This window comes from Streptomyces sp. ITFR-21 (assembly GCF_031844685.1).
Classification (GTDB): Bacteria; Actinomycetota; Actinomycetes; order Streptomycetales; family Streptomycetaceae; genus Actinacidiphila.
Genome location: NZ_CP134605.1, coordinates 4137892 through 4192518 on the forward strand (window position 1 = coordinate 4137892; position 54627 = coordinate 4192518).

Annotated in this window: 62 protein-coding genes (1 of these 62 only partly in view); 56 read left to right on the forward strand and 6 right to left on the reverse strand. The window is 70.7% G+C overall.

Translation table 11 applies throughout. From position 1 onward, the window contains the following. Window positions 1-66: 66 nt before the first annotated feature. The 10 genes from rplA to tuf all read left to right on the forward strand — a co-directional run bounded on the left by rplA (window position 67) and on the right by tuf (window position 15760). Window positions 67-792 (forward strand): 50S ribosomal protein L1, encoded by a 726-nt coding sequence (gene rplA / locus RLT57_RS18200; protein WP_311298450.1) that lies wholly within the window; start codon window positions 67-69, stop codon window positions 790-792. A gap of 643 nt (window positions 793-1435) precedes the next feature. Then, on the forward strand, window positions 1436-2005 hold the full coding sequence (gene rplJ / locus RLT57_RS18205; RefSeq protein ID WP_311298451.1) for a 50S ribosomal protein L10: 570 nt from the start codon (window positions 1436-1438) through the stop codon (window positions 2003-2005). A gap of 86 nt (window positions 2006-2091) precedes the next feature. Further along, window positions 2092-2475 carry a 50S ribosomal protein L7/L12 gene (gene rplL, locus RLT57_RS18210; RefSeq protein ID WP_311298452.1) on the forward strand — a complete coding sequence of 128 codons (384 nt, stop codon included), beginning with the start codon at window positions 2092-2094 and terminating at the stop codon, window positions 2473-2475. A 615-nt stretch (window positions 2476-3090) separates the two neighbouring features. Beyond that, window positions 3091-6576, forward strand: a complete 3486-nt coding sequence (rpoB, locus tag RLT57_RS18215) for a DNA-directed RNA polymerase subunit beta (protein WP_311298453.1) — start codon at window positions 3091-3093, stop codon at window positions 6574-6576. 133 nt (window positions 6577-6709) lie between these two features. Continuing rightward, window positions 6710-10621 (forward strand): DNA-directed RNA polymerase subunit beta', encoded by a 3912-nt coding sequence (locus RLT57_RS18220; protein ID WP_311298454.1) that lies wholly within the window; start codon window positions 6710-6712, stop codon window positions 10619-10621. Between the two features lie 67 nt (window positions 10622-10688). Beyond that, complete coding sequence (locus RLT57_RS18225) at window positions 10689-11147, forward strand: DUF1707 and DUF4190 domain-containing protein (RefSeq protein ID WP_311298455.1); 459 nt, start codon at window positions 10689-10691, stop codon at window positions 11145-11147. A gap of 258 nt (window positions 11148-11405) precedes the next feature. Then, entirely contained in the window at window positions 11406-11777 is a 372-nt protein-coding gene (gene rpsL / locus RLT57_RS18230) for a 30S ribosomal protein S12 (RefSeq protein ID WP_014144289.1), read from the forward strand. A 2-nt stretch (window positions 11778-11779) separates the two neighbouring features. After that, window positions 11780-12250, forward strand: coding sequence for a 30S ribosomal protein S7 (gene rpsG, locus RLT57_RS18235; protein ID WP_033177779.1), 471 nt, complete (start codon window positions 11780-11782; stop codon window positions 12248-12250). Between the two features lie 39 nt (window positions 12251-12289). Further along, window positions 12290-14416: an elongation factor G gene (fusA, locus tag RLT57_RS18240; RefSeq protein WP_311298457.1), complete on the forward strand. Its 2127-nt coding sequence runs from the start codon at window positions 12290-12292 to the stop codon at window positions 14414-14416. Window positions 14417-14566: 150 nt separating this feature from the next. After that, window positions 14567-15760 carry an elongation factor Tu gene (tuf, locus tag RLT57_RS18245; RefSeq protein ID WP_311298458.1) on the forward strand — a complete coding sequence of 398 codons (1194 nt, stop codon included), beginning with the start codon at window positions 14567-14569 and terminating at the stop codon, window positions 15758-15760. Between the two features lie 90 nt (window positions 15761-15850). Here the strand turns inward: tuf and RLT57_RS18250 are convergent, their stop codons facing one another. Further along, the gene (locus RLT57_RS18250; protein WP_311298459.1) at window positions 15851-16078 is read right to left on the reverse strand and encodes a hypothetical protein; all 228 of its coding nucleotides are present in this window, start codon (window positions 16076-16078) and stop codon (window positions 15851-15853) included. A gap of 106 nt (window positions 16079-16184) precedes the next feature. Then, window positions 16185-16928 (reverse strand): hypothetical protein, encoded by a 744-nt coding sequence (locus RLT57_RS18255; protein WP_311298460.1) that lies wholly within the window; start codon window positions 16926-16928, stop codon window positions 16185-16187. Between RLT57_RS18255 and RLT57_RS18260 the strand changes: the two genes are divergently transcribed. The 33 genes from RLT57_RS18260 (at window position 16903) to truA (ending at window position 36122) form a co-directional block, all read left to right on the forward strand. Then, window positions 16903-17637 (forward strand): acyltransferase family protein, encoded by a 735-nt coding sequence (locus RLT57_RS18260; RefSeq protein ID WP_311298461.1) that lies wholly within the window; start codon window positions 16903-16905, stop codon window positions 17635-17637. The genes RLT57_RS18255 and RLT57_RS18260 overlap by 26 nt on opposite strands. Window positions 17638-17783: 146 nt before the next feature. Then, window positions 17784-18092 carry a 30S ribosomal protein S10 gene (gene rpsJ / locus RLT57_RS18265; RefSeq protein WP_014144312.1) on the forward strand — a complete coding sequence of 103 codons (309 nt, stop codon included), beginning with the start codon at window positions 17784-17786 and terminating at the stop codon, window positions 18090-18092. Window positions 18093-18106: 14 nt separating this feature from the next. Continuing rightward, complete coding sequence (gene rplC, locus RLT57_RS18270; RefSeq protein ID WP_311298462.1) at window positions 18107-18751, forward strand: 50S ribosomal protein L3; 645 nt, start codon at window positions 18107-18109, stop codon at window positions 18749-18751. 5 nt (window positions 18752-18756) lie between these two features. Then, window positions 18757-19416 carry a 50S ribosomal protein L4 gene (rplD, locus tag RLT57_RS18275; protein WP_311298463.1) on the forward strand — a complete coding sequence of 220 codons (660 nt, stop codon included), beginning with the start codon at window positions 18757-18759 and terminating at the stop codon, window positions 19414-19416. Next, window positions 19416-19760: a 50S ribosomal protein L23 gene (gene rplW / locus RLT57_RS18280; protein ID WP_311298464.1), complete on the forward strand. Its 345-nt coding sequence runs from the start codon at window positions 19416-19418 to the stop codon at window positions 19758-19760. The genes rplD and rplW overlap by 1 nt, the downstream gene beginning before the upstream one ends. Window positions 19761-19808: 48 nt before the next feature. Then, on the forward strand, window positions 19809-20645 hold the full coding sequence (rplB, locus tag RLT57_RS18285; protein WP_311298465.1) for a 50S ribosomal protein L2: 837 nt from the start codon (window positions 19809-19811) through the stop codon (window positions 20643-20645). A gap of 12 nt (window positions 20646-20657) precedes the next feature. Further along, entirely contained in the window at window positions 20658-20939 is a 282-nt protein-coding gene (rpsS, locus tag RLT57_RS18290) for a 30S ribosomal protein S19 (RefSeq protein WP_188284645.1), read from the forward strand. 64 nt (window positions 20940-21003) lie between these two features. Next, the gene (rplV, locus tag RLT57_RS18295; protein WP_311300762.1) at window positions 21004-21351 is read left to right on the forward strand and encodes a 50S ribosomal protein L22; all 348 of its coding nucleotides are present in this window, start codon (window positions 21004-21006) and stop codon (window positions 21349-21351) included. After that, window positions 21351-22208 (forward strand): 30S ribosomal protein S3, encoded by an 858-nt coding sequence (gene rpsC, locus RLT57_RS18300; RefSeq protein WP_311298466.1) that lies wholly within the window; start codon window positions 21351-21353, stop codon window positions 22206-22208. The genes rplV and rpsC overlap by 1 nt, the downstream gene beginning before the upstream one ends. A gap of 5 nt (window positions 22209-22213) precedes the next feature. Beyond that, window positions 22214-22633: a 50S ribosomal protein L16 gene (rplP, locus tag RLT57_RS18305; protein WP_093742370.1), complete on the forward strand. Its 420-nt coding sequence runs from the start codon at window positions 22214-22216 to the stop codon at window positions 22631-22633. Then, window positions 22633-22875, forward strand: a complete 243-nt coding sequence (gene rpmC / locus RLT57_RS18310; protein WP_311298467.1) for a 50S ribosomal protein L29 — start codon at window positions 22633-22635, stop codon at window positions 22873-22875. Before rplP ends, rpmC begins: the two co-directional genes overlap by 1 nt. Beyond that, window positions 22875-23180, forward strand: a complete 306-nt coding sequence (gene rpsQ / locus RLT57_RS18315) for a 30S ribosomal protein S17 (RefSeq protein WP_311298468.1) — start codon at window positions 22875-22877, stop codon at window positions 23178-23180. Before rpmC ends, rpsQ begins: the two co-directional genes overlap by 1 nt. Window positions 23181-23311: 131 nt before the next feature. After that, window positions 23312-23680, forward strand: coding sequence for a 50S ribosomal protein L14 (gene rplN / locus RLT57_RS18320; RefSeq protein ID WP_069462148.1), 369 nt, complete (start codon window positions 23312-23314; stop codon window positions 23678-23680). Window positions 23681-23683: 3 nt separating this feature from the next. Beyond that, the gene (gene rplX, locus RLT57_RS18325) at window positions 23684-24007 is read left to right on the forward strand and encodes a 50S ribosomal protein L24 (protein ID WP_311298469.1); all 324 of its coding nucleotides are present in this window, start codon (window positions 23684-23686) and stop codon (window positions 24005-24007) included. Continuing rightward, the gene (rplE, locus tag RLT57_RS18330) at window positions 24007-24576 is read left to right on the forward strand and encodes a 50S ribosomal protein L5 (RefSeq protein ID WP_311298470.1); all 570 of its coding nucleotides are present in this window, start codon (window positions 24007-24009) and stop codon (window positions 24574-24576) included. Before rplX ends, rplE begins: the two co-directional genes overlap by 1 nt. Window positions 24577-24579: 3 nt before the next feature. Then, a complete protein-coding gene (locus RLT57_RS18335; protein WP_073492416.1) occupies window positions 24580-24765 on the forward strand; it encodes a type Z 30S ribosomal protein S14 in 186 nt (61 codons plus the stop codon). 141 nt (window positions 24766-24906) lie between these two features. Beyond that, on the forward strand, window positions 24907-25305 hold the full coding sequence (rpsH, locus tag RLT57_RS18340; RefSeq protein ID WP_311298471.1) for a 30S ribosomal protein S8: 399 nt from the start codon (window positions 24907-24909) through the stop codon (window positions 25303-25305). A 21-nt stretch (window positions 25306-25326) separates the two neighbouring features. Then, window positions 25327-25869 (forward strand): 50S ribosomal protein L6, encoded by a 543-nt coding sequence (gene rplF / locus RLT57_RS18345; protein WP_311298472.1) that lies wholly within the window; start codon window positions 25327-25329, stop codon window positions 25867-25869. Window positions 25870-25871: 2 nt separating this feature from the next. After that, complete coding sequence (rplR, locus tag RLT57_RS18350) at window positions 25872-26255, forward strand: 50S ribosomal protein L18 (RefSeq protein ID WP_311298473.1); 384 nt, start codon at window positions 25872-25874, stop codon at window positions 26253-26255. Window positions 26256-26308: 53 nt separating this feature from the next. Continuing rightward, window positions 26309-26914 carry a 30S ribosomal protein S5 gene (rpsE, locus tag RLT57_RS18355; protein ID WP_031524774.1) on the forward strand — a complete coding sequence of 202 codons (606 nt, stop codon included), beginning with the start codon at window positions 26309-26311 and terminating at the stop codon, window positions 26912-26914. Beyond that, a complete protein-coding gene (gene rpmD, locus RLT57_RS18360) occupies window positions 26914-27096 on the forward strand; it encodes a 50S ribosomal protein L30 (RefSeq protein WP_030890715.1) in 183 nt (60 codons plus the stop codon). Before rpsE ends, rpmD begins: the two co-directional genes overlap by 1 nt. A gap of 2 nt (window positions 27097-27098) precedes the next feature. Continuing rightward, on the forward strand, window positions 27099-27551 hold the full coding sequence (gene rplO / locus RLT57_RS18365; protein ID WP_399128936.1) for a 50S ribosomal protein L15: 453 nt from the start codon (window positions 27099-27101) through the stop codon (window positions 27549-27551). A 296-nt stretch (window positions 27552-27847) separates the two neighbouring features. After that, complete coding sequence (secY, locus tag RLT57_RS18370; RefSeq protein ID WP_311298474.1) at window positions 27848-29164, forward strand: preprotein translocase subunit SecY; 1317 nt, start codon at window positions 27848-27850, stop codon at window positions 29162-29164. Continuing rightward, a complete protein-coding gene (locus RLT57_RS18375) occupies window positions 29164-29820 on the forward strand; it encodes an adenylate kinase (protein ID WP_311298475.1) in 657 nt (218 codons plus the stop codon). The genes secY and RLT57_RS18375 overlap by 1 nt, the downstream gene beginning before the upstream one ends. Window positions 29821-30000: 180 nt before the next feature. Beyond that, the gene (gene map / locus RLT57_RS18380; RefSeq protein ID WP_311298476.1) at window positions 30001-30837 is read left to right on the forward strand and encodes a type I methionyl aminopeptidase; all 837 of its coding nucleotides are present in this window, start codon (window positions 30001-30003) and stop codon (window positions 30835-30837) included. A gap of 241 nt (window positions 30838-31078) precedes the next feature. Beyond that, window positions 31079-31300 carry a translation initiation factor IF-1 gene (gene infA / locus RLT57_RS18385; RefSeq protein ID WP_003956442.1) on the forward strand — a complete coding sequence of 74 codons (222 nt, stop codon included), beginning with the start codon at window positions 31079-31081 and terminating at the stop codon, window positions 31298-31300. Between the two features lie 38 nt (window positions 31301-31338). Continuing rightward, the gene (rpmJ, locus tag RLT57_RS18390) at window positions 31339-31452 is read left to right on the forward strand and encodes a 50S ribosomal protein L36 (protein ID WP_009740505.1); all 114 of its coding nucleotides are present in this window, start codon (window positions 31339-31341) and stop codon (window positions 31450-31452) included. A gap of 189 nt (window positions 31453-31641) precedes the next feature. After that, window positions 31642-32022 carry a 30S ribosomal protein S13 gene (rpsM, locus tag RLT57_RS18395; RefSeq protein ID WP_311298482.1) on the forward strand — a complete coding sequence of 127 codons (381 nt, stop codon included), beginning with the start codon at window positions 31642-31644 and terminating at the stop codon, window positions 32020-32022. A 70-nt stretch (window positions 32023-32092) separates the two neighbouring features. Then, on the forward strand, window positions 32093-32497 hold the full coding sequence (rpsK, locus tag RLT57_RS18400) for a 30S ribosomal protein S11 (protein WP_006376016.1): 405 nt from the start codon (window positions 32093-32095) through the stop codon (window positions 32495-32497). Window positions 32498-32522: 25 nt separating this feature from the next. After that, window positions 32523-33149, forward strand: coding sequence for a 30S ribosomal protein S4 (gene rpsD, locus RLT57_RS18405; RefSeq protein WP_311298484.1), 627 nt, complete (start codon window positions 32523-32525; stop codon window positions 33147-33149). Between the two features lie 132 nt (window positions 33150-33281). Further along, window positions 33282-34304, forward strand: a complete 1023-nt coding sequence (locus tag RLT57_RS18410; RefSeq protein ID WP_033177813.1) for a DNA-directed RNA polymerase subunit alpha — start codon at window positions 33282-33284, stop codon at window positions 34302-34304. A gap of 316 nt (window positions 34305-34620) precedes the next feature. After that, the gene (gene rplQ, locus RLT57_RS18415) at window positions 34621-35166 is read left to right on the forward strand and encodes a 50S ribosomal protein L17 (RefSeq protein ID WP_311298485.1); all 546 of its coding nucleotides are present in this window, start codon (window positions 34621-34623) and stop codon (window positions 35164-35166) included. 110 nt (window positions 35167-35276) lie between these two features. Further along, the gene (gene truA / locus RLT57_RS18420) at window positions 35277-36122 is read left to right on the forward strand and encodes a tRNA pseudouridine(38-40) synthase TruA (RefSeq protein ID WP_311298486.1); all 846 of its coding nucleotides are present in this window, start codon (window positions 35277-35279) and stop codon (window positions 36120-36122) included. Between the two features lie 76 nt (window positions 36123-36198). Here truA and RLT57_RS18425 read toward each other — a convergent pair whose 3' ends face one another. Beyond that, a complete protein-coding gene (locus RLT57_RS18425; RefSeq protein WP_311298487.1) occupies window positions 36199-37512 on the reverse strand; it encodes a hypothetical protein in 1314 nt (437 codons plus the stop codon). A 145-nt stretch (window positions 37513-37657) separates the two neighbouring features. On the opposite strand from RLT57_RS18425, the gene RLT57_RS18430 reads away from it, so the two are divergent. The 4 genes from RLT57_RS18430 to glmM all read left to right on the forward strand — a co-directional run bounded on the left by RLT57_RS18430 (window position 37658) and on the right by glmM (window position 42303). Further along, entirely contained in the window at window positions 37658-39280 is a 1623-nt protein-coding gene (locus RLT57_RS18430; protein WP_311298488.1) for an ABC-F family ATP-binding cassette domain-containing protein, read from the forward strand. A gap of 453 nt (window positions 39281-39733) precedes the next feature. Further along, a complete protein-coding gene (gene rplM, locus RLT57_RS18435) occupies window positions 39734-40177 on the forward strand; it encodes a 50S ribosomal protein L13 (protein ID WP_311298489.1) in 444 nt (147 codons plus the stop codon). A gap of 39 nt (window positions 40178-40216) precedes the next feature. Then, window positions 40217-40732, forward strand: a complete 516-nt coding sequence (gene rpsI / locus RLT57_RS18440; RefSeq protein ID WP_311298490.1) for a 30S ribosomal protein S9 — start codon at window positions 40217-40219, stop codon at window positions 40730-40732. A gap of 212 nt (window positions 40733-40944) precedes the next feature. Next, window positions 40945-42303 (forward strand): phosphoglucosamine mutase, encoded by a 1359-nt coding sequence (glmM, locus tag RLT57_RS18445; RefSeq protein ID WP_311298491.1) that lies wholly within the window; start codon window positions 40945-40947, stop codon window positions 42301-42303. 63 nt (window positions 42304-42366) lie between these two features. Here the strand turns inward: glmM and coaA are convergent, their stop codons facing one another. Beyond that, window positions 42367-43368, reverse strand: a complete 1002-nt coding sequence (gene coaA / locus RLT57_RS18450; RefSeq protein WP_311298492.1) for a type I pantothenate kinase — start codon at window positions 43366-43368, stop codon at window positions 42367-42369. 240 nt (window positions 43369-43608) lie between these two features. Here coaA and RLT57_RS18455 point away from each other — a divergent pair, with 240 nt between their 5' ends. The 7 genes from RLT57_RS18455 to RLT57_RS18485 all read left to right on the forward strand — a co-directional run bounded on the left by RLT57_RS18455 (window position 43609) and on the right by RLT57_RS18485 (window position 50794). Continuing rightward, a complete protein-coding gene (locus tag RLT57_RS18455; protein WP_311298493.1) occupies window positions 43609-43977 on the forward strand; it encodes a holo-ACP synthase in 369 nt (122 codons plus the stop codon). Window positions 43978-44200: 223 nt separating this feature from the next. After that, complete coding sequence (locus RLT57_RS18460; RefSeq protein WP_311298494.1) at window positions 44201-45640, forward strand: NAD(P)H-hydrate dehydratase; 1440 nt, start codon at window positions 44201-44203, stop codon at window positions 45638-45640. Between the two features lie 13 nt (window positions 45641-45653). Further along, the gene (gene alr / locus RLT57_RS18465) at window positions 45654-46820 is read left to right on the forward strand and encodes an alanine racemase (protein WP_311298495.1); all 1167 of its coding nucleotides are present in this window, start codon (window positions 45654-45656) and stop codon (window positions 46818-46820) included. Between the two features lie 7 nt (window positions 46821-46827). Further along, window positions 46828-48048: an alpha/beta fold hydrolase gene (locus RLT57_RS18470; protein ID WP_311298496.1), complete on the forward strand. Its 1221-nt coding sequence runs from the start codon at window positions 46828-46830 to the stop codon at window positions 48046-48048. An 11-nt stretch (window positions 48049-48059) separates the two neighbouring features. After that, window positions 48060-48602 carry a tRNA (adenosine(37)-N6)-threonylcarbamoyltransferase complex ATPase subunit type 1 TsaE gene (gene tsaE, locus RLT57_RS18475; protein WP_311298497.1) on the forward strand — a complete coding sequence of 181 codons (543 nt, stop codon included), beginning with the start codon at window positions 48060-48062 and terminating at the stop codon, window positions 48600-48602. Between the two features lie 116 nt (window positions 48603-48718). Further along, a complete protein-coding gene (locus RLT57_RS18480) occupies window positions 48719-48946 on the forward strand; it encodes a hypothetical protein (protein WP_311298498.1) in 228 nt (75 codons plus the stop codon). A gap of 648 nt (window positions 48947-49594) precedes the next feature. Beyond that, window positions 49595-50794: a methyltransferase domain-containing protein gene (locus tag RLT57_RS18485; RefSeq protein WP_311298499.1), complete on the forward strand. Its 1200-nt coding sequence runs from the start codon at window positions 49595-49597 to the stop codon at window positions 50792-50794. 84 nt (window positions 50795-50878) lie between these two features. Here RLT57_RS18485 and RLT57_RS18490 read toward each other — a convergent pair whose 3' ends face one another. Continuing rightward, complete coding sequence (locus tag RLT57_RS18490) at window positions 50879-51388, reverse strand: ATP-binding protein (RefSeq protein WP_311298500.1); 510 nt, start codon at window positions 51386-51388, stop codon at window positions 50879-50881. Between the two features lie 383 nt (window positions 51389-51771). Here RLT57_RS18490 and RLT57_RS18495 point away from each other — a divergent pair, with 383 nt between their 5' ends. Together RLT57_RS18495 and RLT57_RS18500 are read left to right on the forward strand one after the other, a co-directional pair. Beyond that, complete coding sequence (locus tag RLT57_RS18495) at window positions 51772-53016, forward strand: helix-turn-helix transcriptional regulator (RefSeq protein WP_311298501.1); 1245 nt, start codon at window positions 51772-51774, stop codon at window positions 53014-53016. A 284-nt stretch (window positions 53017-53300) separates the two neighbouring features. After that, a complete protein-coding gene (locus RLT57_RS18500; protein ID WP_311298502.1) occupies window positions 53301-54518 on the forward strand; it encodes a class I SAM-dependent methyltransferase in 1218 nt (405 codons plus the stop codon). Here RLT57_RS18500 and RLT57_RS18505 read toward each other — a convergent pair. Further along, window positions 54473-54627, reverse strand: partial view of a hypothetical protein gene (locus tag RLT57_RS18505; protein ID WP_311298503.1) — the 3' portion only. The gene runs 106 nt beyond the window's last position; the window shows 155 of its 261 coding nt (coding positions 107-261); its start codon lies beyond the right edge, outside the window; the stop codon is at window positions 54473-54475. The two genes, RLT57_RS18500 and RLT57_RS18505, sit on opposite strands and share 46 nt — an antisense overlap.

Genomic DNA, 54627 nt, shown 5'->3' on the forward strand with positions numbered 1-54627 from the left:
CGTACGACCTTTGTGGGAGGGCCTGCTCGGCCTGGACCACGACTCCATCGAACCAGGAGCACATCCATGAGCAAGCGCAGCAAGACTCTCCGCGCTGCGGACGCCAAGATCGACCAGGAGCGCCTGTACGGGCCTCTGGAGGCCGTCCGTCTCGCCAAGGAGACCGCCAGCACCAAGTTCGACTCGACCGTCGAGGTCGCCTTCCGGCTGGGTGTCGACCCGCGCAAGGCGGACCAGATGGTCCGTGGCACCGTGAACCTTCCGCACGGCACCGGCAAGACCGCCCGGGTCCTGGTCTTCGCGACCGGTGACCGTGCTGCGGCCGCGGAAGCCGCGGGGGCCGACATCGTCGGCTCCGACGAACTGATCGACGAGGTGGCGAAGGGCCGGCTGGACTTCGACGCCGTCGTCGCCACCCCGGACCTGATGGGCAAGGTCGGCCGGCTCGGCCGGGTGCTCGGCCCGCGCGGTCTGATGCCGAACCCGAAGACCGGCACCGTGACGCCCGACGTGGCGAAGGCGGTCACCGAGATCAAGGGCGGCAAGATCGAGTTCCGCGTCGACAAGCACTCGAACCTGCACTTCATCATCGGCAAGGTCTCCTTCGACGAGACCAAGCTGGTGGAGAACTACGCGGCGGCGCTGGACGAGATCCTGCGGCTCAAGCCGTCCGCCGCCAAGGGCCGTTACGTCAAGAAGGCCGCCGTGTCCACCACCATGGGCCCCGGCATCCAGGTCGACCCCAACCGCACCCGCAACCTGCTGGTCGAGGACGACGCCGCGGCGGTCTGACGCGGCGCCGGACGACATGGCCGTGGGCGGGCCTCCTGGTACGTCCGTACGCGGGTACGCGCGCGTGTACGGACGTGCCGGGCGTCCGCGGCCCGTCGGCACGGACCCCGGCCCCGGTGACACACCGAGGCCGGGGTCCGTGCTTTCCGCCGGGGCGGAGCCGCGGCCACCCCCGGGCCGCCAGGCCCGCCGGAAGCCGGCCGCCGGCCCGCCTCGGCCCGCCTCGGCCCGCCGCCCGGTGCAAGCCCGCAGCCTCGCCGCCCCCGCGGCACCACCCCGCCCGCCGGCAGCCGTTCCGCTGGCCCCGGCGTCGCGCACCTCCCCGCCCGCGCCAAGCCGGCCCCCGCAGCCCGCCCGGCCAGGGCACCGCAGGGGGATTTGCCCGCCGGCCGCGCCGTCCCGTAGGCTTGGTACGAAGCCATAGACCGCTGGTTGCCGCCATGCCCCGCAAGGGTGAGGTGGCCGAAGGATCCGCCGAGTGCGGACGGCCCGCGTAGGTGACCGAGACGACCTCCGGAAGCGCCAGCCGCCTCCGTCGAGTTCCGCCCCGTGCGCCTGCGCAGGGGGCGTTCCGTGTTTTCCCCCTCGGGTTCCTCCTTCAACGCCGGGCGGTCCGCAATCACCCGGAAGGAGGCCGAGACTCATGGCGAGGCCCGACAAGGCTGCCGCGGTTGCCGAGTTGACGGACAAGTTCCGCACCTCGAACGCCGCGATGCTGACCGAGTACCGCGGTCTCACCGTGGCGCAGCTCAAGACGCTGCGCCGTGCACTCGGTGAGAACGTCACGTACGCCGTGGTGAAGAACACGCTGACCAGGATCGCGGCCAACGAGGCCGGGATCAGCACGCTCGACGACCTGTTCGCGGGTCCGTCGGCCGTCGCCTTCGTCGCCGGTGACCCGGTCGAGGCGGCGAAGGGTCTGCGTGACTTCGCCAAGGACAACCCCAACCTCGTCATCAAGGGCGGTGTCCTTGACGGCAAGGCGCTGTCCGCCGACGAGATCAAGAAGCTCGCGGACCTCGAGTCCCGCGAGGTGCTGCTCGCCAAGCTGGCGGGCGCCATGAAGGCCAAGCAGTCGCAGACTGCCGCGCTCTTCCAGGCGCTGCCGTCGAAGTTCATCCGCACCGCGGAGGCGCTTCGGGTCAAGCTGGCGGAGGACGAGCAGGGCGGTGCCGGTACGCCGGCTCCCGCCGAGGCCACCGAGTCCGAGTAACCGGCTCGACGGTCCAGCGGGCACCGAGTACGCCCGCCGACATGTACACCCGGCACCAGCCGAATTAGCGGAAGGACCCCGCCATCATGGCGAAGCTCAGCCAGGCCGAGCTGCTGGAGCAGTTCGAGACCCTCACCCTCATCGAGCTCTCCGAGTTCGTGAAGGCGTTCGAGGAGAAGTTCGACGTCACCGCCGCCGCGCCCGTCGCGGCGGTCGGCCCGGTGGGTCCGGGCGTCGTCGCCGAGGCCGTCGAGGAGCAGGACGAGTTCGACGTCATCCTCACCGGCGCCGGCGAGAAGAAGATCCAGGTCATCAAGGTCGTGCGCGAGCTGACCTCGCTGGGTCTGAAGGAAGCCAAGGACCTCGTGGACGGCGCTCCGAAGGCCGTTCTGGAGAAGGCCACCAAGGAAGCCGCGGAGAAGGCCAAGGACGCCCTTGCGGCGGCCGGCGCCTCGGTCGAGGTCAAGTAACACCAGCGGCACCCAGCAGCACCTGGTTACCCCGGGTAGTCCCCGGGGTGACCCCTGCTCCACCCGCCGGGGGCGGCCACTCGAAAGGGTGGCCGCCCCCGGCCGTTTCCGATCTACGCGAGGCCGGGGCCTTGACGGATGGCACGCGGCGCGCAATTCTCAGGACGCGCCGCCGGTACCCCGCGGACCGGCCGCTCCTTCGATCCGGGACGGATCCGGGGCGGACCCCGGGCCGTTCCGGGGCCTCCGGGCCCGGTCCTACGGCTGGTCCGGGATCGATCCGGTTGGATCCAGGTCGGATGCATGGATCGGCGCCGAAGCGGGAATGCATGGCAATGCAGCGTGACGGATAGTGGGTCCGGGCTCCGAGGGCCGGACCCCGCGAGATGGGCGAGGGGGCGACGATTCGGTACTCCGAATCTCAGCTCTGGACATCAGTGGGCCAAGTGGCTACACTGACCCTTTGCGCTGCCTGTTAGCTGCCGCCTGGCCCGTCACCAGGGGCATGCCCGTATCTGAGCGACACTGAAGTGGCCCGTCATCAGGGTTTTCGCTTCAGCTCAGGGGTGGACCGGTACGCGCGTAGTGAGTCCGAGCCCTCGGAAGGACCCCCTCTTGGCCGCCTCGCGCAACGCCTCGACTACCAACTCGAACAACGGCGCAAGCACCGCACCGCTGCGCATCTCTTTCGCGAAGATCCGTGAACCGCTCGAAGTTCCGAACCTCCTCGCGCTCCAGACCGAGAGCTTTGACTGGCTGCTCGGGAACGCCGCGTGGAAGGCCCGGGTCGAGGCGGCCCTTGACAGCGGGCAGGATGTCCCCAGGAAGTCCGGTCTGGAGGAGATCTTCGAGGAGATCTCCCCGATCGAGGACTTCTCCGGGTCGATGTCGCTCACGTTCCGTGACCACCGCTTCGAGCCCCCGAAGAACTCGCTGGACGAGTGCAAGGAGCGCGACTTCACCTACGGGGCCCCGCTCTTCGTCACCGCCGAGTTCACCAACAACGAGACCGGCGAGATCAAGTCCCAGACGGTCTTCATGGGTGACTTCCCCCTGATGACCAGCAAGGGCACCTTCTGCATCAACGGCACCGAGCGTGTCGTCGTCTCGCAGCTGGTCCGCTCGCCGGGCGTCTACTTCGACAGCCAGATCGACAAGACCTCCGACAAGGACATCTTCTCCGCCAAGATCATCCCGTCCCGGGGTGCCTGGCTGGAGATGGAGATCGACAAGCGCGACATGGTCGGTGTCCGTATCGACCGCAAGCGCAAGCAGTCGGTCACCGTGCTGCTCAAGGCGCTCGGCTGGAGCACCGAGCAGATCCTGGAGGAGTTCGGCGAGTACGAGTCGATGCGCGCCACCCTGGAGAAGGACCACACCCAGGGCCAGGACGACGCGCTGCTGGACATCTACCGCAAGCTGCGTCCGGGTGAGCCGCCGACCAAGGAGGCCGCCCAGACCCTGCTGGAGAACCTCTACTTCAACCCCAAGCGCTACGACCTGGCGAAGGTCGGCCGCTACAAGGTGAACAAGAAGCTCGGCGGCGAAGCCCCGCTGGACGCCGGCGTGCTCACCACCGACGACATCATCGCCACCATCAAGTACCTGGTGAAGCTGCACGCCGGGGAGACCGAGACCTCGGGCGACAACGGCTCGCAGATCGTGGTCGAGGTCGACGACATCGACCACTTCGGCAACCGCCGTCTGCGCAACGTCGGCGAGCTCATCCAGAACCAGGTCCGTACCGGCCTGGCCCGGATGGAGCGCGTGGTCCGCGAGCGGATGACGACCCAGGACGTCGAGGCGATCACGCCGCAGACCCTGATCAACATCCGGCCGGTCGTCGCCTCCATCAAGGAGTTCTTCGGCACCAGCCAGCTGTCCCAGTTCATGGACCAGACCAACCCGCTGTCCGGCCTGACCCACAAGCGCCGCCTGTCCGCGCTGGGCCCCGGCGGTCTGTCCCGTGAGCGGGCCGGCTTCGAGGTCCGCGACGTGCACCCGTCCCACTACGGCCGGATGTGTCCGATCGAGACCCCGGAAGGCCCGAACATCGGCCTGATCGGCTCGCTGGCCTCCTACGGCCGGGTCAACGCCTTCGGCTTCGTCGAGACCCCGTACCGCAAGGTCGTCGAGGGTGTCGTCACCGACGACGTGGACTACCTGACCGCCGACGAGGAGGACCGCTTCGTCATCGCGCAGGCCAACGCGCCGCTGACCGAGGACCTGCGGTTCGCCGAGTCCCGGGTGCTGGTCCGCCGCCGCGGCGGCGAGATCGACTACATCCCCGGCGACGACGTCGACTACATGGACGTCTCGCCGCGCCAGATGGTGTCGGTCGCCACCGCGATGATCCCGTTCCTGGAGCACGACGACGCCAACCGCGCGCTCATGGGATCGAACATGATGCGCCAGGCCGTACCGCTGATCAAGTCCGAGGCGCCGCTGGTCGGCACCGGCATGGAGTACCGCTGCGCGGTCGACGCCGGCGACGTGATCAAGGCCGAGAAGGACGGTGTGGTCCAGGAGGTCTCCGCCGACTACGTCACCGTCACCAACGACGACGGCACGTACACCACGTACCGGGTCGCCAAGTTCTCCCGCTCCAACCAGGGCACGTCCTTCAACCAGAAGGTCGTGGTGGACGAGGGCGCCCGCGTGGTGGCCGGCCAGGTGCTCGCCGACGGTCCGTCCACCGAAGAGGGCGAGATGGCCCTCGGCAAGAACCTGCTGGTCGCGTTCATGCCGTGGGAGGGCCACAACTACGAGGACGCGATCATCCTGTCGCAGCGCCTCGTGCAGGACGACGTGCTGTCCTCGATCCACATCGAGGAGCACGAGGTCGACGCCCGCGACACCAAGCTGGGCCCCGAGGAGATCACCCGGGACATCCCGAACGTCTCCGAGGAGGTCCTCGCCGACCTCGACGAGCGCGGCATCATCCGGATCGGCGCCGACGTGGTCGCCGGCGACATCCTGGTCGGCAAGGTCACCCCCAAGGGCGAGACCGAGCTGACCCCGGAGGAGCGGCTGCTGCGCGCGATCTTCGGCGAGAAGGCCCGCGAGGTCCGCGACACCTCGCTGAAGGTGCCGCACGGCGAGACCGGCAAGGTCATCGGCGTCCGGGTCTTCGACCGCGAGGAGGGCGACGAGCTGCCGCCGGGTGTCAACCAGCTGGTGCGCGTGTACGTGGCGCAGAAGCGGAAGATCACCGACGGCGACAAGCTGGCCGGCCGGCACGGCAACAAGGGCGTCATCTCCAAGATCCTGCCGGTCGAGGACATGCCGTTCCTGGAGGACGGCACCGCGGTCGACATCATCCTGAACCCGCTCGGCGTCCCGTCCCGGATGAACCCCGGCCAGGTGCTGGAGATTCACCTCGGCTGGCTGGCCAAGCAGGGCTGGAACGTCGCCGGGATCGCCGAGGAGTGGGCGACACGGCTGGACGCCATCGGCGCCGGCCGGGTCGAGCCCGACACCAACGTCGCCACCCCGGTGTTCGACGGCGCCCGCGAGGACGAGATCGCCGGCCTCTTCGAGGCCACGGTCCCCAACCGTGACGGCGACCGGATGGTGCTGCCCTCGGGCAAGGCGCGGATGTTCGACGGCCGCTCCGGCGAGCCGTTCCCGGAGCCGATCTCGGTCGGCTACATGTACATCCTCAAGCTGCACCACCTGGTGGACGACAAGCTGCACGCCCGCTCCACCGGCCCGTACTCGATGATCACCCAGCAGCCGCTCGGTGGTAAGGCGCAGTTCGGCGGCCAGCGGTTCGGCGAGATGGAGGTGTGGGCGCTGGAGGCTTACGGCGCCGCGTACGCACTCCAGGAGCTGCTGACGATCAAGTCCGACGACGTGCTCGGCCGTGTGAAGGTCTACGAGGCCATCGTCAAGGGCGAGAACATCCCCGAGCCCGGCATTCCCGAGTCCTTCAAGGTCCTCATCAAGGAAATGCAGTCGCTCTGCCTCAATGTGGAGGTGCTGTCCTCGGACGGCATGTCCATCGAGATGCGGGACACCGACGAGGACGTGTTCCGGGCGGCGGAAGAGCTCGGAATCGACCTGTCCCGGCGCGAGCCGAGCAGCGTCGAAGAGGTCTGACGGGTTGCCGCCCGGCCGTTCCCCGGCCGGGCGGCCCTCGCCCCCGCAGCCGCGCCGACGCGGCGCGGGGGAACCCTCACGGCCCCCCGATCAGACCATTTGAGAATCAACCCTGAGAGGGATTGACGACACAGTGCTCGACGTCAACTTCTTCGACGAGCTGCGGATCGGCCTGGCCACCGCGGACGACATCCGGACCTGGTCGCACGGCGAGGTCAAGAAGCCCGAGACCATCAACTACCGCACCCTCAAGCCGGAGAAGGACGGGCTCTTCTGCGAGAAGATCTTCGGCCCCACCCGGGACTGGGAGTGCTACTGCGGCAAGTACAAGCGCGTCCGTTTCAAGGGCATCATCTGTGAGCGCTGCGGCGTCGAGGTCACCCGCGCCAAGGTGCGGCGCGAGCGGATGGGTCACATCGAGCTGGCCGCCCCGGTCACCCACATCTGGTACTTCAAGGGTGTCCCGTCGCGTCTGGGCTACCTGCTGGACCTCGCCCCGAAGGACCTGGAGAAGGTCATCTACTTCGCGGCGTACATGATCACCTGGGTGGACGAGGAGCGCCGCACCCGCGACCTGCCGTCGCTGGAGGCCCAGGTCTCCGTCGAGCGCAGCCAGGTCGAGCAGCGCCGTGACGCCGACGTGGAGGGCCGCCAGAAGAAGCTGGAGGCCGACCTCGGCGAGCTGGAGACCGAGGGCGCCAAGGCCGACGTGCGCCGCAAGGTGCGCGAGGGTGCCGAGCGCGAGATGAAGCAGCTGCGCGACCGCGCCCAGCGCGAGCTGGACCGGCTCGACGAGGTGTGGGCCCGCTTCAAGAACCTCAAGGTCCAGGACCTGGAGGGCGATGAGCTGCTCTACCGCGAGCTGCGCGACCGCTTCGGCACGTACTTCCAGGGCTCGATGGGTGCCGCGGCGCTGCAGAAGCGCCTGGAGTCCTTCGACCTGGACGAGGAGGCCGAGCGCCTCCGCGAGATCATCCGCACCGGCAAGGGCCAGAAGAAGACCCGGGCGCTCAAGCGCCTCAAGGTCGTCTCGGCGTTCCTGCAGACCACCAACAAGCCCGGTGGCATGGTGCTGGACTGCGTCCCGGTGATCCCGCCGGACCTGCGCCCGATGGTGCAGCTGGACGGTGGCCGCTTCGCGACCTCCGACCTGAACGACCTGTACCGCCGGGTGATCAACCGCAACAACCGGCTGAAGCGGCTGCTCGACCTCGGCGCGCCCGAGATCATCGTGAACAACGAGAAGCGGATGCTCCAGGAGGCCGTCGACGCGCTCTTCGACAACGGCCGCCGCGGCCGCCCGGTCACGGGCCCCGGCAACCGTCCGCTGAAGTCGCTGTCCGACATGCTCAAGGGCAAGCAGGGCCGCTTCCGGCAGAACCTGCTCGGCAAGCGCGTCGACTACTCCGCCCGTTCGGTGATCGTCGTCGGCCCGCAGCTGAAGCTGCACCAGTGCGGCCTGCCCAAGGCCATGGCGCTGGAGCTCTTCAAGCCGTTCGTGATGAAGCGCCTGGTGGACCTGAACCACGCGCAGAACATCAAGTCGGCCAAGCGGATGGTCGAGCGCGGCCGTACCGTCGTGTACGACGTGCTGGAAGAGGTCATCGCCGAGCACCCGGTGCTGCTCAACCGGGCGCCGACGCTGCACCGCCTGGGCATCCAGGCCTTCGAGCCGCAGCTGGTCGAGGGCAAGGCGATCCAGATCCACCCGCTGGTGTGCACCGCGTTCAACGCGGACTTCGACGGCGACCAGATGGCGGTGCACCTGCCGCTGTCCGCGGAGGCGCAGGCCGAGGCCCGCATCCTGATGCTGTCCTCGAACAACATCCTCAAGCCGGCCGACGGCCGGCCGGTCACCATGCCGACCCAGGACATGGTGCTGGGGCTGTTCTTCCTGACCACGGACTCCGAGGAGCGCCAGGTGGTCGGCGAGGGCCGGGCCTTCGGCGCCACCGCCGAGGCGATCATGGCGTTCGACAACCGCGAGCTGTCGATGCAGGCGCCGGTCGACATCCGGTTCCCGGTGGGCACCGTCCCGCCGCGCGGCTGGACCCCGCCGGAGCCCGCCGAGGGCGACGACGCGGACGCCCGCCCGTACCAGCTGGGCGACTCGTTCCGGCTGCGCACCACGCTGGGCCGCGCGCTCTTCAACGAGCTGCTGCCCGAGGACTACCCGTTCGTCGACCAGCCGGTCGGCAAGAAGCAGCTCTCCGAGATCGTCAACGACCTCGCCGAGCGCTACCCGAAGGTGATCGTGGCGGCGACGCTCGACAACCTGAAGGCGGCCGGCTTCCACTGGGCCACCCGCTCGGGTGTCACGGTGGCCGTCACCGACATCGTCGTGCCCGAGGCCAAGAAGGCGATCATCGCCTCCTACGAGGCGCAGGACGAGAAGGTGCAGAAGCAGTACGAGCGCGGCCTGATCACCAAGCAGGAGCGGTCGGACGAGCTGATCGGCATCTGGACCAAGGCGACCAACGAGGTCGCCGTGGCGATGAACGCCAACTTCCCGCGGACCAACCCGATCTTCATGATGGTCGACTCGGGCGCCCGAGGGAACATGATGCAGATGCGGCAGATCGCCGGTATGCGCGGTCTGGTCTCGAACGCCAAGAACGAGACCATCCCGCGGCCGATCAAGGCGTCCTTCCGCGAGGGCCTGTCCGTGCTGGAGTACTTCATCTCCACCCACGGTGCCCGCAAGGGCCTGGCCGACACCGCGCTGCGCACCGCCGACTCGGGTTACCTGACCCGTCGTCTGGTGGACGTCTCGCAGGACGTGATCATCCGCGAGGAGGACTGCGGCACCGAGCGCGGTCTGAAGCTGCGGATCGCCGAGCGCGGCCCGGACGGCGCGCTGCGCAAGACCGACGACGTCGAGACCAGTGTGTACGCGCGGATGCTCGCCGAGGACGTGGTGGTGGACGGCAAGGTCGTCGCGCCCGCCAACGTCGACCTCGGCGACGTGCTGATCGACCAGCTGGTCCGGCTGGGGGTCGAGGAGGTCAAGACCCGCTCGATCCTCACCTGCGAGTCGGCCGTCGGCACCTGCGCCTACTGCTACGGCCGCTCGCTGGCCACCGGCAAGCTGGTGGACATCGGTGAGGCCGTCGGCATCATCGCGGCCCAGTCGATCGGTGAGCCCGGCACCCAGCTGACCATGCGTACCTTCCACACCGGCGGTGTGGCCGGTGACGACATCACGCAGGGTCTGCCGCGTGTGGTCGAGCTGTTCGAGGCCCGCGTCCCGAAGGGTGTCGCCCCGATCTCCGAGGCGGCCGGCCGGGTGCGGATCGAGGAGACCGAGAAGACCAAGAAGATCGTGGTCACCCCGGACGACGGCGCCGACGAGATCGCCTACCCGATCTCCAAGCGCGTCAAGCTCCAGGTCGCCGAGGGCGACCACGTCGAGGTCGGGCAGAAGCTCACCTACGGCGCGACCAACCCGCACGACGTGCTGCGGATCCTCGGCCAGCGCCAGGTGCAGATCCACCTGGTGCAGGAAGTGCAGAAGGTCTACAACTCGCAGGGTGTGTCGATCCACGACAAGCACATCGAGATCATCATCCGGCAGATGCTGCGCCGGGTGACGATCATCGAGTCGGGCGACGCGGAGCTGCTGCCCGGCGAGCTGGTCGAGCGCGGCCGGTTCGAGCAGGAGAACCGCCGTGTGGTCGCCGAGGGCGGTCACCCGGCCTCCGGGCGCCCGCAGCTGATGGGTATCACCAAGGCGTCGCTGGCCACCGAGTCGTGGCTGTCGGCGGCGTCCTTCCAGGAGACCACCCGGGTGCTGACGGACGCGGCGATCCACGCCAAGTCCGACTCGCTGCTGGGCCTGAAGGAGAACGTCATCATCGGCAAGCTGATCCCGGCCGGTACGGGCCTGTCCCGCTACCGCAACATCCGGGTGGAGCCCACCGAGGAGGCCAAGGCCGCGATGTACTCGGCCGTCGGCTACGACGACATCGACTACAGCCCGTTCGGCACCGGCTCCGGCCAGGCGGTCCCGCTGGAGGACTACGACTACGGCCCGTACAACGGCTGAGGTCGCAATTCCCCGTCACAAGGCGGCCGTTCCTGCGGGAACGGCCGCCTTGCGGCATGATGGACGGATGCTGGCCGGCGACGCGGATCGAGAGCGGGCGGTGCGGGTCCTCAAGGACGCCTTCACCGAAGGGCGCCTGGCCCTGGAGGAGTACGAGGACCGGGTCGGCCATGCCTACCAGGCGCGGACCTACCGCCAGCTGGACGTACTGACCGGGGACATCCCGCGTCCCGTGCCGCCGGCCGGGACCGGCCGCCCGGCGCCGGGGGCGGCCCTGAGCGGTTATCCGCCGCCGCCGCGGAAGACCAACGGCAAGGCGGTCGGCTCGTTGGTCGCCTCGCTGGGCGGCAGCTTCTGCTGCGGTGTCGGCTCGGCGACCGGCGTCGTGCTCGGCCACCTCGCCAGGCGCGAGATCGCCGCGAACGGCTACCGGGGCGACGGTCTGGCGACCGGCGGCCTGGTGATCGGATACCTGGGGCTGGCCTTCTGGATCCTGGTCTTCGTGCTGGGCGCGTCCGGAGGGTGAGACGCGCGGGCACGGGTGCCCGTATGCATTTGTTTTGACCGCAGGGGATGCGGTAGGTACGCTCTCATCTTGTGCCTGGGGTGTGCCCGGGTTCTTGCGCGTGCCATGCGACCGTGCGGGGATACCGAGGCCGCGGCACCCGTCCAACGCACGTCGTCCGAGCGTTCGGGTGTGTGCGGGGTCCGCGACACACCCGACCGCGTGGGTCGGTCCCCAGGTTAGATGTAACGAGATCGGCACACAGAAACCGGAGAAACGGTGCCTACGATCCAGCAGCTGGTCCGGAAGGGCCGGCAGGACAAGGTCGAGAAGAACAAGACGCCCGCGCTGAAGGGCTCGCCCCAGCGCCGCGGCGTGTGCACGCGTGTCTACACGACCACCCCGAAGAAGCCGAACTCGGCGCTCCGCAAGGTCGCGCGTGTGCGTCTGACCAGTGGCATCGAGGTCACCGCTTACATCCCGGGTGAGGGCCACAACCTGCAGGAGCACTCCATCGTGCTCGTCCGCGGCGGCCGTGTGAAGGACCTGCCGGGTGTCCGCTACAAGATCATCCGCGGCTCGCTCGACACGCAGGGTGTCAAGAACCGTAAGCAGGCCCGCAGCCGCTACGGCGCCAAGAAGGAGAAGTAAGCATGCCTCGTAAGGGCCCCGCCCCGAAGCGCCCGGTCATCATCGACCCGGTTTACGGCTCCCCGCTGGTGACGTCGCTGGTCAACAAGATCCTGCTGCACGGCAAGCGCTCCACCGCCGAGCGCATCGTGTACGGCGCGCTGGAGGGTCTTCGCGAGAAGGCCGGTGCCGACCCGGTGATCACCCTCAAGCGCGCGCTGGAGAACATCAAGCCGACCCTTGAGGTCAAGTCCCGCCGCGTCGGTGGTGCGACCTACCAGGTGCCGGTCGAGGTCCGTCCGGGCCGGCAGAACACGCTGGCGCTGCGCTGGCTGGTCGGCTACTCCCGCGCCCGCCGCGAGAAGACCATGACCGAGCGCCTGATGAACGAGATCCTCGACGCCAGCAACGGCCTGGGTGCCTCGGTGAAGCGCCGCGAGGACACGCACAAGATGGCCGAGTCCAACAAGGCCTTCGCGCACTACCGCTGGTAGTCACCACCCACATCGAGACCGAGAGAAGACTGAGCCACTATGGCCACCACTTCGCTTGACCTGGCCAGGGTCCGCAACATCGGGATCATGGCCCACATCGACGCGGGCAAGACGACGACCACCGAGCGGATCCTGTTCTACACCGGTGTCTCGTACAAGATCGGTGAAGTCCACGACGGCGCAGCCACCATGGACTGGATGGAGCAGGAGCAGGAGCGCGGCATCACGATCACGTCCGCCGCGACCACCTGTCACTGGCCGCTCGACGACGTCGACCACACCATCAACATCATCGACACCCCGGGCCACGTGGACTTCACGGTCGAGGTGGAGCGTTCGCTCCGCGTCCTCGACGGCGCGGTCACCGTGTTCGACGGTGTCGCGGGTGTGGAACCGCAGTCCGAGACGGTCTGGCGGCAGGCCGACCGCTACGGCGTGCCCCGTATCTGCTTCGTGAACAAGCTCGACCGCACCGGCGCCGAGTTCCACCGCTGCGTCGACATGATCTCGGACCGCCTCGGCGCGACCCCGATCGTGATGCAGCTGCCGATCGGGGCCGAGGCCGACTTCAAGGGCGTGATCGACCTCGTCCGGATGAAGGCCCTGGTGTGGTCCGCCGAGGCGACCAAGGGTGAGATGTACGACGTCGTCGACATCCCGGCCACGCACACCGAAGCGGCCGACGAGTGGCACGGCAAGCTGCTGGAGGCCGTCGCCGAGAACGACGACGAGATCATGGAGCTGTACCTGGAGGGCACCGAGCCCACCGAGGAGCAGCTGTACGACGCGATCCGCCGTATCACCATCCACTCCGGCAAGGGCGGCGGCACCACCGTCACCCCGGTGTTCTGCGGCAGCGCGTTCAAGAACAAGGGTGTCCAGCCGCTGCTCGACGCGGTCGTACGCTTCCTCCCGTCGCCGGTCGACATCGAGGCCATCGAGGGCCACGCGGTCAACAACGCCGACGAGGTCGTCAAGCGCCGGCCGTCCGACGACGAGCCGCTGTCCGCCCTGGCGTTCAAGATCATGAGCGACCCGCACCTGGGCAAGCTCACCTTCGTCCGGATCTACTCCGGGCGCCTCGAGGCGGGTTCGGCCGTGCTGAACTCGGTGAAGGGAAAGAAGGAGCGCATCGGCAAGATCTACCGCATGCACGCGAACAAGCGTGAGGAGATCGAGTCGGTGGGCGCCGGCGACATCGTCGCCGTGATGGGCCTGAAGCAGACCACCACCGGTGAGACGCTGAGCGACGACAAGAACCCGGTGATCCTGGAGTCCATGGACTTCCCGGCGCCGGTCATCCAGGTCGCGATCGAGCCCAAGTCCAAGGGCGACCAGGAGAAGCTGGGTATCGCCATCCAGCGGCTCGCGGAGGAGGACCCCTCCTTCCAGGTCCACTCGGACGAGGAGACCGGCCAGACCATCATCGGCGGCATGGGCGAACTGCACCTGGAGGTGCTGGTCGACCGGATGCGGCGCGAGTTCAAGGTCGAGGCCAACGTCGGCAAGCCGCAGGTCGCCTACCGCGAGACCATCCGCAAGACCGTCGAGCGCATTGACTACACCCACAAGAAGCAGACCGGTGGCACCGGTCAGTTCGCCAAGGTGCAGATCATGCTCGAACCGCTCGAAGGCGGCGACGCCACCTACGAGTTCGTCAACAAGGTCACCGGTGGCCGTATCCCCAGGGAGTACATCCCGTCGGTGGACGCGGGCGCGCAGGAGGCCATGAAGTTCGGCATCCTGGCCGGCTACGAGATGGTGGGCGTCCGCGTCACCCTGATCGACGGCGGCTACCACGAGGTCGACTCCTCCGAGCTGGCGTTCAAGATCGCCGGATCGCAGGCGTTCAAGGAGGGTGCCCGCAAGGCGAGCCCCGTACTCCTCGAACCGATGATGGCCGTCGAGGTCACCACGCCCGAGGACTACATGGGCGATGTCATCGGCGACCTCAACTCCCGCCGCGGCCAGATCCAGGCCATGGAGGAGCGCAGCGGCGCCCGGGTCGTCAAGGGCCTGGTCCCGCTGTCGGAGATGTTCGGCTACGTCGGTGACCTGCGGTCCAAGACCTCGGGCCGGGCCAGCTATTCCATGCAGTTCGACTCCTACGCCGAGGTTCCGCGGAACGTCGCCGAGGAGATCATCGCGAAGGCCAAGGGCGAGTGACACTGCTCTAGGCTTGACAGCAGGCTATCGGGGCATTCCGCCGCAATCCGCGAGGACGGCGGGCGGATTGCCCCGGCGGTCGGCATCCCAGCAAAGATCACCTGGCGCCGATGAAGCAAGGCGTACAGATCCACTCCCAGGAGGACCCCAGTGGCGAAGGCGAAGTTCGAGCGGACTAAGCCGCACGTCAACATCGGCACCATCGGTCACATCGACCACGGTAAGACGACCCTTACCGCGGCGATCACCAAGGTGCTGCATGACGCGTACCCGGACCTGAACGAGGCTTCGGCCTTCGACCAGATCGACAAGGCTCCTGAGGAGCGCCAGCGCGGTATCACCATCTCCATCGCGCACGTCGAGTACCAGACCGAGTCGCGTCACTACGCCCACGTCGACTGCCCCGGTCACGCGGACTACATCAAGAACATGATCACCGGTGCCGCCCAGATGGACGGCGCGATCCTGGTGGTCGCCGCGACCGACGGCCCGATGCCGCAGACCAAGGAGCACGTGCTCCTGGCCCGCCAGGTCGGCGTCCCCTACATCGTCGTCGCGCTGAACAAGGCCGACATGGTGGACGACGAGGAGATCCTGGAGCTCGTCGAGCTCGAGGTCCGCGAGCTGCTCTCCGAGTACGAGTTCCCGGGCGACGACCTGCCGGTCGTACGGGTCTCCGCGCTCAAGGCGCTGGAGGGCGACAAGGAGTGGGGCGAGAAGCTCCTCGGCCTGATGGCCGCCGTCGACGAGGCGATCCCGACCCCGGCCCGTGACGTCGAGAAGCCGTTCCTGATGCCGATCGAGGACGTCTTCACGATCACCGGTCGCGGCACCGTCGTCACCGGCCGTATCGAGCGCGGTGTGCTCAAGGTCAACGAGACCGTCGACATCATCGGCATCAAGACCACCAAGACCACCACCACGGTCACCGGTATCGAGATGTTCCGCAAGCTGCTCGACGAGGGCCAGGCCGGTGAGAACGTCGGTCTGCTGCTCCGTGGCATCAAGCGCGAGGACGTCGAGCGCGGCCAGGTCATCATCAAGCCGGGCACGGTCACCCCGCACACCGAGTTCGAGGCGCAGGCGTACATCCTGTCCAAGGACGAGGGCGGCCGTCACACGCCGTTCTTCAACAACTACCGCCCGCAGTTCTACTTCCGTACCACGGACGTGACCGGCGTGGTGACCCTCCCCGAGGGCACCGAGATGGTCATGCCGGGCGACAACACCGCCATGACGGTTCAGCTGATCCAGCCGATCGCCATGGAGGAGGGCCTGAAGTTCGCCATCCGCGAGGGTGGCCGGACGGTCGGCGCCGGCCAGGTCACCAAGATCAACAAGTAGTCGGTACCGGGCTCCGGCCCGAACAGCAGGCCCCGCACCGCCTCAGGGCGGCGCGGGGCCTGCCCGCGTTTCCGGCGGCGGGCCGCCGGGTCAGGCGACGGTCTCGGCGACCGGGACCCGCTCCTCGATGAAGGTCGCGGCCTGGTCGAAGCCGCCCAGCCGCAGCGCGTGCCGGATCTCCTCCCGGGCGCCGTCGACCAGGATCTCCACCTCCCGGGCCAGGTGCTGCTGGGCGAAGGCCAGGCAGCGCACCCCGGTCGGGGCCAGCGAGTTCAGCTCGTGCACCCGCAGCACCAGCAGCCGCGGCTGTTTGCGCACGGCCTGGTCGACCAGGGAGCGCAGGATCTGGGCGCTGGGTCGTCGCAGTCGCCGGACAGGTGGATGCTGGCGACGGAGCCGGAGAATCCGAGGAAGGCGTCAAAGCTCATGACGGGTGTCCTTTGTCGGGGCGGGCGGTGAGTACGACGGTGCTGCGGCCGGCCAGCAGCAGGCTGTCCCGGCCGGGCAGCGGGATCTCCCCGTGCGGCGGCCGGGCGGGGAACCCGTCCGCCGCCGCGGTGTCGGCGAACAGGTGCCAGTCCGTGCCCGGCGGCGGTGCCGGCAAACCGGCCCTGGCCGGTTCCGGGCCGCTGTTGGCGGCCAGGTAGACGGTGTCCTGGCGGCCGTCGGCGTCCTGCCGGTGCAGCGCCATGGCGTGGCTGTCCTTGAGCCGCTCGTTGCCGGGCAGGTACGGGGTGCCCTGCGCCTGGACGGTGAAGGAGACCGCGCCCTCGTCGTGGTCCAGGAAGAACGCGCTGTAGACGCCGGTGGCCGCGCCCAGCTGCTGGGCGGTGGACAGCAGGGCGCTGGCCGGGCCCTGCTCGTGGTCCGGCACGCCCGGGGTGCCGGAGACGGTGACCATGACGACACCGGTGACGTCGCCGAAGCCGGCCGGCGCGGTGCCGGTCAGAATCAGCGTCAGGTCACCGCTGTGCGGCAGGAAGGCGCACAGCGGCATGCCGACGGCCTGCAGGGCCAGACCGGAGAACGCGGTCACCCCGAGGCCGAGCTTCCCCGACAGCCTGGCCGCCGCCATGCCGGCGCCGGCCGCCGCGAAGCCGAGCACCGAGAACGTCAGGCCGGTCTCCAGCGGCGAGCACCCCTTGACCAGCTGGAGGTTCAGCGTCATCGCCGCGCTTCTGGTGTTCCTGTTCCACCCGCTCTACGAGCACCCCTTCGCCGACAAGGGGGCCGCGCACGTCTACAACGCGATATTCGGGCAGGGAGGGTGGGTCGGCGTCGGCTTCTTCTTGGTGCTGAGCGGCTTCGTCCTCACCTGGCCGGCGCGTCCCACCGATACCGTCGGGCGCTTCTACCGGCGGCGCTTCCTCAAGGTCGCGCCCAACCACCTCGTCACCTACGGCGCCGCCCTGGTGATCTTCCTGGTGATCGGCCAGACGCTCGGCGGCTGGAAAACCCTGCCCCACCTCTTCCTGCTGCACGCCTGGTTCCCGCAGTTCGCCATCGAGACCAGCGTCAACCCGGTCTCCTGGTCGCTGTCGGTCGAGGCGCTGTTCTCCGTGTCCTTCCCGTTCCTGCTCCGGCTGGTCGACCGGATCCGCCCGGGGGGCCACGGGCCCGCGGGCGGCCCGGGTTTGGGCCGCCGTGGCGTGCGGGTAAGCTACCCGGCTCGATTGGCGTCGGGTACGTGCGTTGTGGCAGACTACCCAAGTTGCTCGGTCGAGCGCCGATGCTGCGCGCCTCCCGTCGGGAGGACCGGAAGCGAGTCCCACAGTACTCGTCGCCTTATCTGCCCCCGCGGGGGCAGCGCTGAGGCGGACGTACGGGAATCTTCCGGGAAGCGCCAGCGCGGCTCCGGCCAGGCATCCGGTGGGTGAGATCTCCCACGCAGACCCTTCGGGCAGGGCTTTCCGGGCGTTCGCGTATCCGGGAAACCATGGCGAGGGGTGCGACACGCCCGACCGCGTGGGTCGGGCAAGCGGGTGCCAGAGCGTAAAAAAGAGACAAGGACTACGGAGTAGCCATGGCGGGACAGAAGATCCGCATCCGGCTCAAGGCCTACGACCACGAGGTCATCGACTCCTCGGCGAAGAAGATCGTCGAGACGGTGACGCGTACTGGTGCGCAGGTCGCGGGCCCGGTGCCGCTGCCCACTGAGAAGAACGTGTACTGCGTCATCAAGTCGCCGCACAAGTACAAGGACTCGCGCGAGCACTTCGAGATGCGCACGCACAAGCGCCTGATCGACATCCTCGACCCGACGCCCAAGACCGTTGACTCGCTGATGCGCCTGGACCTGCCGGCCGGCGTCGACATCGAGATCAAGCTCTGAGAGGCACGGAGAAGATGACCAAGCAGATCAAGGGCATTCTGGGCGAGAAGCTCGGCATGACCCAGGTCTGGGACGAGAACAACCGTGTCGTCCCGGTGACCGTGGTCAAGGCCGGCCCGAACGTCGTGACCCAGGTGCGTACCAACGACACCGACGGCTACGAGTCGGTGCAGCTCGCCTTCGGCGAGATCGACCCGCGCAAGGTGAACAAGCCGCTCAAGGGCCACTTCGCGAAGGCCGACGTCACCCCCCGCCGCCACCTGGTGGAGCTGCGCACCGCCGACGCCGGCGAGTACTCGCTCGGCCAGGAGATCACCGCCGAGGTGTTCGAGGCCGGCGTCAAGGTCGACGTGACCGGCAAGAGCAAGGGCAAGGGCTTCGCCGGTGTCATGAAGCGTCACAACTTCAAGGGCCTCGGCGCCGGGCACGGCGTGCAGCGCAAGCACCGCTCGCCGGGCTCCATCGGCGGCTGCGCCACCCCCGGCCGCGTGTTCAAGGGCCTGCGGATGGCGGGCCGTATGGGCAACGAGCGGGTCACCACCCAGAACCTGACCGTCCACGCCGTTGACGCGGAGAAGGGCCTGCTGCTCATCAAGGGCGCGGTCCCCGGTCCGAACGGCGGCCTCGTCCTGGTCCGCACCGCGGCCAAGGGGGCCTGAGGGATATGACCACTGTTGACATCCTGTCGCCCGCGGGCGACACCACCGGGACGCTTGAGCTCCCGGCCGAGATCTTCGACGCCAAGGTCAGCATCCCGCTGATCCACCAGGTCGTCGTCGCGCAGCTGGCCGCGGCCCGCCAGGGCACGCACAAGGTCAAGACGCGCGGCGAGGTCCGCGGTGGTGGCAAGAAGCCGTACCGCCAGAAGGGCACCGGCCGCGCCCGCCAGGGCTCGACCCGCGCGCCCCAGTTCGCCGGCGGCGGCGTCGTGCACGGCCCCGTGCCGCGCGACTACTCGCAGCGGACCCCCAAGAAGATGAAGGCCGCCGCGCTGCGCGGTGCCCTCACCGACCGGGCCCGCCACGACCGCGTCCACGTCGTGACCGGCGTCGTCGAGGGCGAGTCCCCGTCGACCAAGGCCGCCAAGACGCTGCTCGGCAAGATCAGTGAGCGCAAGAACGTGCTCCTGGTCGTCGAGCGGAGCGACGAGGCCGCGTGGCTGTCCGCCCGGAACCTGCCCCAGGTGCACATCCTGGACGCCGGCCAGCTGAACACCTACGACGTGCTCGTCTCCGACGACGTCATCTTCACCAAGGCGGCCTTCGACCGTTTTGTCGGTGTCCCCGGTAACGGCGCCGCCGAGACCGAAGGGAGCGACGCCTGATGGCCGAGCCGACCGACACGCAGACCGAGACCCTGGTCACCAGCAAGACGTACACGGACCCCCGTGACCTCTTGATCAAGCCGGTGGTCTCGGAGAAGAGCTACGCGCTGCTGGACGAGAACAAGTACACGTTCGTCGTCGACCCGCGCGCCAACAAGACCCAGATCAAGCAGGCCGTCGAGGCGGTCTTCCGGGTCCGGGTCACCGGGGTCAACACGATCAACCGGCAGGGCAAGCGCAAGCGCACCCGCACCGGTTTCGGAAAGCGCGCCAACACCAAGCGCGCCATCGTGACCCTTGCCGAGGGCGACCGCATCGACATCTTCGGCGGCCCGGTCTCCTGACGGAGGCCGGATCGAGTCGAAGTCCTGAATTCATCCGAGGACTGAGAAATGGGTATCCGCAAGTACAAGCCGACGACCCCGGGCCGTCGTGGCTCCAGCGTCGCCGACTTCGTCGAAATCACGCGGTCCACGCCGGAGAAGTCGCTGGTCCGCCCGCTGCACAGCAAGGGCGGCCGTAACAACGCCGGTCGTGTGACCGCTCGTCACCAGGGCGGCGGCCACAAGCGCGCCTACCGGGTCATCGACTTCCGTCGGCACGACAAGGACGGCGTGCCCGCCAAGGTCGCGCACATCGAGTACGACCCCAACCGCACCGCGCGCATCGCGCTGCTGCACTACGCGGACGGCGAGAAGCGCTACATCCTCGCCCCCGCCCGCCTGCAGCAGGGCGACCGGGTGGAGAACGGCGCGGGCGCCGACATCAAGCCGGGCAACAACCTGCCGCTGCGCAACATCCCGGTCGGTACCACGATCCACGCGATCGAGCTGCGGCCCGGCGGCGGCGCGAAGATCTCCCGCTCCGCGGGCGCTTCGGTCCAGCTGCTGGCGAAGGAGGGCAACATGGCCACCCTTCGCATGCCGTCCGGCGAGGTCCGGATGGTCGACGTCCGCTGCCGCGCCACCATCGGCGAGGTCGGCAACGCCGAGCAGTCGAACATCAACTGGGGCAAGGCCGGCCGCATGCGGTGGAAGGGCGTCCGCCCGACCGTCCGCGGTGTCGCCATGAACCCGGTGGACCACCCGCACGGTGGTGGTGAGGGCAAGACCTCCGGTGGTCGCCACCCGGTCTCCCCGTGGGGTCAGAAGGAAGGTCGTACTCGTTCGCCGAAGAAGGCGAGCAGCAAGTACATCGTCCGCCGCCGCAAGACGAACAAGAAGCGCTAGGAGCGGGTGTAGATGCCGCGCAGTCTCAAGAAGGGCCCCTTCGTCGACGACCACCTGATCAAAAAGGTGGACGTGCAGAACGAGGCCGGCTCCAAGAACGTCATCAAGACCTGGTCCCGCCGCTCGATGATCATCCCGGCCATGCTGGGCCACACGATCGCGGTACACGACGGCCGTAAGCACGTCCCGGTGTTTGTCACTGAGTCGATGGTCGGCCACAAGCTCGGCGAGTTCGCGCCGACCCGTACCTTCCGCGGCCACGAGAAGGACGACCGCAAGTCGCGTCGTCGCTGACAGCGGCCCGTGACCAGGCGCGTCGGACGCGACGACAGACATGACAGACACTGAAGGGACGACCATGGAAGCCAGGGCCCAGGCGCGGTACATCCGCGTCACGCCCATGAAGGCCCGCCGCGTGGTGGACCTCATCCGTGGCTTGGATGCCACGGAGGCTCAGGCGGTCCTGCGTTTCACCCCGCAGGCCGCGAGCGTGCCGGTCGGCAAGGTGCTGGACAGCGCCATCGCCAACGCCGCGCACAACTACGACCACACGGACGCCGAGTCGCTGTTCATCAGCGAGGCGTACGTCGATGAGGGCCCGACCCTGAAGCGGTTCCGGCCGCGCGCCCAGGGCCGTGCCTACCGGATCCGCAAGCGGACCAGCCACATCACCGTGGTCGTCGCCAGCAAGGAAGGGACCCGGTAATGGGCCAGAAGGTTAACCCGTACGGGTTCCGGCTCGGCATCACCACGGACTTCAAGTCCCGGTGGTACGCCGACAAGCTGTACAAGGACTACGTCAAGGAAGACGTCGCCATCCGCCGGATGATGACGCAGGGCATGGAGCGGGCCGGCATCTCCAAGGTGGAGATCGAGCGCACCCGCGACCGCGTCCGCGTCGACATCCACACCGCCCGGCCGGGCATCGTCATCGGCCGCCGCGGCGCGGAGGCCGACCGGATCCGCGGCGACCTGGAGAAGCTGACCGGCAAGCAGGTCCAGCTGAACATCCTCGAGGTCAAGAACCCGGAGATGGACGCCCAGCTGGTGGCCCAGGCCGTCGCCGAGCAGCTGTCCTCCCGCGTCTCCTTCCGCCGTGCCATGCGCAAGAGCATGCAGGGCACCCTGAAGGCCGGCGCCAAGGGCATCAAGATCCAGTGCGGCGGCCGTCTCGGCGGCGCCGAGATGTCCCGCTCGGAGTTCTACCGCGAGGGCCGGGTCCCCCTGCACACCCTGCGCGCCAACGTGGACTACGGCTTCTTCGAGGCCAAGACCACCTTCGGCCGGATCGGTGTGAAGGTCTGGATCTACAAGGGCGACGTCAAGAACATCGCCGAGGTCCGCGCCGACAACGCCGCCGCCCGCGCCGGCAACCGCCCGGCCCGCGGTGGCGGCAACGAGCGTCCGCAGCGCCGCGGTGGCGAGCGCGGTGAGCGCGGCGCCGAGCGCGGTGGCCGCGGCCGCCGTCCGCAGACCGACGGCGCCCCCGCGACCGCCAAGGCGGAGGCCCCGGCGGCCGTCGCCGAGGCCCCGGCCGCGGAGACCCCCGGAACGGAAGGCTGAGTACCATGCTGATCCCCCGCAGGGTCAAGCACCGCAAGCAGCACCACCCCGGCCGTGACGGCATGGCCAAGGGCGGCACCGAGCTGGCGTTCGGCGAGTTCGGCCTGCAGGCCGTCACCCCCGCCTACGTGACCAACCGGCAGATCGAGTCCGCTCGTATCTCCATCACCCGGCACATCAAGCGCGGCGGCAAGGTCTGGATCAACATCTACCCGGACCGCCCGCTGACCAAGAAGCCCGCCGAGACCCGCATGGGCTCCGGCAAGGGCTCGCCGGAGTGGTGGATCGCGAACGTCAAGCCCGGACGGGTGATGTTCGAGCTGTCCTTCCCGAACGAGAAGGTTGCCCGCGAGGCGCTGACCCGCGCCGCGCACAAGCTTCCGATGAAGTGCCGCATCGTGCGGCGCGAGGCAGGTGAGTCGTGATGGCGGCCGGTACCAAGGCGACCGAGCTGCGCCAGCTCGGCGACGAGGAGCTCGTCGGCAAGCTGCGTGAGGCCAAGGAGGAGCTGTTCAACCTCCGCTTCCAGGGCGCCACCGGACAGCTGGAGAACAACTCCCGGCTCAAGACCGTCCGCAAGGACATCGCCCGGATCTACACGCTGATGCGCGAGCGCGAGCTGGGCATCGAGACCGTGGAAACGGTGGAGACGGTGGAGAGCGCCTGATGAGCGAGAGCAACGTGACGACTGCAGACAACGGCTCCGCCGCGGACGCCACCGAGCGCGGCTTCCGCAAGACCCGTGAGGGTCTGGTGGTCAGCGACAAGATGGACAAGACCGTGGTGGTCGCCGTCGAGGACCGTGTCAAGCACGCCCTCTACGGCAAGGTCATCCGCCGTACCAACAAGCTCAAGGCCCACGACGAGCAGAACGCCGCCGGTATCGGCGACCGCGTCCTCCTGATGGAGACCCGGCCGCTGTCCGCCACCAAGCGCTGGCGCGTCGTGGAGATCCTCGAGAAGGCCAAGTAGTCCCAGGCCCGGATTCGAGGCAGTAATTCCTGCGGGGAGTCCCTCGCAGGACGGTTCCGCCAGGCTCGGCGGGGCCGCTCGGCACAGCCGCGCGGCCCCGCCGGGAACCGGCAGACACACAGGAGACAGACGTGATCCAGCAGGAGTCGCGACTTCGCGTCGCCGACAACACAGGCGCAAAGGAAATCCTTTGCATCCGTGTTCTCGGGGGCTCGGGTCGCCGCTACGCGGGCATCGGTGACGTCATCGTCGCCACCGTCAAGGACGCGATCCCCGGTGGCAACGTGAAGAAGGGCGAGGTCGTCAAGGCCGTCGTCGTGCGCACCGTCAAGGAGCGCCGCCGTGCCGACGGCTCGTACATCCGCTTCGACGAGAACGCGGCCGTCATCCTCAAGAACGATGGCGACCCGCGTGGCACCCGCATTTTCGGCCCCGTCGGCCGTGAGCTGCGCGAGAAGAAGTTCATGAAGATCGTCTCGCTGGCGCCGGAGGTGCTGTAACCGATGAAGATCAAGAAGGGCGACCTGGTCCAGGTCATCACCGGTAAGGACAAGGGCAAGCAGGGCAAGGTCATCGTGGCCTACCCCCGCGAGGACCGGGTCCTGGTCGAGGGCGTCAACCGGGTCAAGAAGCACACCAAGACCGACCAGACCGACCGCGGCACGAAGACCGGCGGCATCGTCACCACCGAGGCGCCGGTCCACGTGAGCAACGTGCAGCTGGTCGTCGAGAAGGACGGGAAGAAGGTCGTGACCCGCGTCGGCTTCCGGTTCGACGACGAGGGCAACAAGATCCGCGTTGCCAAGCGGACCGGTGAGGACATCTGATGACTGCCACCGACACGACGCACGCCCAGCCGCGCCTCAAGACGCGCTACCGTGAGGAGATCACGGGCAAGCTGCGTGACGAGTTCAAGTACGCCAACGTCATGCAGATCCCGGGTCTCACCAAGATCGTGGTCAACATGGGTGTGGGCGACGCCGCCCGCGACTCCAAGCTGATCGAGGGCGCCATCCGCGACCTCGCCACGATCACCGGCCAGAAGCCGCAGGTCACCAAGGCCCGCAAGTCCATCGCGCAGTTCAAGCTCCGCGAGGGTCAGCCGATCGGCGCGCACGTCACCCTGCGCGGCGACCGGATGTGGGAGTTCCTGGACCGCCTGCTGTCGCTGGCGCTGCCGCGTATCCGCGACTTCCGCGGCCTGTCGCCGAAGCAGTTCGACGGCCGGGGCAACTACACCTTCGGTCTCACCGAGCAGGTCATGTTCCACGAGATCGACCAGGACAAGATCGACCGCGTCCGGGGTATGGACATCACCGTGGTCACCACGGCGACCAACGACGACGAGGGCCGCGCCCTCCTCCGTCACCTCGGCTTCCCGTTCAAGGAGGCGTGAGCCGTGGCGAAGAAGGCTCTCATTGCCAAGGCCGCCCGCAAGCCCAAGTTCGCTGTGCGCGGGTACAACCGCTGCCAGCGCTGTGGCCGGCCGCACTCCGTCTACCGCAAGTTCGGCCTGTGCCGCGTGTGCCTTCGTGAGATGGCCCACCGCGGTGAACTGCCGGGCGTGACCAAGAGCTCCTGGTAGTCCCGTTCTCCTCCACGGGCACGACACCAGGACCGATCCACTACGCCGTAGGTCCCCGCACCACACCCGTCCCCGGCTCCGGCCGGGGGAGAGGGACGGAGCAGACAGGAAACCCCGGCGAGAGAGGCCCAGGGCCAACTCATGACCATGACCGACCCCATCGCAGACATGCTGACCCGTCTGCGTAACGCGAACTCGGCGTACCACGACGACGTCGTGATGCCGTTCAGCAAGATCAAGTCGCACATCGCGGAGATCCTCCAGCAGGAGGGCTACATCACCGGCTGGAAGGTCGAGGACGCCGAGGTCGGCAAGAACCTCGTCCTCGAGCTGAAGTTCGGCCCGAACCGCGAGCGCTCGATCGCCGGCATCAAGCGGATCAGCAAGCCGGGTCTGCGGGTCTACGCAAAGTCCACCAACCTGCCACGGGTGCTGGGCGGCCTGGGCGTGGCGATCATCTCCACGTCGCACGGTCTGCTCACCGGCCAGCAGGCGCAGAAGAAGGGCGTGGGTGGGGAAGTCCTCGCCTACGTCTGGTAACCGGGAAAGAGAGGTAGAGCAATGTCGCGCATCGGCAAGCTGCCCATCTCGGTTCCCGCCGGAGTGGACGTCACCATCGACGGCCGCACGGTCGCGGTGAAGGGCCCCAAGGGCTCGCTCACCCACACCGTCGCCGCGCCGATCGAGATCGCGAAGGGCGAGGACGGCACCACCCTGCTGGTCACCCGCCCCAACGACGAGCGTGTCTCGAAGGCCCTGCACGGCCTGTCCCGCACGCTGGTGGCGAACATGATCACCGGCGTGACCGCGGGCTACAGCAAGGCCCTCGAAATCAGCGGTGTCGGCTACCGCGTCCAGGCGAAGGGCTCCGGCCTGGAGTTCGCCCTGGGGTACAGCCACCCGATCCTCGTCGAAGCCCCCGAGGGCATCTCCTTCAAGGTCGAGTCCCCGGTCAAGTTCTCGGTCGAGGGGATCGACAAGCAGAAGGTCGGCGAAGTGGCGGCCAACATCCGCAAGCTGCGGAAGCCCGACCCGTACAAGGCCAAGGGCGTCAAGTACGCCGGCGAGGTCATCCGCCGCAAGGTCGGAAAGGCTGGTAAGTAGCCATGGCATACGGTGTGAAGATCGCCAAGGGCAAGGCGTACAAGGGTGCCGCTCTCAAGCGGCGCCACATCCGGGTGCGCAAGCGCGTCTCCGGTACGGCCGAGCGTCCGCGCCTGGTGGTGACGCGGTCCAACCGCGGCATCGTGGCGCAGGTCGTCGACGACCTCGCGGGCCACACGCTCGCGTCGGCTTCGACGCTCGACGCGTCCATCCGTGGCGGCGAAGGCGACAAGAGCGCCAAGGCCAAGCAGGTCGGCCAGCTCGTGGCCGAGCGTGCCAAGGCCAAGGGCGTCGAGGCTGTCGTGTTCGACCGTGGCGGCAACCAGTACGCGGGGCGCATCGCCGCCCTGGCGGACGCCGCCCGCGAAGCCGGTCTGAAGTTCTGAGCCCGGTTCCGTAGCTAGCGGAAATACGCCGAAAACAGGGAGAGGTAATTCCAATGGCTGGACCCCAGCGCCGCGGAAGCGGTGCCGGTGGCGGCGAGCGACGGGACCGTAAGGACCGGCGGGACGGCGGCCAGCAGGCCGAGAAGACCGCCTACGTCGAACGGGTCGTCGCGATCAACCGCGTCGCCAAAGTAGTGAAGGGTGGTCGTCGCTTCAGCTTCACCGCGCTGGTCGTGGTGGGCGATGGCGACGGCACCGTCGGTGTCGGCTACGGCAAGGCCAAGGAGGTGCCGGCCGCCATCGCCAAGGGTGTGGAGGAGGCCAAGAAGCACTTCTTCAAGGTCCCCCGCATCCAGGGCACCATTCCGCACCCGATCCAGGGCGAGAAGGCCGCGGGCGTCGTCCTGCTCAAGCCGGCTTCCCCCGGTACCGGCGTGATCGCCGGCGGCCCGGTGCGAGCCGTGCTGGAGTGCGCGGGCATCCACGACGTGCTGTCCAAGAGCCTCGGCTCGGACAACGCGATCAACATCGTGCACGCCACGGTGGCGGCTCTGCAGGGCCTTCAGCGGCCCGAGGAGATCGCCGCCCGCCGCGGTCTGCCGATCGAGGACGTCGCGCCGGCCGCCCTGCTGCGCGCGCGTGCCGGGGTTGGTGTGTGATGGCGCGCCTGAAGGTCACGCAGACCAAGTCCTACATCGGCAGCAAGCAGAACCACCGTGACACCCTGCGTTCGCTCGGCCTGAAGCGGCTGAACGACGTGGTGGTCAAGGAGGACCGCCCGGAGATCCGCGGCATGGTCCAGACCGTCCGCCACCTGGTCACGGTCGAGGAGGTCGACTGATCATGGGCGACAACCCGATCAAGATCCACAACCTTCGTCCGGCCCCGGGCGCCAAGACCGCCAAGATCCGCGTGGGTCGTGGTGAGGGCTCCAAGGGCAAGACGGCCGGTCGTGGTACCAAGGGCACCAAGGCCCGCTACCAGGTTCCGGAGCGCTTCGAGGGCGGGCAGATGCCCCTCCACATGCGGCTCCCGAAGCTCAAGGGCTTCAAGAACCCGTTCCGTACCGAGTACCAGGTGGTCAACCTGGACAAGCTCGCGGCCCTCTACCCCGAGGGTGGCGAGGTCACCAAGGACGACCTGGTCGCCAAGGGTGCGGTACGGAAGAACCAGCTCGTCAAGGTGCTCGGCACCGGCGAGATCTCCGTGGCGCTGCAGGTGACCGTTGACGCGGCCTCCGGCTCCGCCAGGGAGAAGATCACCGCCGCGGGCGGGACCGTGACCGAACTCGGCTGATTTCCTGCCGAGTCCATTGCGGCCTGTCTGAGGTCTTTGTCACACCTGACCGGGGATGCCCAGCACCTGAGGGCGTCCCCGGTCGTTCTATCTCTGGGTTTCCTTGACCGAACCCCGGCCGATTGCTGGCTGATTGGTCATTCCTAGGGGGCCCGCCTCGCGGGTAGGGTGGCGAACGCTGTTACTCTCCGGGAGCCTGTGTGCTTTCGCGGGTGTCACAGATGGTAAGCCGCCCGTTTCTGTCAGAAACTCACCAGACCGTCCTTCCGCCGCGCGCGGGGGGTGCAGGAGGCACCGTGCTCACCGCGTTCGCCCGGGCGTTCAGGACGCCCGACCTGCGCAAGAAGCTGCTGTTCACGCTCGGCATCGTGGTGGTCTACCGCCTGGGTGCTCATGTCCCGGTGCCAGGAATCGACTACACGGTCGTCAATGAGTGCATCAAGGACACGAAGGGCAACAACAGTCTCTTCGGCCTGGTCAACATGTTCAGCGGCGGCGCGCTGCTGCAGCTGACGATCTTCGCGCTCGGGATCATGCCGTACATCACGGCCAGCATCATCCTGCAGCTGCTCACCGTGGTGATCCCCCGGCTGGAGGCCCTGAAGAAGGAGGGCCAGGCCGGCACCACGAAGATCACCCAGTACACCCGGTACCTGACCGTGGCGCTGGCCGTGCTGCAGGGCACCGGCCTGGTCGCCACCGCCCGCTCCGGCAGCCTGTTCTCGAACTGCCAGTCGGCCAACCAGATCGTGCCGAACCAGTCGATCTTCACCACGGTCACCATGGTCGCCTGCATGACGGCCGGCACCGTGGCGATCATGTGGCTCGGTGAGCTGATCACCGACCGCGGTATCGGCAACGGCATGTCCATCCTGATGTTCGTCGCCATCGCGGCCGGCTTCCCCGGCTCGCTGTGGGCGATCAAGGTCTCCGGCAAGATCGCCGGCGGCTGGGTGGAGTTCCTCGCGGTGATCGCGGTCGGCCTGGTGATGGTGGGCCTGGTGGTCTTCGTCGAGCAGGCCCAGCGCCGGATCCCGGTGCAGTACGCCAAGCGCATGATCGGCCGGCGGTCCTACGGCGGCACGTCCACGTACATCCCGCTCAAGGTCAACCAGGCCGGTGTCATCCCGGTCATCTTCGCCTCGTCGCTGCTCTACATCCCGGCGCTGATCGTCCAGTTCTCCGGGTCGACGGCCGGCTGGGCGCAGTGGATCAGTCAGAACCTGACCAAGGGCGACCACCCGATCTACATGGCCATCTACTTCTTCCTGATCGTCTTCTTCGCCTTCTTCTACGTAGCGATCTCCTTCAACCCCGAAGAGGTCGCCGACAACATGAAGAAGTACGGTGGCTTCATTCCCGGTATCCGGGCCGGCCGTCCCACCGCCGAGTACCTGAGTTACGTGCTCAACCGCATCACGTGGCCCGGTGCGCTGTACCTGGGTCTCATCGCCCTCGTTCCCACCATCGCCATCGCGATCTTCAACGGGAGCAACGGCAACTTCCCGCTGGGCGGCACCAGCATCCTGATCATCGTGGGTGTCGGCCTGGAGACCGTGAAGCAGATCGAGAGCCAGCTCCAGCAGCGTAACTACGAAGGGTTTCTCCGCTGATGCGAATCGTCCTGGTCGGGCCGCCCGGCGCCGGCAAGGGGACGCAGGCCGCGTACCTCGCCAAGAACCTGTCGATCCCGCACATCTCCACGGGCGACCTGTTCCGCGCCAACATCAGCCAGGGCACGGACCTGGGCAAACAGGCGAAGGCGTACATGGACGCCGGCGACCTGGTGCCCGACGAGGTGACCATCGGCATGGCGGAGGACCGGCTCGACCAGGCCGACGCGGTGGAGGGCTTCCTGCTGGACGGCTTCCCGCGCAACGTGAACCAGGCGCGGGCGCTGGACGGCTACCTGGAGCGCAACGCCATCCGGCTGGACGGCGTGCTCGACCTGGAGGTGCCGGAGTCCGAGGTGGTCAGGCGGATCGCCGGCCGCCGCACCTGCCGCAACAACAGCGCGCACACCTTCCACGTGGAGTCCAGGAAGCCGAAGACGGACGGCGTCTGCGACGAGTGCGGCGGCGAGCTGTACCAGCGCTCCGACGACAGTGAGCAGACCGTCCGCAACCGGATCGAGGTCTACCACCGCGAGACCGAGCCGATCATCGAGTTCTACAAGCAGCAGGGCCTGGTCGTCACCATCTCGGCGCTCGGCCCGGTGCACGAGGTGACCCAGCGGGCGATGGACGCGCTGCGGCGCGACCAGGCGTAACCGGGGAGCGGCCGGTCCAGTACGACCGGTACGCCCGGTACGGACGAGGCGGCGGAACGCAGTACCGCACGGCATGAGGCCGTGGTGCCCTCAGGGGTGCCACGGCCTTATGGTTGACCAGGTGGGTACGGGCACGTACGGGTGTGCGTACGCGACAAAACGAGGAGGGCGTCGGCGGCGATGGTGGAGATCAAGACCCCGGAGCAGATCGCGAAGATGCGTGCCGCGGGCCTGGTCGTCGCGGCGGTCCACGACGCCACCAGGGCGGCCGCGGTGCCCGGCGCGAGCACCAGGGACCTGGACGAGATCGCCGCGAAGGTGATCGCCGACCACGGCGCCAAGCCCAACTTCCTCGGCTACGGGGGCTTCCCCGGCACCATCTGCACCTCGGTGAACGACGTGGTGGTGCACGGCATCCCGGACCGCACGACGGTGCTCAAGGACGGCGACGTCATCTCCGTCGACGCCGGCGCGATCGTCGACGGCTGGCACGGCGACGCGGCCTTCACCTGCTTCGTCGGCAGCGGCCACGCGCCCGAGCTGGTGGAGCTGAGCCGGGTCACCGAGGAGTCCATGTGGGCCGGCATCGCGGCCTTCCGCAAGGGCAACCGGCTGGAGGACATCTCCCGGGCCGTCGAGTCCTACATCCGCCGCCAGCCGCGCCCGTCGTCGGGGAAGTACGGGATCGTCGAGGACTACGGCGGCCACGGCATCGGCAGTGAGATGCACATGGACCCGCACCTGCTGAACTACGTCTCCAAAAAGCGCGGCCGCGGCATCAAGCTGGTCCCGGGCGTCTGCCTGGCCATCGAGCCCATGGTGACCCTCGGCTCGCCCGCCACCCACGTGATGGCCGACGAGTGGACGGTCAGGACCGTCGACGGCTCCAAGGCCGCCCACTGGGAGCACACCGCCGCCCTCACCGAGGCGGGCGTGATCGTGCTGACCGCCCCGGACGGCGGCAGGGCCAAGCTCGCGGAGTTCGGCGTCACGGTGGCCCCCGACCCGCTGGGCTGACCCGGGTCCGCCGGGCCGGCCGGGCCGGGCCGGCCCCCTGGCCCCGCTCCGCGGCCCGGCAGCGGACCCGCCGGGTTACCCCGGACGAGCGACCCGGGCGCCGCTTAGCGATCTTGTAGGGTGGGCATACATGCCTGATTCGTCTTTCGGGAACCCGTGACGTAGACTCATACGTCGGCTCTCGCGTGTCCTCAGGCATGTCCCGGAGCCGCCCCCAGGTAGGCGATCCCGAAAGTAGGACATGGCCAAAAAGCAAGGCGCCATCGAAATCGAGGGCACCGTGATCGAGTCTCTGCCGAACGCGATGTTCAAGGTGGAGCTGCAGAACGGTCACAAGGTCCTCGCGCACATCAGCGGCAAGATGCGGATGCACTACATCCGCATCCTCCCGGATGACCGGGTCGTCGTGGAGCTGTCTCCGTACGACCTGACGCGCGGACGGATCGTCTACCGATACAAGTAACCGCCTGTGGATCTCACCAGACCCGGAGAACCAGACCCATGAAGGTCAAGCCGAGCGTCAAGAAGATCTGCGACAAGTGCAAGGTGATCCGCCGCCACGGCCGGGTCATGGTCATCTGCGAAAACCTGCGCCACAAGCAGCGCCAGGGCTGACGCACCCGACCACCGACCACCTGATCTCGCAGAACTTCGCGCGACGCACACCCGCATATACGCAGTCGCCCATCCCCTGCCGAAGGGGATGACACCCCCGGTGGAGGCCGGGGACCCGGTCCGTACCTGGTACGGCGGACGGGGAACCGGCGCTGCGGAAGACCTCCGAAACCATCAGGAGCCAAGAACATGGCACGCCTTTCAGGCGTTGACCTCCCGCGCGAGAAGCGCGTGGAGATCGCCCTCACCTACGTCTTCGGCATCGGGCGCTCCCGCTCCCAGGAAGTGCTGAAGGAAACCGGTGTGAGCCCCGACATCCGCGTCCGCGACCTGTCGGAGGACGACCTCGTCAAGCTCCGCGACTACGTGGACGCCAACTTCAAGACCGAGGGCGACCTCCGTCGTGAGATCCAGGCCGACATCCGCCGCAAGGTGGAGATCGGCTGCTACCAGGGTCTGCGCCACCGCCGGGGCCTGCCGGTCCACGGCCAGCGCACGCACACCAACGCCCGCACCCGCAAGGGCCCGCGTCGCGCCATCGCCGGCAAGAAGAAGCCGGGCAAGAAGTAGTCCTCAGCCGGACGCTCATCAGCGGTCTTCGCTGTAGGACCGACCACCTCCACCGGGAGAGACCCAACACATGCCTCCTAAGGGCCGTCAGGGCGCAGCCAAGAAGGTGCGCCGCAAGGAAAAGAAGAACGTCGCTCACGGGCACGCCCACATCAAGAGCACGTTCAACAACACCATCGTCTCGATCACGGACCCCGCCGGGAACGTGATCTCCTGGGCCTCCGCAGGTCACGTCGGCTTCAAGGGCTCGCGCAAGTCCACCCCCTTCGCCGCGCAGATGGCCGCCGAGTCGGCCGCCCGCCGGGCGCAGGAGCACGGCATGCGCAAGGTGGACGTCTTCGTGAAGGGCCCCGGCTCCGGCCGGGAGACCGCGATCCGCTCCCTCCAGGCCACCGGCCTGGAGGTCGGCTCGATCCAGGACGTCACCCCGACCCCGCACAACGGCTGCCGCCCGCCGAAGCGCCGCCGCGTCTGACCAGCGAAACAACAGGAGACTAGACATGGCGCGATACACCGGGGCCGACTGCAAGCGTTGCCGTCGGGAGAAGCAGAAGCTCTTCCTCAAGGGAGCGAAGTGCGAGAGCGCGAAGTGCCCGATCGAGATCCGTCCTTACCCCCCGGGTGAGCACGGACGCGGGCGCACCAAGGACAGCGAGTACCTGCTTCAGCTGCGGGAGAAGCAGAAGTGCGCGCGGATCTACGGTGTCCTCGAGAAGCAGTTCGTGAACTACTACAAGGAGGCGAACCAGAAGACCGGCAAGACCGGTGAGAACCTTCTGCGCATCCTTGAGACCCGCCTCGACAACGTGGTGTACCGGGCCGGCTTCGCCAAGTCCCGCGACCACGCCCGTCAGCTGGTCCGGCACGGCCACATCACCGTCAACGGCCGCAAGAACGACATCCCGTCGGCGCGGGTGGCCGTGAACGACATCGTCGAGGTCCGCGAGTCGTCCCGGAACCTGACCCCGTTCGCGGTGGCGCAGGGCGAGGCCGGCGACAAGACCGTGCCGGCGTGGCTCGAGGCCAACGCGGGCAAGCTGCGGATCCTCGTGCACAGCATGCCCGAGCGCCAGGTGATCGACACCCAGGTGCAGGAGCAGCTGATCGTCGAGCTCTACTCGAAGTAATTCGGGGATCGCTCACGGTGACGGGTGGTACGGAGCCGCTCCGCGTTTTCGCGGTCGGCGCCGTACCACCCGTACCCTCGTAAGAACAGGGGGCGTCAAATAGCGGGCGCCCACGACTGAAGGACCGACACCATGCTGATCGCTCAGCGTCCCTCGTTGACCGAAGAGGTCGTCGACGAGTTCCGCTCCCGGTTCGTGATCGAACCGCTGGAGCCGGGCTTCGGCTACACCCTCGGCAACTCCCTGCGGCGCACTCTGCTGTCCTCCATCCCGGGCGCGGCCGTCACCTCGATCCGGGTCGACGGGGTCCTGCACGAGTTCACCACCGTGCCGGGCGTCAAGGAGGACGTCACCGACGTCATCCTCAACATCAAGCAGCTCGTCGTCTCCTCGGAGCACGACGAGCCGGTCGTGATGTACCTGCGCAAGCAGGGCCCGGGTGTCGTCACCGCCGCGGACATCGCGCCGCCGGCCGGTGTCGAGGTGCACAACCCCGACCTGGTGCTGGCCACCCTGAACGCCAAGGGCAAGCTGGAGATGGAGCTGACCGTCGAGCGCGGTCGCGGCTACGTCTCGGCGGTGCAGAACAAGCAGCAGGGCCAGGAGATCGGCCGGATCCCGGTCGACTCGATCTACAGCCCGGTGCTCAAGGTCACGTACAAGGTCGAGGCGACCCGTGTCGAGCAGCGCACCGACTTCGACAAGCTGATCGTCGACGTCGAGACCAAGCAGGCGATGCGCCCGCGTGACGCCATGGCGTCGGCGGGCAAGACGCTGGTGGAGCTGTTCGGCCTGGCCCGCGAGCTGAACGTCGACGCCGAGGGCATCGACATGGGCCCGTCCCCCACGGACGCCGCCCTGGCCGCGGACCTGGCGCTGCCGATCGAGGAACTGGAGCTCACCGTCCGCTCCTACAACTGCCTCAAGCGCGAGGGCATCCACTCCGTGGGTGAGCTCGTCGCCCGCTCCGAGGCGGACCTGCTCGACATCCGCAACTTCGGCGCGAAGTCGATCGACGAGGTCAAGGCGAAGCTCGCCGGTATGGGCCTGGCCCTCAAGGACAGCCCCCCCGGATTCGACCCCACCGCCGCGGCGGACGCCTTCGGCGCCGACGACGACGTGGACGCGGGCTTCGTGGAGACCGAGCAGTACTGACCTGCCGGCAGCAACCGGGACCCCGGCCCCGTCCGGGCGTCCCACCTCCCGGGGCCCCGGACCCCGGCTCCGGCCGGATGCCCTGCCTCCCGGGGCTGCCACCCCGGAGCCCGGCTCCGGCCGGGTGGTTTTCCCGGGGGCGCCCCGGACCCGCGCCCTGGGGGGCGCCGTCCCCCGGTTTCGCCCGGGGTGCCGTTCCCCGGTCGGGGGGCGGAACGCCCAGGGCGTCGGCCCCGGACTTCCGGGTCTGCAGCCGCAGGCCCGGCACTGACATCGGTACCTGATACGGCCGGTGCAGCGAAGAAGGAGAAAGACCATGCCTCAGCCCGCAAAGGGTGCCCGCCTCGGTGGCGGCGCCGCGCACGAGAAGCTGCTGCTCGCGAACCTCGCGAAGTCGCTCTTCGAGCACGGCCGGATCAAGACCACCGAGGCCAAGGCGCGCCGGCTGCGTCCGGTCGCGGAGCGGCTGATCACGAAGGCGAAGAAGGGCGACATCCACAACCGTCGCCAGGTACTGCAGACGATCACGGACAAGGGCGTGGTCCACGCGCTCTTCACCGACATCGCGCCGCGCTACGAGAACCGTCCGGGCGGCTACACCCGGATCACCAAGATCGGTCCCCGTCGCGGCGACAACGCCCCGATGGCGATCATCGAACTGGTCGAGGCGCTGACCGTGGCCCAGCAGGCCACCGGTGAGGCCGAAGCCGCCACCAAGCGGTCCGCCAAGGACCGCGCCGGCGACGAGGCCCTGGCCGAGGTGAAGAAGGACGACGCCCCGGCCGAGGACGCTCCCGCCGCGGACGCCGAGCCCGCGGACGCCGCCCCGGCCGCCGCGGACGAGGAGTCCAAGGACGCCTGAGCGTCCTGACGACCGGCCGGCGGGCCCGTACCCCATGGGGTACGGGCCCGCCGCGCGTGCCCGGCCACCAGCGGCCGGGAGCGGCGACGAGCAGCGACGAGGAGCGACACGTGAGCGACGACCCGGCACCCGGTTTCGTACGGGTACGGCTCGACCTGGCCTATGACGGGGCGGAGTTCTCCGGGTGGGCCAAGCAGCGCGCCCGCCGGACGGTGCAGGGGGAGCTGGAGTCGGCGATCGCGACGGTGCTGCGGCTCGCCGAGCCGGTGGAGCTGACGGTGGCCGGCCGCACCGACGCCGGGGTGCACGCCCGCGGCCAGGTGGCGCACGTGGACCTGCCGGCCGAGGTGTGGGCCGCCGAGCAGGACAGGCTGCGACGCCGGCTGGCCGGACGGCTGCCCTGGGACGTACGGGTGTGGAGCGCGGTCCGCGCGCCGGCCGGCTTCAACGCCCGGTTCTCGGCGGTCTGGCGGCGTTACGCGTACCGGGTCGGCGACCACCCGGGCGGGGTCGACCCGCTGCTGCGGGGGCACGTGCTGTGGCACGACCGGCCGGTGGACGTGGCCGCCATGAACGCCGCCGCCGAGCTGCTGCTCGGCGAGCACGACTTCGCCGCGTACTGCAAGAAGCGGGAGGGCGCGACCACCATCCGCACCCTGCTCGACCTGCGCTGGGAGCGGACCGCCGACGGGCTCGCGGTGGCGACGGTACGGGCCGACGCCTTCTGCCACAACATGGTGCGGGCGCTGGTCGGGGCGATGATCCTGGTCGGCGACGGGCACAGGCCGGTCGGCTTCCCCGGCGAGGTGCTGGCGGGCAGGGAGCGGCACTCGGCCGTCAACGTGCTGCGCCCGCACGGCCTCACTCTTGAGGAGGTCGGTTACCCGGCGGACGGGCTGCTGGCCGCGCGCAGCCGGGAGGCCCGCAACAAGCGGACGCTGCCCGGCTGCCTGTAGCGCGCCGTCCGGCTGCCGGCGTAGGGGGCCGTGCCGTCGTCGGGCAGCCGGACCACGGCCGGCCGGCGGCCCGCCGTCAGCCGGCGTTCGGGTCGGCCGCCGCCGCGTCCCGGCCGCGCTGGACGATCCGCTGGAAGGCGAAGTTCGACGCCTCGTTGGCGGCCTGCTTGGCGACGGTGTCGGCCGGGGTCAGCGTCTTGCCGTTCTTCAGCCCGGCGATGGCGAAGTAGGCGTAGCGGCCGACCGCGTTCGAGGTCATCTGGCAGGCCACCGCGTGGCAGAAGTCCCGCACGCCGCCGCCGTTGAGCGGGGCCAGGTACTTGGCGGTCTTCTGCAGCTTCACCGCGTGCTGGGAGTCGGCGAAGACGGCGACCCCGACGGTGACGGCCAGGCCGCCGTTGGTGTAGGTGGCGCGGACCAGCCGGGTGCAGCCGTTCGCCGCCAGGCCCGCGGCCACGTCGTCGCGGGCGGCGCTCGCGCAGTTCACGGTGACGGAGGTGGCGGTCTTGACGTACGCCCGGCCGTTCATCAGGAACTGCTTGCCGGGGAAGAGGGTGTCCGCGGTGAGCGGGGCGGTGTCCTTGGCGGCCGTGCCGAGGTAGTCCAGCGGGTTGGGGGGCGGCGGCGGGGCCACCGGGGAGAAGGACGGCGCGGGCGGCAGCGGCAGCTGGCTCGCGGTGCCGGTCGCCGAGGCGGACGGGCCCGCGGTGTCGTCCGAGCTCCTGCCCGACAGCACCACGGCCGCGGCCACACCGCCGGCGACCACCGCGACCGCCACGACGCCGCCGACGAGCTTGGCGACCCGGCGGCGGCGGGCGTCGGCCGCGGCCTGCCGGTCGGCGAGGGCGGTCCAGTCCGGGGTGCCGGGGCCGCCCGCCGCCGTCGCCGCTTCCGCCGCCGCTGCTTCCTCCTCCGCCGCGGCCTGGCGTATCCGGCGCATGCGCTGCTGGAACGCCTCGGCCTGGCCGCCGAAGCCGGCCGCGGCGCCCGGCGGGGTCCCCGGGGTCCCCGGGGTCCCCGGCGCGGGCTGCCGGACGGGCGGGCCCTGGCGCGGCTCCGGCCCGGGGGCACCCTGCGGGCCCTGGGCGGGCGGCTGCCGGGTGTACGCCTGGGGGTCGGTGCCGGGGCCCTGCTGCTGCGCCGCGCCGCCCTGGGGCTGCTGCTGCGGGCTCCAGGCCGGTCCGGCGCCGGGGGCCTGCGGCCCGGCCGGCGGCGGCGCGGCGTACTGCTGCCGCGGGTCGCCGTGCGGCGCCGCCTGCGGTGGCTGACGCGCGTCGTACTGTCGCTGCGCTTGCGCCGGTGAGGGGATGACGCGTCCCTCCAGGACCTCGCGCCCGCCCTCGGTGGGACGCGGATCCTTCGGCGGCTGCTGCCCGGCCCGTTCAGTCATGTCGCGCATCATATTGCCGTACCGATGGTGCCGGTGTTCCGGGAAGCGCCCGGGGCACCGGCCGCCGGTCCCTCCGGTGGCCACGGGAAATCCGGGGCCGAAAACGACTTGGGGCGCAACCGGACGCCCAGGGAGAATTCCGTCCATGGGACATGTGGAAGCAGCGCACATCGAGTACTACCTGCCGGACGGGCGGGCGCTGCTCGGCGACGTCTCGTTCCGGGTCGGCGACGGCGCGGTGACGGCCCTGGTCGGGCCGAACGGTGCCGGCAAGACCACCCTGCTGCGGCTGATCGCCGGCGAGCTGAAACCGCACGCCGGCACCGTCACGGTCAGCGGCGGCCTCGGGGTGATGCGGCAGTTCGTCGGCAGCGTCCGCGACGACCGCACCGTCCGCGACCTGCTGGTGTCGGTGGCCCACCCGCGGATCCAGGCCGCCGCCAAGGCCGTCGACGTCGCCGAGCTGGCGATGATGGCGCAGGACGACGAGCCCGCGCAGATGGCGTACGCGACCGCGCTCGGCGAATGGGCGGAGGCGCGCGGCTACGAGGCCGAGACGCTCTGGGACATGTGCACCACGGCCGCGCTCGGCGCGCCGTACGAACGGGCGCAGTGGCGCGAGGTCAAGACGCTCTCCGGCGGCGAGCAGAAGCGGCTGGTGCTGGAGGCGCTGCTGCGCGGCCCCGACGAGGTGCTGCTGCTGGACGAGCCGGACAACTACCTGGACGTCCCCGGCAAGCGCTGGCTGGAGGAGCAGCTCGCGCAGACCAGGAAGACGGTGCTGTTCGTCAGCCACGACCGTGAGCTGCTGGCCCGCAGCGCCGAGCGGATCGTGAGCGTGGAGACCGGCGCGGCCGGCTCCACGACCTGGGTGCACGGCGGCGGCTTCGGCACCTTCCACGAGGCGCGCAAGGAGCGGTTCGCCCGCTTCGAGGAACTGCGCCGCCGCTGGGAGGAGGAGCACGCCAAGATCAGGGCGATGGTGCTGAGACTGCGTCAGCAGGCCGCCATCAGCCCTGACATGGCCTCCCGCTATCACGCCGCCCAGACCCGGCTGCGCCGCTTCGAGGACGCCGGACCGCCGCCGGAGCCGCCGCGCGAGCAGGACATCAGGATGCGGCTCAAGGGCGGCCGTACCGGAGTACGGGCGGTGACCTGCCACCAGCTGGAGCTGACCGGCCTGATGAGGCCGTTCGACCTGGAGGTCTTCTACGGCGAGCGGGTCGCGGTGCTCGGCTCCAACGGCTCTGGCAAGTCGCACTTCCTGCGGCTGCTGGCCGGTGACCCGAGCGTGGCGCACACCGGCACGTACAAGCTGGGCGCGCGGGTCGTGGTCGGGCACTTCGCCCAGACGCACGCGCACCCGGAGCTGATGGGCCGGACCCTGGTGGACATCCTGTGGGGCGAGCACGCGCACGACCGCGGGCGGGCGATGTCCGTACTGCGCCGCTACGAACTGGAGCGGCAGGGCGACCAGCCGTTCGACAAGCTCTCCGGCGGGCAGCAGGCGCGGTTCCAGATCCTGCTGATGGAGCTGGCCGGCACGACGGCGCTGCTGCTGGACGAGCCGACCGACAACCTCGACCTGGAGAGCGCGGAGGCCCTCCAGGAGGGCCTGGAGTCCTACGACGGCACGGTGCTGGCGGTCACCCACGACCGCTGGTTCGCCCGGTCCTTCGACCGGTTCCTCGTCTTCGGCTCCGACGGTCTCGTCCGCGAGAGCCCGGAACCGGTCTGGGACGAGCGCCGCGTCGACCGCACCCGCTGAACCCCGTGCCGCGCGGCGCCGTTGCGCCCCGCGGAGAGCGGCCGGCGCCCGGCCGGCGCCCGGCCGGCGCCCGACCGGCCCCCGACCGGCCCCCGGCCGGCCCCCGGCCGCTCTCCGCGGCCGGCGGTCCCGGCGTCGCCCCTCACCGGTCGCCGCCGCCGGCGAAGGCGCCCCAGCCGGGAGGGGACCGCCCGGGAAGGGCGCCGCATGACCGCCGCGGCCCCCGCCCGGGGAGCCGCGTTTTGACCCGTGGCGGCCCCCACGGGTATCCTCCGAGTTCGTTATGCGTATTGGCTTGCTCTATCTCACGTGAGGGGCCCTTACGCCGGTTCACCGGGCCGATGGACAGCGGCAGGCCGACGGGTTGCGTCCCCGAAGGCGGTCAGGGCTGTCGTGATCGTCCGGGTGGCCTTGTCAGGACACATTCACTGAGAAGAAGCGAAGGCTACGACCGTGCGTACGTTCAGCCCCAAGCCCGGCGACGTTACTCGCCAGTGGCACGTCATCGACGCCCGGGATGTCGTCCTGGGCCGTCTGGCGACCCAGGCCGCGACCCTTCTGCGGGGCAAGCACAAGCCCATCTACGCCCCGCACGTCGACACCGGTGACTTCGTCATCATCATCAACGCCGACAAGGTTCACCTGACCGGCAACAAGAAGACCCAGAAGATGGCCTACCGCCACTCCGGCTACCCGGGCGGCCTGCGCTCCGTGCGCTACGACGAGCTGCTGGACAAGCACCCGGAGAAGGCCGTCGAGAAGGCCGTCAAGGGCATGCTCCCCAAGAACACCCTGGGCCGTCAGATGCTCACCAAGCTCAAGGTCTACTCGGGTGACCAGCACCCGCACTCGGCCCAGCAGCCGGTGCCGTTCGAGATCACCCAGGTCGCGCAGTAGTCCCGGCCACCAGCTACCAGAAGGAATCTGAGGAGAATCGTGGCTGAGACCACTGCCGAGACCGTTCTCGAGGGCGACGAGTCCTACGGCGAGATCACGACCTTCGAGTCGGAGGCCGTCGAGTCGGAGTACACCTCCGAGTCGCTCGCCTCCCGCTTCGGCGACCCGCAGCCGGCCGCCGGCACCGGCCGCCGCAAGCAGTCCATCGCCCGCGTCCGGATCATCCCGGGCAGCGGCAAGTGGAAGATCAACGGCCGCACCCTTGAGGGCTACTTCCCGAACAAGGTGCACCAGCAGGAAGTCAACGAGCCGTTCAAGGTGCTGGAGCTCGACGGCCGCTACGACGTCGTCGCCCGTATCAGCGGTGGCGGCATCTCCGGCCAGGCCGGCGCGCTGCGCCTGGGCGTGGCCCGCGCGCTCAACGAGGCGGACGTGGACAACAACCGCGGCCCGCTGAAGAAGGCCGGCTTCCTGACCCGCGACGACCGTGCGGTCGAGCGGAAGAAGGCCGGTCTGAAGAAGGCCCGCAAGGCGCCGCAGTTCAGCAAGCGCTGACGCCTCCGGCGGACGACCCACCCCCGCCCGGCGTGTCCGACGCCCCGGAGACACATTTGGTGCCTCCGGGGCGTTCGCGTTACGCGGGCTGGGCGTATATAGGCGTATACGCGTATCGGTGTATGTGTGGATCGGTGTAGAACCGAGAACGCGGCACGGGTACGGCACAGCCGCCGCACCTCGCACGTCATCGGTCATCGGAGGAAACAACAGTGGGACGACTCTTCGGCACCGACGGGGTACGCGGCATGGCCAACGCCGACCTCACCGCCGAGCTGGCGCTCGGCCTGTCCGTCGCGGCGGCACACGTGCTGGGCGAGGCGGGCGGCTTCGAGGGGCACCGGCCGGTGGCCGTGGTCGGCCGCGACCCGCGGGCGTCCGGCGAGTTCCTGGAGGCCGCGGTGGTGGCGGGCCTGGCCAGCGCGGGCGTGGACGTGCTGCGGGTCGGGGTGCTGCCCACCCCGGCGGTGGCGTACCTCACCGGCGCGCTGGGCGCCGATCTCGGGGTGATGCTGTCCGCCAGTCACAACGCCATGCCGGACAACGGTGTCAAGTTCCTGGCCCGCGGCGGCCACAAACTGGACGACGAGCTGGAGGAGCGGATCGAGGCGGTCTACGAGGAGCACCGCACGGGCGCTCCCTGGAACCGCCCCACCGGCGCCGGCGTCGGCCGGGTCCGTGACTACCACGAGGGCTTCGACCAGTACGTGGCCCACCTGATCGGAGTGCTGCCGAACCGGCTCGACGGACTGAAGGTGGTCCTGGACGAGGCGCACGGCGCGGCCTCCTGGGTGTCGCCCGAGGCGTTCTCCCGGGCCGGTGCCGAGGTCGTCACGATCGGCGCCCAGCCCGACGGCCTCAACATCAACGACGGCTGTGGCTCCACCCACCTGGAACTGCTCAAGGCCGCCGTGGTCGAGCACGGCGCCGACTTCGGCATCGCCCACGACGGCGACGCCGACCGCTGCCTGGCGGTGGACGCGGCGGGCGAGGAGGTCGACGGCGACCAGATCCTGGCCGTCCTGGCGGTGGCGCTGCGCGAGCGCGGCGGGCTGCGGGAGAACACCGTGGTCGCCACCGTGATGTCCAACCTCGGCTTCAAGCTGGCGATGGAGGCCGAGGGCATCGAACTGGTGCAGACCGCGGTCGGCGACCGCTACGTGCTGGAGGCGATGAAGGAGCACGGCTACGCGCTCGGCGGCGAGCAGTCCGGGCACGTCATCGTGCTGGACCACGCCACGACCGGCGACGGCACGCTGACCGGGCTGCTGCTGGCGGCCCGGGTCGCCGAGACCGGCCGTCCGCTGGCGGACCTCGCGACCGTCATGCGGCGGCTGCCGCAGGTGCTGGTCAACGTGCCGGACGTGGACAGGAGCCGGGTCGAGTCGGCGCCCGAGCTGGCGGCGGCGGTCGCCGAGGCGGAGAGCGAGCTGGGGTCCACCGGGCGGGTGCTGCTGCGCTCCTCGGGCACCGAACCACTCGTACGGGTGATGGTGGAGGCGGCCGACATCGACCACGCCCGGACGGTGGCGGGCCGGCTGGCGGACGTGGTGAAGTCGGCGCTCGGCTGAGAAGGGGCGGCGGCGCGTCGGGCCGGCGGCCGGAGGGCGGGGCCGGCCCCGCCGCCCGCCCGGCTACAGCTTGCGCAGGCTCAGCCGCCGCACCCGGTGCTGCGGCCCCTTGCGGAGCACCAGCGTCGCCCGGCTGCGGGTCGGCAGCACGTTCTCCTCCAGGTTGGGCCGGTTGACGGTGTGCCAGACCAGCTGGGCGAACTCCAGCGCCTCGGTCTCCGACACCTCGGTGAACCTGCGGAAGTACGATCCGGGATCCTGGAACGCGGTCGCGCGCAGCTTGCGGAACCGGTCGAGGTACCACCGCTCGATGTCCTCGGTCCTGGCGTCCACGTACACGCTGAAGTCGAAGTGGTCGGCGAGGCCGATCCTGGTCCGGCCGTCGCTGCCCGGCAGCGCCGGTTGCAGCACGTTGAGCCCCTCCACGATGAGCACGTCGGGGCGGCGGACGGCGAGCCGCTCGCCGGGCACGATGTCGTAGCTCAGGTGGGAGTACACCGGCGCGGTGACCTCGGGCTTTCCGGACTTGACGTCGGCGACGAAGCGGGTCAGCGCGCGGCGGTCGTAGGACTCGGGGAAGCCCTTGCGGGACATCAGGCCGCGCCGGGTCAGCTCGGCGTTGGGCAGCAGGAAGCCGTCGGTGGTGACGAGTTCGACCCTGCGGGGCGGCTCGGGCCGGGCGGCGCCGCCGGAGGGCGCTCGGGGAAGGGCGAGCAGGGCCTGGAGGAGGCGGGCGGTGGTGGACTTGCCGACCGCGACGCTGCCGGCCACCCCGATGACGAAGGGCGTGCCGGGCTGGGTGCTCTGGCCGCCGTCCGCGAGGTCGCCGAGGAAGGTGTTGAGGGCGCCGCGCAGCCCGCTGTGGGCCGCTATGTAGAGGTTCAGCAGCCGGGCCAGCGGCAGGTAGACGTCCACCACCTCCTCCAGGTCCACCACGTCGCCCAGCCCGCGCAGCCGCTCGACCTCGGCGGCGGTCAGCGACAGCGGGGTGCGGTCGCGCAGCCCGCGCCACTGCTCACGGGTGAGGTCGACGTACGGGCTGGTGGGGGCGGGTGTCGTCGGCACCGGCCCATTGTCCTGCGCGGCGCGGGGCGGGACACGGCGGGGTCGGCCGGACGGCGGTCCGGGGGCGTGGGCCGGGTGCCGTGGCCCGGGTGCCGTGGCCCGGGTGCTGTCGTCCGGGCGCCGCGGGGCGGCGGACACCGCGGCGCCGGCCGGCCCGGGGCTCCGGGCCGGTCATGGGACAGCGCAGGGCGTCCGCCTTAAGCTGGCGGCCATGCGCGTACGCCGTGAAGTGGTCGTCGGATGATCGTAGGAGTCGGGATCGACGTGGCCGGGATCGACCGCTTCGAGGCGGCCCTCACCCGCACCCCCGGTATGGCCGAACGCCTCTTCACCCCCGCCGAACTGTGCCTGCCCAGCGGTGAACGCCGCGGCCTCGCCTCCCTGGCCGCCCGCTTCGCCGCCAAGGAGGCCCTTGCCAAGTCCCTCGGCGCGCCGCCCGGCCTGCACTGGCTCGACGCCGAGATCACCACCACCCCCTCGGGGCAGCCCCTGCTCACCGTCCGCGGCACCGTCGCCCGCCGCGCCGCCGTCCTCGGCGTCACCAACTGGCACGTCTCCCTCAGCCACGACGCGGGCATCGCCTCCGCGGTGGTGATCGCGGAGAGCTGAGGGCGGCTCCGCCCGGCCGGTCCGCGCGGCGGCGGCAGGCGGCCCTGACCCCGTCACCGGCGGACTCCCGCACGAGCGCCCGGAGCTGACGCGGCGTGACCGGGCACCCCGCACGCCGCGCTTCGGGGACTCCGGCCCGCCGACGGCCGCGTGGCACCGCGTACCGGGCGTCCGTATCCTCGGGCTGACCGCCGACCGGAGGGTCGCTGACTGGAGGTTCGCGATGAGGTACGGGCACAGCGTGGCGACCGTACGGGCGGCGGAGGGGGCACTCATGGGGCGGCTGCCCGACGGGGCGCTGATGCGGCGGGCGGCGGCCGGGCTGGCCGCGGTGTGCGCGGAACTGGTGGGGCGGGTCTACGGGGCCCGGGTGGTGGTGCTGACCGGGAGCGGCGACAACGGCGGCGACGCCCTGTACGCGGGCGCCCGGCTCGCGCGGCGCGGGGCGGGGGTGACCGCGGTGCTGCTGGCCCCGAACCGCGCGCACGCCGGGGGGCTGGCGGCCCTGCTGGCGGCCGGCGGCCGGACCGCCGCGGCGGGCGACGGACCCGGCCTGGTCGCCGGGGCCGATCTGGTGCTGGACGGGATCACCGGCATCGGCGGCAAGGGCGGCCTGCGACCGGAGGCCGCGGCGCTGGCGCGGGCCGCGCACCGGGCGCGCGCCGCCGTCGTCGCGGTGGACCTGCCGAGCGGCGTGGACGCCGACACCGGCGAGGTGCCGGGCGAGGCGGTGCGCGCCGATGTGACGGTCACCTTCGGCACGTACAAGCCGGGCCTGCTGGTCGACCCCGCCGCCGAACACGCCGGCGCGCTGCGGCTGATCGACATCGGGCTCGGCGGCGACCTGGGCCCCCCGGCGCTGGAGGCCCTCCAGCACGCCGACGTGGCCGCCCTGCTGCCCGGCCCCGCCGGTGAGAGCGACAAGTACAGCCGGGGCGTGGTCGGCGTCGCGGCCGGCTCCCAGCGGTACCCGGGCGCGGCCGTGCTGGCGGTCTCCGGCGCGCTGCGGGCCGGCGCGGGCGCCGTCCGCTACGTCGGCCCCGGCGGTGACGCGGTGCTCGCCCGCCACCCCGAGGTGCTGGTCTCCGCCGGCTCGCCGCGCGACGCCGGGCGGGTGCAGGCGTGGGTGGCCGGCCCCGGGCTCGGCGACACCGCCGACGCCCGGACCGCCGTGGACGAGGCGCTGGACAGCGCCGTCCCCGTCCTGGTGGACGCCGACGGCCTGCGCCTGCTGGACGCCGGCACCGTACGGAAGCGGCCCGCGCCGACCGTACTGACCCCGCACGCCGGGGAGGCGGCCGGCCTGCTCGGCTGGGAGCGCGCGGACGTCGAGGCGCGGCGGCTGGACGCGGTCCGGGCGCTGGCCGACCGCTTCGGGGCGACCGTGCTGCTCAAGGGCTCCACGACGCTAATCGCCGACCCGGACGACGGCGTCCCGGTCCGGGTCAACCCGACCGGCACCGCCTGGCTGGCCACCGCGGGCAGCGGCGACGTGCTGTCCGGCCTCACCGGCTCGCTGCTGGCCGCCGGCCTCGCCGCCCGCGACGCCGCCTCGGTCGGCGCGTACCTGCACGGCCTGGCGGCCCGGCTGGCCGGCGGCCCGCTCGCCGCGCTCGACGTGGCCGACGCGGTCCCGGCGGCTTGGCGCAACGTCCGGGCCTGAGAGACTGGGCCGGATGAACGACACGGACACGCGCGCCCGGGCACGGATCGACCTGGGCGCGCTGCGCGCGAACGTCGCGGCACTGCGGGCGAAGGCCCCCGGCGCCGCGTTCATGGCCGTCGTCAAGGCCGACGGCTACGGGCACGGCATGGTGCCGTGCGCGCGGGCCGCGCTGGCGGCCGGCGCCACCTGGATCGGCGTCGCCACCCCCGAGGAGGCCCTGGCGGTACGGGCGGCCGGCATCGGCGCCCGGGTGCTGTGCTGGCTGTGGACGCCCGGCGGCCCCTGGCGGGCGTGCGTCGAGGCGGACGTCGATGTGACGGTGAGCGCGCGATGGGCGCTCACCGCGGTCACCGAGGCGGCCCGCGCGGCCGGCCGCACCGCCCGGGTGCAGCTCAAGATCGACGCCGGGCTCGGCCGCAACGGCGCCCAGCCCGCCGACTGGCCCGCCCTCACCGCCGCCGCCCGTGCCGCCGAGCGCGCCGGGCTGATCGAGGTGACCGGCGTCTGGGCGCACTTCTCCTGCGCCGACGAGCCCGGCCACCCCGCGATCGACCGCGAACTGGGCGTCTTCCTGCGGGCCGTCCGGCAGGCCGAGGACGCGGGCCTGACCCCCGAGGTGCGGCACATCGCCAACTCCCCCGGCACCCTCACCCTCCCCGAGGCGCACTTCGACCTGGTGCGGCCGGGCATCGCCATGTACGGCATCTCCCCGGTGCCGCAGCTCGGCGGCCCCGCCGACTTCGGGCTGCGCCCGGTGATGACGCTCAGCGCCCACCTCGCCTCGGTCAAGCGGGTGCCCGGCGGACACGGCGTCAGTTACGGCCACCACTACGTCACTCCGGGCGACACGACGCTTGCCCTGGTCCCGCTGGGGTACGCGGACGGAGTACCGCGGCACGCGTCCGGCGCGGGGCCGGTGCTGGTGGCCGGGAAGTGGCGGGTGGTGGCGGGACGTGTCGCGATGGACCAGTTCGTCGTCGACCTCGGTGGCGACGCCGCCGGCCCCGGTGACGAGGCCGTCCTCTTCGGCCCCGGCGACGACGGCGAGCCCACGGCCGAGGACTGGGCCCGAGCCGCCGGCACCATCGCCTACGAGATCGTCACCCGGATCGGCCCCCGGGTCCCCCGTACGTACCTGGACGGCGCCGCCGGCGCCGTCGACCTCGGCGGGCGGTAGCGGCCACATGCCCGAGAAGACATGGGAGAAGGCCGGACTGGTCGGCGCCGCGATCGGCGTGGTGGCGGCCGGCGCCGCCGCCGGAGTGGCGATCGAGCGGGCCACCGTCGGCCGCGGCACCCGCCGCCGGGCCCGGCTCGCCCTGGACGCGGCCGGCCCCTACGGCACGCTGCGCGGCGCCCCCGGCACGGCGGTCGCCGAGGACGGCACCGAGCTGTACTACGAGACCGAGGAGGCCGACCCGCTGCCGCCGTCTGAACCGCCGCAGCCGCAGAAGCGCGGCCGGGGCTGGCTGCGCCTGCCCGGCCAGGCCAAGGGCCGGCCGGTGCGGGCCCCGCTCCCGCTCACCGTCGTCTTCTCGCACGGCTACTGCCTGACCCAGGACGCCTGGCACTTCCAGCGCGCCGCCCTGCGCGGCACCGTACGGGCCGTCTACTGGGACCAGCGCAGCCACGGCCGCAGCGAACGCGGCCGGGACCAGGCGGCCGGCAAGCCCGCCACCATCGACCAGCTGGGCCGGGACCTGAAGGCGGTGCTGGACGCGGCCGTGCCCGAGGGCCCGGTGGTGCTGGTCGGGCACTCCATGGGCGGCATGACGGTGATGGCCTTCGCCGACCAGTTCCCGGAGTACGTCAGGGACCGGGTCGCCGGGGTGGCGTTCGTGTCGACCTCCGCGGGCAAGCTCGCCGCCGTCACCCTCGGCCTGCCGGCCGCCGGCGCGCGGGCCTTCCGGCTGCTGGCCCCCGGTGTGCTGCGGCTGCTCGGCAGCCAGGTCGACCTGGTGGAACGCACCCGCCGGGCCACCGCCGACCTGTTCGCCGGACTGATCAAGCGGTACTCCTTCGGCGCCGAGGACATCGACCCGGCGGTCGGCCGGTTCGCCGAGCGGCTGATCGAGTCCACGCCGATCGACGTGGTGGCGGAGTTCTACCCGGCGTTCACCGAGCACGAGAAGGGCGCCGCGCTCGCCGTGCTGGACGGGACGCCCGCGCTGGTGCTGGCCGGTGACAAGGACCTGCTGACGCCCAGCGCGCACAGCGCCGAGATCGCCGAGAAACTCCCGGCCGCCGAGCTGATCATCGTGCCGGGCGCCGGGCACCTGGTGCTGATGGAGCGGCCGGCACTGGTCACCACCGCCCTCGCCCGGCTGACGGCGGAGGCCGCCGACACCGTACGCGCCCCCGTCGCGCCGCGGCTTCGGCAGCTGGCGGCCATGACCGACGAGTAGCATGCGCCTTCATGGGCAAACCGCACGACCGGCACCCCGCCGATACCGCAGAGGCCGCTCCCGTGGTCCGCATCACCGTCCGCGACCCCGAGCGCATGCACGAGCTGGGCCGGCGGCTCGCCGCCCTTCTCACCCCCGGTGACCTGGTCCTGCTCAGTGGCGAGCTGGGCGCCGGCAAGACCACCCTGACCCGCGGGCTGGGCGAGGGCCTCGGCGTCCGCGGCGCCGTCACGTCGCCGACCTTCGTCATCGCCCGGGTACACCCCTCGCTCGGCGACGGCCCGGCCCTGGTGCACGTGGACGCCTACCGGCTGGGCGGCGGCCTGGACCAGATGGAGGACCTCGACCTGGACGTGTCCCTGCCGGAGTCGGTGGTGGTCGTCGAGTGGGGCGACGGAAAGGTGGAGGACCTCTCCGACGCGCGGCTGCACGTGGCCATCGCCCGTACGGCCGGCGGGGAGGAGCAGGAGCGGGCGGACGACGTCCGCGAGGTGACCGTGACCGGGGTCGGGCCGCGCTGGGCGCAGGAGGACCTGGGCACGCTGCGGGTGTGAGCCGACATGAACCGACACGGTGTCGGGAAGATGTTGCGCACCGGCGGGCGCCCGTGGTCTGCTGGAGGCGGGCAGCTGGTTAGGGCTGCCTAACTTCGCCGTACGAGGAGGCGCGCATGCCGGCCCAGCCCCCGCACGACCAGCACCCCACCCCCTCGGTGAGCGATGTCCTGGCCTCCTGCGCGGCGGCCCGCACGGTCTCCACACCCCCACGGGACCCCGCCCGGGGCGACGCCGCCGAAGGCACCCCGGAGGGCGCCGCCGGACCGGACGGTGCCGCCGGGCGCGGCGCGGGCTCGCCGGCGCGGGCCGCGACGCCGCCTGAGGATCATCCGGGCGGGTGAAGCCCGCGGTTTCCCGGCGGGCAGGGTGACCGGCCCCCGGCCGGTGGTCCAGGTACGGCAGGAGCAGCCCCTTTCGGGCCGGTGGCGACGTGCGCCCTCGTCGTGGTTCATCGCGCGTTTCTCCGCGCCCCTGGGCGGAGCACCTGCCCGGCGCAACGGCAATCCCCGGGGCGTGGGCCTTTGCCGCCGGCGGCAGCCCACCCGAGGGCGCGGCCATCCTCCCCGCCGGACGGCAACGCACCAGGGCCGTGGGGAGCGGCGCGCGCAACCGGCCACCGGTCGGTGGCGGGAGAGCACGTCCCCGGGCGCTGCACGACGCGCAGGCGCGCGCCCATTCGGTCGGTGGGCGAAAGAACGGAGCCGGCGTATTCCGGCAGCCCCGGTGGACGTTTTCGGGGGCGGGGGCCGTGTGTGCCGGCTTCCAGGCTACCGTCGCGGTTGCGTACCGTGATCTCCCGATGCCGCCTATGTGACGGCGGAGGAGAGGGGAACAGGCATGCGATCTCACGGTTTCACGACATACGCGGTGCACGGCGGGGACGGCGGAGAGGGAGACGGGGACGGGCATCCCGGGACGCCGTGGACCCCGCCGGAGGAGCCGCCGTCGCCGGACGGCGACACCCCGTCCGGCGACGGAAAGCACCGCCGATGACGTTGACCGGCCATCAGGTCCGGACGGCCTGGGCGGACCTGGTGTGCTCCCTGGTCGAATCCGGCACGATGACGCCGCAGTGGGCGACCGCGTTCCGGGAGGTCGACCGGGCACGGTTCCTCCCGGCGGTCGTGTGGCCGTACGACATGGCCACCAGGACCAGCACGCGCAGCGACCGGAACGCCGATCCGGACGGCTGGTACGGCCACGCCGACGCGAATGTGCCGGTCACCACCCAGTGGGACGACGGCCGCCACGAGGGGCCGGGCCCCGGCCGCGTACCCACTTCCTCCGCCTCCGCGCCCTCGGTCGTCGCGGCGATGCTGCGCGACCTGGACGTGCGCGACGGCCTGCGCGTACTGGAGATCGGAACGGGGACCGGCTGGAACGCGGGCCTGCTCACCCGCCGTCTTGGCGACGGGCAGGTCACCAGCGTGGAGGTCGATCCGGCCGTCGCGGCCACCGCCGCCACCGCCCTGCACGAGACCGGCCTGTCGCCGGAGCTGGTGGTCGCCGACGGGCTGCCCGGCCACCCGGCGGGCGCCCCCTACGACCGGGTGATCGCGACCATGGCGGTGCGCGCCGTCCCCTACGCGTGGGTGCGGCAGACCGTTCCCACGGGTGTGGTCGTGACACCGTGGGGCACGCACTACTCGCCCGCCGACGCGGTGGCACGCCTGGTCGTCGCGGGCGACCACAGCCGCGCCGAGGGACGGTTCACCCGGCCCGTGGAGTTCATGAAGGCGCGCACACACCGCCTGGCCAGAACCGCGCACGCCCAGTACGTTCCCGGCGGCGATGTCGCCGCCGCGGCCGAGTCCGTCACCGGCACCGACCTGGCCGCGACCGACCTCGGACATCCGTTCGGGTTCGTCGCCGGCCTGTTCGTCGGCCACGACTGCGTCAGCGCCACGGACCGCCGGGGCGCCGATCTCAGCTTCTGGCTGTACGGGATCACGGACCGCTCCTGGGCGGCAGCCGTCCTGCACGACGGCCGGCGGACGTCCACGGTCTACCAGGGCGGCCCCCGACGCCTGTGGGACGGCATCGAGACCGCACACACGTGGTGGGCCGGAACCGGACGCCCCGACATCACCCGCTTCGGCCTGACCGTCACCCCCGACGGCCAGACAACATGGCTCGACACCCCGCACCGCCCGCTGCCCGTGCCGCAGGCGGCTGCCGACGGGGACTGAAGCCGGGGGTCCGTGGCGTCCGCCCGGCGCAACGGCAACCCCCGGGGTGGTGGGGCTTCCTGCCGTGGGCGGTCGGGGTGGGGGTCAGGCGGCTTTCCCGTATCCGCGGGGTGGCTGCCGTCGGGCCCGGGCGGTGTCGCCGCCGAGCTCGGCCCACACCGACTTGCCGAACCGCAGGGTGTCCACGCCCCAGTTGCCGCCGGTCAGGGCGTCCACCACGACCAGACCGCGCCCGTACGCGTGCCGCTCCGGCTTGGCCGCGCTCGCGTCGTGCACCTCGACCCGCACCCCACCCGCGAGGCGCACCACCCGCACCCGAACACCCGCATACGCCGGCGGCACCGCGTACATCACCGCATTGGTCACCAGCTCGCTCACCACCAGCCCGGCATCGTCCGCCAGATCCGCCAGCCCCCACCCGTCCAGCACCCGCACCACGAAACCCCGCGCCCTGCGCACCGACCGCGCCTCCCGGGCCATCAGCACACACCCACCCCGGTCCCCCACCACCGAAAGCTCCGAGGCGGGCAGGACCCCCACCACCTCCGCGAACACCACACACACCGGCACACCGGGACGCTCCACCGCACTCACCGCCGCACCGCCCCCTCGAAGTGCTCCTGCACACAAGGGCGGACGAGCGCGTCCCCCCGGCATCGGCCGACCACGACCCCGCCCCGCATCACTTCGCGCGACACCGGATCCCGGCTGGCAGTGGACCGCCGCGGCACCTCCGCCGGGGTCCCGGGCTGTTCAGGGGGCTCGGTACGAGGCGCGTACACCCCATCCACTCGCTGCGCCCCAGGGCGACCAAGAAGGTCTGCCCGTACACAGGCGACAATTCGGCGGATAAGCTCGATCACGTCCGATCAGCCGCCGGGGTCTGTGCTCCTCCATCGAATCGGCCGGGCTCGTCGAGGTGAGGAACCAGACGAGTGGCCAGGAGGGGGCCACACCGGAGAGGAAGGGGGCCAGGGATGAGCGAAAGCGAGCGCCGGCGCAGGTTCGGCGCCTATCTGGCGCAGTTGCGGCGGCGGGCTAAGAAGTCGCAGCGGGCGCTGGCGGTTTCCCTCTGCGCGGTCTCGGGGACCGCTTCAATCACCCGGAACGAGGTCTCGCGCTGGGAGCGCGGTGAACGCATTCCCGACACCTGGCTTCCCTTCCTTGCGGAGGCCCTCGGCGCGCCGCTGCACGAGCTGGAGCGTGCCGCCGCCTACGCCCGCGACGAAGCAGGCGGATTCCTGCCCGGCCCCACAGCGACCTTGGCCGAATTGCTGCCCGGCGACCCCCTGGCCCCCCTCACCACGCCGCGGGGCCGCCATATCGGTGCCGGGAACGTCAGCGATCTGGCTGCCCGGGTGCACGGTCTGCGGCTGGCGGACGATGTGCTGTCCGGCGGGGACCTGATCGGCCCGGCCTTCCGCGAGCTGCGTGCCGCCGTCCTCCTCCACCAGGGAGCCGCGTTCAGCGACGAGACCGGGCGCGCGCTGCTGGTGCAGATCGCCGAACTCGCCCAGATCGCCGGGTGGATCGCCTCGGACGCGGGCCGCCACGCCGACGCCGAACGCGCGTACACCATGGGCATCTCCGCCGCGCGGCAGGGCGGGGACCGCACCTTGGCCGCCAACCTGGCCGGGTCACTTGCCTACCAGCACACCAACTCCGGCCGGCAGCGGGAGGGCATCGACCTGGCGCACGCCGCCGTCGAGGAGGCCGGACCGGACGTACCCGCCAGGCCGCTGGCACTGTTCCTGGACCGCATCGCGTGGGCCCACGCGAAAGCCGGGGAGGCACAGCCCGCGATCCGAGCCCTCGGACAGGCCCACGCGGCCCTGGCCGACGATGACGGGACCCCGTCCCCGGCGTGGGCGTACTGGGTGACCTCCGAAGAGCTGGACATCATGGACGCACGGGCCTTCACGGAACTGCGCAGGCCGCTACGGGCGGTCCCCCTGCTGTCCGACGTCCTCGGCCGCTACGACGCCACCCACGTACGGGAAGTCGCCCTCTACCGCTCCTGGCTGGCGGAAGCCCTGGCCGACGCCAACGAACCCGAGCAAGCGGCACACGAAGCACGGCGGGTCATCGAACTCTCCGCCGACCTGCCCAGCGAGCGGACCGCCGAACGCACCCGCGTCGTACTGCACCGCCTCGCAGAGCACGAGGACGTGCCCGAGGTCCACGACCTGCTCACCACCCACGGCCACCTCGCGCTGCTCTAGGGTCTGCCGTTCGGCCCACCGTGCCCACCCCTCAAAGCCGCCCGGCGCAACGTCCGCCGCGCCCCGGGCGCCTCTGCCGCCGCCGGCGGCGGCGGCCACCCACCCGAGGACCCGGGCGCCCCTTCGCCGTACGGCGACCCACCGGAGGCGCGGCGAACGGCGCGCCCGCCCGACCGCCGGCCGGTGGGCCCGCTACGGCAGGAGTCTGCTCGGGACGGTGGCCCCCCGCGGCCCCGCCGCCGGCACGGGCGGACCCCGTCCCGGCAAAGGGGCAGAATAGGGCCGTGGACGTGGAGGGGTTGCAGGGGCTGCTCAGCCCGGAGGGGCAGGCGCTGCTGGAGGCGCTGCGCGGGCACGACCCCGCCGACGAGCTGGCGGCGGCCACCCGGCTGCGGCGGTCGTACGACACCGCGCTGGTGTCGGCCGCGCTCGGCCAGGCGCGGCTGCGGCAGCGGGGCGCCGCCAAGTTCGGGGCCGACGCCGGGCGGATGTACTTCACGCCGGACGGGGTCGAGCAGGCGACCCGGACGAGTGTGGCCGAGCACCGGGCCGCGCGGTTCCGGGCGCTGGGGGTGCGGCGGCTGGCCGACCTGTGCGGCGGGGTCGGCGGCGACGCCATCGCGCTGGCGCGGGCCGGCATCGAGGTGCTGGCCGTCGACCGCGACCCGCTGACCTGCGCGGTGGCCCGCGCCAACGCCGGCGCGCTGGGGCTGGCGGACTGGATCGAGGTGCGCTGCGCGGACGTCGCCGAGGTCGCCACCGACGGCTACGACGCGGTGTTCGTCGACCCGGCCCGCCGCACCGGCCGCGGCCGTACCTTCGACCCGGAGGCGTACTCCCCGCCGCTGTCCTGGGCCCTGGCGGCGGCGCGCACCGTGCCGTTCGCCGCGGTGAAGGTCGCCCCTGGCGTCCCGCACGAGGCGGTGCCCGGGGACGCCGAGGCCGAGTGGGTCTCGGACCGCGGCGACGTGAAGGAGGCGGCGCTGTGGTTCGGCACCGGCCCCGGCTCCTTCCGCGCCACCCTGCTGCCCTCAGGGGCGGCGCTGAGCGCCGCGGAACTCCCGCCGGACCCGCCGGTCCGGGCGGTGGGCCGGTTCCTGTACGAGCCGGACGGCGCGGTCATCCGCGCACACCTGGTCGCCGCGGTCGCCGACGAGCTGGACGGCGGCCTGATCGACCCCAGCATCGCCTACGTGACCGCCGACGCGCCGCGCCCGACGCCGTACGCGACCGGGTACGAGATCGACGACGTGCTGCCGTTCAACCTCAAGCGGCTCAAAGCGCTGCTGCGGGAGCGGGAGGTGGGCACGCTGACGGTGAAGAAGCGCGGTTCCGCGGTGGAGCCGGAGGAGGTGCGGCGCCGGGTGAAGCCGCAGGGCCCGAACGCGGCGACGGTGTTCCTGACCAGGGTCGCGGGGGCGCCGTCGATGCTCGTCGGGCGCCCGGTGACACAGGGTCAGCTCTCCACCGAGACCGAGACGAACCGCCAGCGGTGCACCTGACGGCGGACCAGTTCCTCCGGCGGGTCGGGCAGTTCGGGCGGTTCGGCGTCGTACGGCGCCTCCCACCAGCTGATCACCAGCACCCGGTCGCCGGGCGCGATCAGGAACT

Bases quoted from the DNA above. Each gene is read 5' to 3' on its own strand.
- map (WP_311298476.1), top strand. From the start codon at position 30,001: ATGGTGGAGATCAAGACCCCGGAGCAGATCGCGAAGATGCGTGCCGCG.
- rplO (WP_399128936.1), top strand. From the start codon at position 27,099: ATGGGCGACAACCCGATCAAGATCCACAACCTTCGTCCGGCCCCGGGC.
- rplC (WP_311298462.1), top strand. From the start codon at position 18,107: ATGACCAAGCAGATCAAGGGCATTCTGGGCGAGAAGCTCGGCATGACC.
- rplV (WP_311300762.1), top strand. From the start codon at position 21,004: ATGGAAGCCAGGGCCCAGGCGCGGTACATCCGCGTCACGCCCATGAAG.
- RLT57_RS18460 (WP_311298494.1), top strand. From the start codon at position 44,201: ATGAGGTACGGGCACAGCGTGGCGACCGTACGGGCGGCGGAGGGGGCA.
- rpsS (WP_188284645.1), top strand. From the start codon at position 20,658: ATGCCGCGCAGTCTCAAGAAGGGCCCCTTCGTCGACGACCACCTGATC.
- rpsG (WP_033177779.1), top strand. From the start codon at position 11,780: ATGCCTCGTAAGGGCCCCGCCCCGAAGCGCCCGGTCATCATCGACCCG.
- RLT57_RS18455 (WP_311298493.1), top strand. From the start codon at position 43,609: ATGATCGTAGGAGTCGGGATCGACGTGGCCGGGATCGACCGCTTCGAG.
- rpsJ (WP_014144312.1), top strand. From the start codon at position 17,784: ATGGCGGGACAGAAGATCCGCATCCGGCTCAAGGCCTACGACCACGAG.
- rpsC (WP_311298466.1), top strand. From the start codon at position 21,351: ATGGGCCAGAAGGTTAACCCGTACGGGTTCCGGCTCGGCATCACCACG.
- rpsH (WP_311298471.1), top strand. From the start codon at position 24,907: ATGACCATGACCGACCCCATCGCAGACATGCTGACCCGTCTGCGTAAC.
- rpsK (WP_006376016.1), top strand. From the start codon at position 32,093: ATGCCTCCTAAGGGCCGTCAGGGCGCAGCCAAGAAGGTGCGCCGCAAG.
- rplA (WP_311298450.1), top strand. From the start codon at position 67: ATGAGCAAGCGCAGCAAGACTCTCCGCGCTGCGGACGCCAAGATCGAC.
- RLT57_RS18430 (WP_311298488.1), top strand. From the start codon at position 37,658: ATGGGACATGTGGAAGCAGCGCACATCGAGTACTACCTGCCGGACGGG.
- infA (WP_003956442.1), top strand. From the start codon at position 31,079: ATGGCCAAAAAGCAAGGCGCCATCGAAATCGAGGGCACCGTGATCGAG.
- rpsQ (WP_311298468.1), top strand. From the start codon at position 22,875: ATGAGCGAGAGCAACGTGACGACTGCAGACAACGGCTCCGCCGCGGAC.
- rplJ (WP_311298451.1), top strand. From the start codon at position 1,436: ATGGCGAGGCCCGACAAGGCTGCCGCGGTTGCCGAGTTGACGGACAAG.
- rplQ (WP_311298485.1), top strand. From the start codon at position 34,621: ATGCCTCAGCCCGCAAAGGGTGCCCGCCTCGGTGGCGGCGCCGCGCAC.
- rplX (WP_311298469.1), top strand. From the start codon at position 23,684: ATGAAGATCAAGAAGGGCGACCTGGTCCAGGTCATCACCGGTAAGGAC.
- rpsE (WP_031524774.1), top strand. From the start codon at position 26,309: ATGGCTGGACCCCAGCGCCGCGGAAGCGGTGCCGGTGGCGGCGAGCGA.
- rplL (WP_311298452.1), top strand. From the start codon at position 2,092: ATGGCGAAGCTCAGCCAGGCCGAGCTGCTGGAGCAGTTCGAGACCCTC.
- rpmD (WP_030890715.1), top strand. From the start codon at position 26,914: ATGGCGCGCCTGAAGGTCACGCAGACCAAGTCCTACATCGGCAGCAAG.
- rplF (WP_311298472.1), top strand. From the start codon at position 25,327: ATGTCGCGCATCGGCAAGCTGCCCATCTCGGTTCCCGCCGGAGTGGAC.
- rplD (WP_311298463.1), top strand. From the start codon at position 18,757: ATGACCACTGTTGACATCCTGTCGCCCGCGGGCGACACCACCGGGACG.
- RLT57_RS18425 (WP_311298487.1), bottom strand. From the start codon at position 37,512: ATGACTGAACGGGCCGGGCAGCAGCCGCCGAAGGATCCGCGTCCCACC.
- rplP (WP_093742370.1), top strand. From the start codon at position 22,214: ATGCTGATCCCCCGCAGGGTCAAGCACCGCAAGCAGCACCACCCCGGC.
- RLT57_RS18375 (WP_311298475.1), top strand. From the start codon at position 29,164: ATGCGAATCGTCCTGGTCGGGCCGCCCGGCGCCGGCAAGGGGACGCAG.
- RLT57_RS18480 (WP_311298498.1), top strand. From the start codon at position 48,719: ATGCCGGCCCAGCCCCCGCACGACCAGCACCCCACCCCCTCGGTGAGC.
- RLT57_RS18225 (WP_311298455.1), top strand. From the start codon at position 10,689: ATGCTGGCCGGCGACGCGGATCGAGAGCGGGCGGTGCGGGTCCTCAAG.
- RLT57_RS18410 (WP_033177813.1), top strand. From the start codon at position 33,282: ATGCTGATCGCTCAGCGTCCCTCGTTGACCGAAGAGGTCGTCGACGAG.
- rpmC (WP_311298467.1), top strand. From the start codon at position 22,633: ATGGCGGCCGGTACCAAGGCGACCGAGCTGCGCCAGCTCGGCGACGAG.
- rplR (WP_311298473.1), top strand. From the start codon at position 25,872: ATGGCATACGGTGTGAAGATCGCCAAGGGCAAGGCGTACAAGGGTGCC.
- rplE (WP_311298470.1), top strand. From the start codon at position 24,007: ATGACTGCCACCGACACGACGCACGCCCAGCCGCGCCTCAAGACGCGC.
- RLT57_RS18470 (WP_311298496.1), top strand. From the start codon at position 46,828: ATGCCCGAGAAGACATGGGAGAAGGCCGGACTGGTCGGCGCCGCGATC.
- RLT57_RS18485 (WP_311298499.1), top strand. From the start codon at position 49,595: ATGACGTTGACCGGCCATCAGGTCCGGACGGCCTGGGCGGACCTGGTG.
- tsaE (WP_311298497.1), top strand. From the start codon at position 48,060: ATGGGCAAACCGCACGACCGGCACCCCGCCGATACCGCAGAGGCCGCT.
- alr (WP_311298495.1), top strand. From the start codon at position 45,654: ATGAACGACACGGACACGCGCGCCCGGGCACGGATCGACCTGGGCGCG.
- rplW (WP_311298464.1), top strand. From the start codon at position 19,416: ATGGCCGAGCCGACCGACACGCAGACCGAGACCCTGGTCACCAGCAAG.
- fusA (WP_311298457.1), top strand. From the start codon at position 12,290: ATGGCCACCACTTCGCTTGACCTGGCCAGGGTCCGCAACATCGGGATC.
- rplB (WP_311298465.1), top strand. From the start codon at position 19,809: ATGGGTATCCGCAAGTACAAGCCGACGACCCCGGGCCGTCGTGGCTCC.
- rpsM (WP_311298482.1), top strand. From the start codon at position 31,642: ATGGCACGCCTTTCAGGCGTTGACCTCCCGCGCGAGAAGCGCGTGGAG.
- RLT57_RS18255 (WP_311298460.1), bottom strand. From the start codon at position 16,928: ATGACGCTGAACCTCCAGCTGGTCAAGGGGTGCTCGCCGCTGGAGACC.
- rpsD (WP_311298484.1), top strand. From the start codon at position 32,523: ATGGCGCGATACACCGGGGCCGACTGCAAGCGTTGCCGTCGGGAGAAG.
- RLT57_RS18495 (WP_311298501.1), top strand. From the start codon at position 51,772: ATGAGCGAAAGCGAGCGCCGGCGCAGGTTCGGCGCCTATCTGGCGCAG.
- rpmJ (WP_009740505.1), top strand. From the start codon at position 31,339: ATGAAGGTCAAGCCGAGCGTCAAGAAGATCTGCGACAAGTGCAAGGTG.